Here is a 55,610-nt window from a genome sequence, read left to right as displayed (position 1 = left end):
GTGTCCCTCGGCAAGAGTGGCGAGCGCATTCGTCTGCCGGACTATACGTTTGTCATCTGCTTCTTTCCGCATTTAGTCGCGGGGCCGCTGGTTCGTCATCGGGACATGCTTCGGCAACTTGGGCGGCCGAGTACCTTTGCCCTGCGTGCTTCGAATCTTTTCGCCGGAATCAGTCTTTTCATCATTGGCTTGGCGAAGAAGGTGCTTATTGCCGATCCGCTGGGGCTTTACTCCACGGTGCTGTTCCGCGCATCCGATGCGGGCCAGTCCCTGGACCTGCTGTCGGCATGGATCGCGGCAGTTGCCGGTTTCCTCAACTTCTATTTCGACTTCTCAGGTTATTCGGACATGGCCTGTGGCCTGGCACTCGTCGTGGGTATCCGATTGCCGCTCAATTTCTACTCGCCTTTCAAGTCGGTCAGCATGGATGAGTTCTGGAATCGCTGGAACATCACCGTCACCCAATTCATCCGCGAGCATGTGTTTCGGCCTCTTGCCGGCCGACGATTGGTCATCAGGCGACACCTTGCGGCCTTGCCGATCACCATGATTCTGGCTGGTATGTGGCACGGGGCAAGTTTGACGTTCCTGGCCTGGGGGGCGCTGCATGGCGTCATTGTCACGGCACAGCATGCGCGCCGACTGGTCTGGCGCAAACGCGCGACGCGTAACCTGGGCCGTGCACGTCAATGTCTGGGGTGGGCTCAGACTCAGCTCCTGCTGATCGTCCTGGGCTGCTTTTTCATGTCGCACAATCTGGGGGGAGCCTGGCGCATGCTGGAGGGTATGGCGGGCGCTAGCGAAGCGGCTGCGCTTCCCATGTTGCCGTCGTTGCTGCCCGCGCCGATGACGCTGGCGGTTGGCATGCTGGCCGGGATGTGGGGCGGTGAGTGGGTGACTGCCTGGATTGGTACCGTCGAGGCGCTGCTTTTCATCGCATTGGCCTGGGGTATCAGCGCCTGCGCGCCGAACTCCATCCAGCTTCTGGGGCGCTACCGCCCGGTCCAGGATTCCACCAACCTGCTGCATGCGGGCTTGATACCCAGGCTGCCGGGTGTCCAGTGGTTTGGCCGTCAGGTCGTAGTACCAGGGCCATTCTGGACGCTTGCCCTGGGAGCTGTCTTTGCGCTGTGCCTGTTGCGAATCCTGTCCAACGCAGCCTCGCCATTCAACTACTACAACTACTGACGGGTAAATCGCAGGCATTAAAAAAGCCGGCTTGTGGCCGGCTTTCAGGGGGTGGTCCAACCTTACTTCTGGTAGGGCAGACCGCCTTGATTCTGTGGCGATGCAGTGAGCTGCTCGCGGGGCGCAGATGGTAACAAAGTCGGGACGAAAAGCCTAATCGCGGTCACAAAAAAGCCCCGCCGGGGCGGGGCTTCTTCACGGCGGGGGTTACCCCGCAACCATCACTTGGCCTGGAAGGCGGCGACGGCCTTGGTGATGTAGTCGTGAGCCTGGGCGGCGTCGCCCCAGCCTTCGACCTTCACCCACTTGCCCTTCTCGAGATCCTTGTAGTTCTCGAAGAAGTGCTTGATCTGCTCCAGCAGCAGGGCCGGCAGGTCGGTGTATTCCTTCACGTCCTTGTAGAGGACGGTCAGCTTGTCGTGCGGCACCGCGATCAGCTTGGCGTCGCCGCCGGCTTCGTCGCTCATGTTCAGCACGCCAACCGGACGGGCGCGGATCACCGAGCCCGGAGCGACCGGGTACGGGGTCACGACCAGCACGTCCAGGGGGTCACCGTCGTCGGCCAGGGTGTTCGGGATGAAGCCGTAGTTGGCCGGGTAGAACATCGGGGTGGCCATGAAACGGTCGACGAACAGGCAGTCGGTGTCCTTGTCGATTTCGTACTTGATCGGCGCGTGGTTGGCCGGGATCTCGATGGCGACGTAAATGTCGTTCGGCAGGTCTTTGCCAGCCGGGATGCTGCTGTAGCTCATGGACGACTCCAGATAGTGGTCGGGCCGAAAAAGTGCGGCGGATTATAGGCAGATTGCCGTGTCCAAGCCACAGACATCGCCTAGTGCGCCTGAGTTTCCTGATATTCGGGGTGCTCGGCTTGCAGGCGGTGCAGGCGCGAGAGCGGATCTTGCCGGTAGAACAGCGAAAGCTGCTCATAGACTTTGGGATAGGCCGCCTGAAGGAGGTCCGGAGCAGTAAAGAAGTACTCGCTGGTGACGGCGAAGAACTCGGCAGGATTCTCGGCCGCGTATGGGTCGATAGCGGTGTGCGCCTGCGGGTCGCGGTCGAGCTGGCGGTTCATGTCGTCGTAGGCGGCCTGCATGGCCGCGGCCCAGTCGGCGACGCGCATGTCGCGGTGCAGTGGCGGCAGGCCGTTGGCGTCGCCGTTGAGCATGTCGAGCTTGTGTGCCAGCTCGTGGATCACCAGGTTGTAGGCGTCCCAGCCGCCACCGCTTTCCACGCCCGGCCAGGCGAGGATCACCGGACCCTGCAGCGAGGTTTCGCCAGCGCGCTCGTCGTCGAATTCGTGCATGACGCCGGCGGGGTCGCGGTGCTTCTGTGGGCTGACGAAGTCGTCGGGATACACCACCAGCTCATGGAAACCGCCGTACCAGTTGAGGTCCGGCAGGTGCAGCAGCGGTAGCTCGGCCTGGGTGGCCAGCAGCAGGCGGCGGTAGTCATCCAGTTCGATGCCGGGCAGCGGTGAGAGGCGCTTGTCGCGCAGGAACAGCCGCGCCCGCTCGCCGAGCCGGCGCAGTTCCTCTTCGCTCAGGCCGTCGAGGATCGGCAGGTGCCGGCGCACCTGCGTCCACAGCTCTGTGTCGAGCGGATAGCGGGCGAGGAAGCGCCGGCGGCGCCAGGCGCTGAGGGACCACATGGTGGATCAGTGCTCGCCGGGCTGGGCCTTGGCCGCGGGGCGCAGTTTGTGGCGGATGAAGCCGATCAGCATGGGCACCAGCGAGAAGGCAATGATGGCGACGATCATCACCGAGAGGTTCTGCTTGATGAAGGGCACGTTGCCGAAGAAGAAGCCCAGGGTCACCAGGCCGCCAACCCAGGCGATGCTGCCGGCCACGCTGAAGAACAGGAAGCGTGCGTAGGGCATGTAGGCCATGCCGGCGACGAAGGGCGCGAAGGTACGCACGATGGGCAGGAAGCGCGCCAGGGTCACGGTCTTGCCGCCATGGCGTTCGTAGAAGGCGTGGGTCTGGTCGAGGTAATCGCGGCGGAAGACCTTCGAGTTCGGATTGCTGAACAGGCGCTTGCCCAGGGTCCGGCCGATCACGTAGTTGGTGCTGTCGCCGCTGATGGCGGCAATCAGCAGCAGGCCACCGAGCATCCACGGGTCCATGCCGCCGGTGGCGCAGATGGCGCCGGCGATGAAGAGCAGGGAGTCGCCCGGCAGGAAGGGGGTCACCACCAGGCCGGTTTCGCAGAAGATCACCAGGAAGAGGATGGCGTAGATCCAGGTGCCGTAGTTGGCCACCGCCAGCGACAGGTAAGTGTCGAGGTGGAGAATCAGGTCGATCGGGTTGAATTCCATGAGAAGCCTGTCTGACAACAAGGAGAACGGCCGGGCCGTCCATTATAAGGCGCGGTCGGGCTGCCGGGGGCACGCTCCGTCGAATCCTGCGACGAAGGTCTGCGGGAGGATATTACAGCTTCTGCGTGAAAATCCTGTCGCTGTTGGCGCGGCAACGCCTTGTGACAAATGCTGGAGCGCCGCGCAATGGCTGCTCAGAGCAGGCTGGCCTGCCAGCTCAGCAGGTCCGGCGTGGTCCTGGGCGACAGGGCCGCACCGTGCTCGGCGCCGGCCTTCGGCAGTTGCTCGGCCAGTGGGTGGGCGGCGACTTCGCGGGTGTTCATGGCCGTTTCCAGGCGTGCCTCGGCGATCAACTGCTGCAGGCGGCCACTGCGGCGCAGGGTGCGCAGGCCACGGTCGAGGCTGGCGGCCAGGGCTTCGCCTTCGGCGCGCTTCTTCGGCACCAGCACGTAGAGCGGCTTGACCTCCAGCGGCGGGTCGACGAACTCCAGTTGTTCGCGCAGCGCCGGGGCGTTCTGGCTGAGCAACTGGTAGCCGGTGTAGCGGTCGACCACGGCCAGGTCGATGCGCCCGCGCAGGAGTTTTTCCAGGTTCTGCCAGTCGCTGCTGACCACGTCCTTGTTGAGGAAGTCGGCGGCGTCGAAGCCCACCTGGTTGACGTAGCCGCGCACCACGCCGATGCGGTAGGGACGAAGGCTGTCGAGGTCGCGGGGGTTGATCGGCAGGGCACGGTCGCGGCGACGGAAGAAGCCGAGCTGGGAGTCCAGCAGCGGCATCGAGGTGTAGAAGTCCTGGCTGCGGTCCGGCGACAGGTAGGCCGGCATCAGCGCGTCGAAGCGGCCTTCGCGGGTTTCGTTGAGCGCCCGTTGCCAGGGCAGGAAGACCAGCTCGGCCTTGTCGCCATTGAGCGCCAGGGCTTCGTTGAGGATACGGCTGGCCAGGCCATTGCCCGGCAGGTCGCTGCCGACGTAGGGCGCCCACTCCAGGGTGGCGACGCGCAGGGTCTGGGCCTGGGCCGTGGCGCCCAGGAGCGTGAGGCAGAGGCAGGCGGTGCGCAGAACGTGCAGGGAAATACGCATGGGATCCCTTCATGCGGAGGCCGCGGAAATTCCGATACTGGCACTCTAATGCTCCGGGCCCGCTGATGCCAGCGGGCCGGTCCCGGCCTCAGTTCAGGTCGTCGCTGATCGGCAGGATGTAGTTCTTGAACTCGCTGTCCTCGCGGAAGCCGATGGACTCGTAGACCTTCTGCGCCACTTCGTTGTTGACGCTGGTGGATACGCGCATGCGCACCGCCTGGGTCTCGCGGGCCATCTGCCGGGCGGTCTGCAGCAGGTGGTCGGCGACCAGTTGGCGGCGGGCATCTTCGGCGACGTAGATGTCGTTGAGAATCCACACGCGCTTGAGCGACAGCGAGGAATAGCTGGGATAGAGCTGGCAGAAGCCCAGCAGCTTGCTGTCGTCGTCATCCGGCAGGGCCAGGTAGATCACCGATTCCTTGCGGCGCAGGCGCTTCTCGAGGAATTTCCGCGAGGACTCGGGGTAGGGCAGCATGCCGTAGAACTCGCGGTATCTGACGAACAACGGAGCGAGCAGATCGAGGTGGTCGAGCGTGGCTTGCACGATGCGCATAAGCGGGCCTCGGCGGGAGGTGGGTGGGCTGGTATGGCAATGCAGGGGCTATGCCAGCGAATAGCCATTGGTCCGATGCTGCACCAGAATTTGTGGAAAGCGCAATCCAAGCGAGCGTTTGATCAGCGCCAGCAGCTATCCACGCTGCCGGCACTGGTGCCGCGCTGGCCCTGGTGGTCGAGAGTGAAGTCGCCGCACTCGCTGTCGCTCTGCTGAGCGCCATGGCGCACGGCGCTCAAGCGGTAGCTGCGGGTGTTGCCGTCCACGTACTCGATCGCCAGTTGGTAGAGCTGGCGCGTGGAGTAGCGCTTGCCGTCGCTGGCGAGTGGGTAGGTGAAGGCCAGTTTCGCGGGCGTGTCGGTGTATTTGCTGTACTGCGCCAGGTAGCGCTCCTGTTGCGCGGCGGCATCGCGCAGGAGTGTCTGGGCTTCGCTGCGGTTGGCGCGCAGGACGTACTGCCGGTAGGTGGGGATGGCGATGCCGGCCAACAGGGCGAGGATGCAGAGCACCACCATCATCTCGATCAGGGTGAAGCCGCTGGGCCGGCTTGAACTTGAAAGCGCTACGCGCCGTGTCTGCCGGGGGTTCATGGATAACTCGTGGGCAGGTTGAAGTTCATGATCCGCCAGTTGAAGCGTCCCTGGTTCTGCGGGTCGAACAACTGCACGGGGATGCGGTTGCCCGCGGGGGTATAGAGGTTGTCGCCGATGCGCGTCACCGGCCCGTCGATCTGGATGCCGCTGGCGGTTTCGCTGTAGGTGCCATCGCCCGCCAGGTCGAACACGTTGAAGTTCAGGGCGCCGCCGGTCTTCGGATCGACCGCCAGGAGCCAGTAGGTGATGCCCGCACTGCAGGGATCGGCGTTGGGTTGGCTGACAGTGACGAAGAGCACGTCGCCGAGCATGAACGGTTGGTCGAGAATCATCTCGCTGTCCGCCAGATCGAAATACCAGCCGCGGATACCGACGCCGCGCTTGCCGCTGCTGTCCCAGGCGACGCGCTCGCTGCTCAGTTGACGGACTCGGGTGCTACCGCCGCTGTGGTTGACGGTTTCCTCGCTCAGGGTCTGGCGTTGCAGGTCGGCCAGCTTGCTCAGCACTGCCGGGCTGCCGGCGCCGTCGACATGGGCGAGGTAATCGGTCTGGTCCCAGAAGCCATACAGCGACTGCCGGTTGGCGGAGCCTTCCTTGTCGCTGCCTTCGAAGTACTTGCCGGTGCCGGCGATCACCAGTTGCCCGCCGCGAGGGTGCTGGGTGACTTCGGCGAGAGCACTCAGCGGCTGGCTGCGCGAGGCCGGTATGCTGCTCAGCAGACCGGACCCGGTGTCCAGAGCGGATTGTCGATAGAGCTGTCCCTGCAGGCTGCCGTAGTAGCGCTGTGCGAGTTCGCCGGGGCTGGATGCGAGGGTCCAGGCGACCGTGCCGCCCAACTCGCCGTCACCGGCGGCTGATTGGCTGGCGGTGGTGATCCGGCCGTCCTCCAGGCGAATCGACAGGGAGTAGCCTTTGGCGGTCCCGTAGCCGTTGCCCGTCAGCACGTAGGGAACGCCACCGGAGAAGGTGATGACCGGGCGATCGAGCAGGTAGCCGAACTCGACTTCCTTGCCGTCGTGGCTGTTCACCTTGGTGGCGTGCTCCCAGAGCAGCTTGGGAGCGTCCGCGTCGGTGATGTCGAGGGCGAACAGGCCGCGCCCGCCGCGCCCGGGGGCCAGCACCAGGACGGTGCGCCACTGCCCGTCGAAGTAGACGTCGCGGGTGACGGCGCTGCCGTCGACGTAGAAGCGGTGCAGGCTGTTGGTGTTTTCCTCCTCGGAGCGGGCCGCGTAGTCGGGGGAGGACAGGTAGTTGAGCTTGTCGAACACCGCCGCGGGAATGAACGCCCACTGTTCCCCGCCGGTTTCATCGAAGGCGTGCAGCATGCCGTCGTTGGCGCCGACGTAGAGACGCTTCTTGCGGGACGCCTGTTCCTTGCGGAAGGCCTCGTAACCAGTGGCGCCAGCGGCCTTCTCCAGGTAGTAGGTGACGGCGCTCGGAGGACCGACGACGACTGGTGAGGAGTAGATGATGTCGCCCAGCAGGTGATTGCGTGCGCGGAAGATCGAACCTTCGGCGCTGCGATCCCCGCGCAGCCAGGCCACCCGTTGCTGTCCCAGCTGATCGTCGCGGTGGGTGCCCGGGGCGGCGTCGAGAAGGGCCTGCTGGGAGGCGTCGAGGTTGTCCCAGGTGAACGCCTGCAGCTTGCCTTGGACATTGTCTGGCGCGGTGTTGGCGTAGATCTTCCGGCTACCGGGTGAGCGCTGGTTCAGCAGGTTGCGGAACGACAGGGCCGTGTTCGCCTGGGCGTTGCCGCTGGCATCCAGGCGGTATTGCAGGATGTCCCCGCTCCAGTCGGTGGACTGGTAGCTGGCGCGGTACAGGAAGGTGTCGGTGTTCAGCGACGTGGAGCTGGCACCCGCCGCCGCGACCGCCAGCTGGCCGCTGGAGATGCTGCTGACGATGGCCTGGAACGCCTGCACCAGTTCGTTGGTGGAGTCGGCGCTGAAAAACTCTCCGCGCGAGTTCAGCGCCCCATGCCAGAGCGCCGCCACCTTGCCCTCGTTGGCGGTCACCGTCATGCCGTCCAGGCTGGTGCTGCCGCTGGGGTTGGGCCAGCTCTTGCGGCCGTCGAGCAATTGCGCGTAGGAGCCCGAGTAGGTGTCGCCGTCCCATTGCAGGTACTTCAACGTGGGGCCCAGGCCGAGCCCCACGGTATAGGTGGTGACGTGCTGCCAGGTGGCGGGGTCGTTCTTCGGATTCCAGTAGTCGTTACCCTCGCGGTAGCGCGGCGGGACCTTGTTATCCAGGTCGGTGCGCGCATCGGTGGCCCAGCCGATGAAGATGTTGTCGGCCAGCGTATTGGACCACTTGTCGTAGTAGGGCGCCTGGGCGGCGAAGGATTTGCCGTCCGGCAGCGTGCGAGTGGTGCCGTCGGCGTTGCTGCCACCGGAGCCATCACCGAAGCCGTCGGTCATCAGCAGGTGATAGGTGGGACGGCAGGCGTATTCGGTCTTGACGTCGCGCGTGCTGCCCGGCGCACGGGCATAGGGGTTGTAGGCGGTGGTGTTGCCCAGGTAGCTGTTGACCCGGTTCTGCGCGGTGCCCAGCGGCGTGCCGCCACTGGCGGCCAGGCGGCTGGTGAAGTTGAAGAAGTCCGCCTTGTGCTGGTTGGCGAAGGCGGCCAGCGTCTGGTTGCCGCAGGCCGTGGAGCTCTGGTTGAAGTTGGTGCTGTAGCAGCTGTTCAGGGCTTGCCAGGTGACACGGATGTGATCGGGCAGGTCGAACAGTGCCAGGTTGGCGGCAGTGCGCGTGGCGAGCTGACGGGTGCGGTAGAAGGAAAACCAGTTGGCGTAGTTCTGCTTTTCCTCTGCCGTGGTGACCCAGCGCGGCGCGAAGCAGCTCTTGGTGCAAGCGTTGGCGTTGCTGTACGAGGAGTCGGCGGCGCAGTTCTGTACCGCGCTGAGCGTGCTGGTGGCGGTGTTGCGGGCATGCGGACAGGCAGCGTCGAACTGGTAGTAGTGGGCGTACTGCTTGTAGCTGTCGGTGGTGTTGACCGTCTGGATCGAGTTCTGCCCGTAACCGTTGCCGGTGTACTTGTTCAGGTCCAGCGTCCCGGTCTGGATGGTGAGGAAGCCGTCGTAGAACGCCTTGTCGAAGGACGTGGTGTAGCGCTCGCTGATCAGCCGGCCACCGCTGAAGGTGACCTTCCAGGGCGCTTCATAGGTGATCGCCGGGTTGTAGTACATCGGGTTGTACGACGAGGAGCGGTTGGCGATGGTGTAGGAGCTCATGCCGTCGGGCGTATAGGCGCTGGTCATGCTGCCGGAATCGTCGAGGGTGACGATCAGGTTGGGCGACACGCCTTCGACCAGGAACAGTGGCGCCTGACTGGGCGACGCGCTCCAGCCGGGGCCACTGGCAAGCACCAGGGCAACGCCGAGGACAGCCCCACGCCATGCCGGCCAGATGATCGAGTCAGCGTTGGACACGGGCGTACTCCTGAAGCCGGACCAGGGCCTGGTCGGTGATGCCGGTGGCGAGGGCGTTCATCTGCAGCAGCAACGTACCGTTGCCCGCCAGGCAATCGGCCAAGGCGCTGGAGGAGCGGCTCTCGCACTGTGCCGCGACATACCAGCGTGGCGCGCTGCTCAGCTCTGCCAGTTGATCGGGCGCTCCGAGGTTGTTGCCCTGGTAAGTGCGTGCCTGGGTGAGCAGCGCCGCGCTGTCGGAGTTGCCAGGCTCCAGCCAGAGCCGGTCGCAGAGCAGCACTTGCTGCTGATCCTGCTGGGTGCTGGCGCAGGTAGCGGTGTCGCCGACCGCCATCGACTGGCTGTAGCGCGTCCGGTCCAGCGCCTCGCTGATTGCTGAGCCGGCACCGCCCTGCGCTGCCTGGAAGTCCCGCGATTCGGCCAGGGTGTTGTCCAGCAGCATGCCACTGCGCAGGTTGCCCAGGGTGAGAATGCTCAACCCCAGCAGCAGTATCAGGGCGACCAGCAATATCTGACCGCGTTGTCGGTTCATGGCTGGTTCCTCAGGTAGAGCGTCTGCGCGAAGGCGCTGCACAGGCCGCGCGTGTCGGTGCTTTTGTTCGTGGCGGTGTTCAGTGGGTCCTGGTAGGTGCAGTTCTCCGGAAGCAAGGCACGGGTCGAGGTGAGCACCAGGCCGGCGCGAATCTGGTTGGTCGAGCCAACAGCGAACATCAGGTCATGGATGCCGCCCGCCAGGGCGATCTCGCCGGCAGACCGCGGGTTGTTGGTCTTGCACAGCAACTCACCGTTGGACAGCCGAAGATGGCTGACCAGCGTCTGTGGCGTGGCGCTGTCGTCATCGCCGTAGAGCGCGCCGCCGGTGCAGTCCTGGTGGATCTGCGCATCGTCGCGTTGAGCGCGCTGGTAGCGCAGGCAGATTCCCCGGCCCCCGGCGTCGAGGCTGGCGACCTGCCCGGCGTTGAACACGCAGCCTGTGGCCGTGTCGGTGAGGCTCGGGAAGGGGGCCTCGCGATCGATGACGAAGTCGTACTGCTGGTCGTCGTCAGCCGAGACGTGGCGCTCCCAGGCGCTGTAGCCGGCATGGCCGCTTTCACGCTGCAACAGACTGAGGATGAAGCGGGCGTTGGCCTGGTTCTGTTGCTGGGCATGGTTGAACGCGGCGTGGTCGCTGCCGGACAGGTAGACCTGCAGGACGCCCAGCAGGACCACGACACTCAGTGCGATGGCGACTATCAGTTCGATCAGGGACAGGCCCGACTCCCGGCGCAGGTTCATGGCTGGAAACTCAGGCGATAGCGCTCGATGCCGCCCTTGTCGCTGCCCGACAGGCAGGCAGCGTTGGCATCGTCGACGGTCGTCGGGCTGCCCGCCTGGCAGTTGCGGCTGTGCCAGGCCAACTGCACCAGCAGCAGCGGCTGGAGCGAGCCTGCAGCGCAGGTCCGACCGTCGCGGCTGGGGCAGATGAATGTTGAATCGCTCAGCAGGGTATCGTCGGTATTGAGCTTGAGCCGCACCTGCGCGGCCCAGCAGGCAAGTTCGCGCTGGGCCTTGTCGGCGCGTCCCAGCCCGCTGGTCGAGCAACTCTCGCCACTGCCCAGGCTGGGGAAGGTGCTGCCGGCGGCCACCAGGTAGGCGGAATCGGTCTTGAGCTTGCCTTTGCTGACCAGCGATTCGCGGTTGGCCTGGATGCTCCGGGCAAGGTCCGCGGCGAGCAGGATCGCATTCTGTCGCTGTTGGCTGTCATGGCTGTAGGCGATGCTGCGGCTCTGCAAGGCAAGCATGCCAAGCAGGGCGACGCTGGTGAGCATCACCGCGACCATGACCTCGATCAGATAGAACCCTTGTTCGTTCGCGCGCGCCAAGCCGGTCAGTCGCATGAGTTCGCCGCGCCGCTGCGTTGCAGGCAGATCTTGCTCACGTAGTTGCCCGCGGTGAGGATGAACACCCGGGGGAAGTCGCCTTCGCCCATGGCGATGCCATTGCCGTCGAACGCTACAGTGGCGGCCTTCTCCTGAGCGATGAGCAGTTTTCCCGAGTCGTCGAGCCGATTCCTGCGCAGTTCGATCTCCCGATGTCCGCTCAGCTCGCCGCCGCGTAACCGGGTGACCAGTAGTGGCGACGTCCAGTCACCCTCGGTTTGCGGCTTGACGTGTACCGGCTGGCGGCCGATCTGCGCCTGCGCGCGAGCGTACTGCAGCACCGCGAGCAATTGCTTGGCGGTGCTTTGTGCGCGGTTGCGGTTGGTCAACAGGTCGAAGGAGGGCACCGCGATACCCAGCAGGATTGCCAGAATCGCGATGGTGACCAGGGCCTCGATCAGGGTGAACCCGTGCTGGGTGCGCCTGACGGTGGCCGGCGTGATGAGCCGGAGAGTGTTCGCTGAATCCATCTGTTCGCCATCGATACGAAGCGCGGCGGATCGGCGCTTCCCTGCGTGCCCGAGGCACGGTGCGTGATGGCTTGGTTTTTATCGCGATGAACGGGAGGGGCGATTTAAGACAAATCTTAAAGACCACGCCCGAGTGCGCGGCATGTGGTCGCGCGAGCCTCGGAGCGTGTCGGGCGTACTCAGCCGCTGATGAGGAAGTTGCCGCGTGACGGCGTGTCTTCGCCTTCCAGAACCGGAACTTCCGCCTCGTCCTTCAGGTTCACCCCCGACAACTGCCGGCGGCACGCCTCGCGCATCAGGTAGAGCAGGCGGTGCGTGGCCAGGCCGTAGCTCAGGCCCTCCAGTCGGACGTTGGAGATGCAGTTGCGGTAGGCGTCGTTCAGGCCGACCTTCGGTGCCCAGGTGAAGTACAGGCCGAGGCTGTCCGGCGAGGACAGGCCAGGGCGCTCGCCAATCAGGATGACCACCATCTTCGCCCGCAGCAGCTCGGCGACTTCGTCGGCGACGGCGACGCGGCCCTGTTGCACCAGTGCGATCGGCGACAGGCTCCAGCCTTCGTTGCGCGCCTGTTCCTCCATGCGTTCGAGAAAAGGCAGGCTGTGGCGTTGCACGGCCAGCGAGGAAAGGCCGTCGGCGATCACCACGGCGAGGTCGTAGCCTTGCGGATGGCGGTCGGCGTAGCGGCGCAGGATCGCTACTGATTCCTCGTTCAGGCGGCGGCCGAGATCGGGGCGTTGCAGATAGGTGTCGCGGTCGGCGGCGGCGCTGTGCAGCAGCAGTGTCTCGCGGCCGCGTTCGGCCAGTTGCGCGGCGAGGCCATCGCGGTCGAACGGCAGGTGCACGGCGTCGCGCGCCTGGGCGTGGGCGAACTGGAAATCCAGCTGCGCCCGGGTCGGCAGGCTGGTGCCGGCGCGGCCCAGGGCGATGCGTGCGGAGGTCAGTCGGCGCAATTCCTGCCAGGGGTTGGGGGTGAAGCTATCGCTCATCGAAAACTCCTCTGGCGAATGGTCTTCATGACAGTTGCGCGAGCGCGTGGCGGAAGGCGCCGGGCAGCTGGCTGGCCATGTGCACGCGGCCGTCCTGCTGGCGGAGGATATCCATGCGCGCCAGCCATGCCTCGAATTCCGGTGCCGGTTTCAGGCCCAGTGTCTGGCGCGCGTAGAGCGCGTCGTGGAACGAGGTGGTCTGGTAATTGAGCATCACGTCGTCGGAACCGGGGATGCCCATGATGAAGTTGATGCCGGCCACGCCCAGCAGGGTCAGGAGCATGTCCATGTCGTCCTGGTCGGCCTCGGCGTGGTTGGTGTAGCAGATGTCGCAGCCCATGGGCACGCCGAGCAGCTTGGCGCAGAAGTGGTCTTCCAGGCCGGCGCGGATGATCTGCTTGCCGTTGTACAGGTACTCCGGGCCGATGAAGCCGACCACGGTGTTCACCAGGAACGGCTTGAAGTGCCGCGCCACCGCGTAGGCGCGGGTCTCGCAGGTCTGCTGGTCGACGCCGTGGTGGGCGTTGGCGGACAGCGCGCTGCCCTGGCCGGTCTCGAAGTACATGAGGTTGTCGCCCCGGGTGCCGCGCTTGAGCGACAGCCCGGCCTCGTAGCCTTCCTTGAGGATCGACAGGCTCACGCCGAAGCTGGCGTTGGCCGCTTCGGTGCCGGCGATGGACTGGAATACCAGGTCCAGCGGTGCGCCGCGGTTGATCGCCTCGATGGAGCTGGTGACGTGGGTGAGCACGCAGGACTGGGTGGGGATCTCATAGCGCTGGATGATCGCGTCGAGCATCTCCAGCAGCGTGCAGATCGATTGCAGGCTGTCGGTGGCCGGGTTGATGCCGAGCATGGCGTCGCCGTTGCCGTAGAGCAGGCCGTCGAGCACGCTGGCGGCGATGCCGGCCGGGTCGTCCGTGGGGTGGTTGGGTTGCAGCCGCGTGGACATGCGCCCGCGCAGGCCCATGGTGTTGCGGAAGCGGGTGACCACGCGGATCTTCTGCGCGACCAGCACCAGGTCCTGCACGCGCATGATTTTCGACACCGCCGCCGCCATTTCCGGCGTCAGCCCCGGCGCCAGGGCGCGCAGGCTGGTTTCGTCGGCGGCATCGCCGAGCAGCCAGTCGCGCAGGCCCCCCACCGTGAGGTGGCTGACCGGCGCAAAGGCCTGGCGGTCGTGGGTATCGATGATCAGCCGGGTGACCTCGTCGCTCTCGTAGGGGATCAGCGCTTCGTCGAGAAAGTGCTTGAGCGGGATGTCAGCCAGCGCCATCTGCGCGGCGACGCGCTCGGCGTCGCTGCCGGCGGCGACCCCGGCCAGGCGGTCGCCGGAACGCGCCGGGCTGGCCTTGGCCATCACCTCGCGCAGGCTGTCGAAGCGCCAGGTCTGGCCACCGACGCTGTGGACGAATCCGGACATGGCGCTTCTCCTCAACCCTGGCTGGCGAACGATGCGTCGGTGCCGCGATTGAGGCTGATGACGATGCTGCAGCAGGAGCAGCCGCCGATCATCAGCACCAGGAATACCGAGGCGATGACGCTGTTGAACCAGAGCATCGCGGCCAGGCAGACCAGCGCCAGCACCAGTGCAATGGCCGGCACCACCGGGTAGCCCGGCGCGCGGAAGCTGCGCTCCAGGTCCGGCTCGCTGCGGCGCAGCTTGAACAGGCTGAACATGCTCATGATGTACATGACGATGGCGCCGAACACGCTCATGGTGATCATCGCCGCAGTCAGGGTCATGCCCTGCAGGCTGATCAGGCTGTCGCTGAAGATCGCCGCGATGCCCACCGCGCCGCCGGCAAGAATCGCCCGGTGCGGGGTCTGGAAGCGCGACAGCTTGGCCAGGCTGCGCGGCAGGAAGCCGGCACGGGCGAGGGCGAAGAACTGCCGCGAGTAGCCGAGGATGATGCCGTGGAAGCTCGCCACCAGACCGAACAGGCCGATCCATACCAGCATGTGCATCCAGGTGGAGTTGTTGCCGACTACGGCCTTCATCGCCTGCGGCAGCGGGTCATTGATGTTCGACAGCGCGCGCCAGTCGCCCACGCCGCCGGCGAAGATCATCACGCCGATGGCCAGCGTCACCAGGGTCAGGATGCCGGCGATATAGGCACGCGGGATGGTGCGTTTCGGGTCCTTGGCCTCTTCGGCGGCCATGGCGGCGCCCTCGATGGCGAGGAAGAACCAGATGGCGAACGGGATGGCGGCGAAGATGCCGGCCATGGCCGGCGCGCCGAACACGTCCGAGCCGGCCCAGCCGTTGAGCACGAAATTGCTGAAGCTGAAGCCCGGTGCGACCACGCCCATGAACACCAGCAGCTCGGCTACCGCCAGCACGGTCACCACCAGTTCGAAGGTGGCGGCGATGCTGACGCCGAGGATGTTCAGGGTCATGAAGATCAAATAGGCACCGGTGGCCGCCCACTTCGGATCGAGGCCGGGGAACTGCACGTTGAGGTAGGCGCCGATGGCCATGGCGATGGCTGGCGGGGCGAAGACGAACTCGATCAGCGTGGCGATGCCTGCGACCATCCCGCCGGTCTTGCCGAAGGCCCGCAGGCTGTAGGCGAAGGGGCCGCCGGCATGAGGAATGGCGGTGGTCAGCTCGGTGTAGCTGAAGATGAAGCAGGTGTACATCACCGCGACGATCAGCGTGGTGACGAGGAAACCCAGGGTGCCGGCGGCGGCCCAGCCGTAGCTCCAGCCGAAGTACTCGCCGGAGATCACCAGGCCCACGGCGAGCCCCCAGAGGTGCAGGGTGCCAAGCGTTGGTTTGAGTTGTGATGCGCTCATTGTTGTTATTCCTCTCTCCGCAAGGGATAGGCCGCAGATGGCGGGTCGCAGGGGCGTGGACGGATACCTGAGACTCGATGGTAGTGGCGCGCTGCCGCGCAAGACTTGACCGCTGGAACCGGCTTTCGCCGCGCAGGGTCAACTGGCTGTTACCCATCGCCCCACACCGCGCCCGGCGCCCGATTGTGGTGCCGGATTTGCCCTGACTGCCCCCGCTGTGGCAGCTGCAGGCCAGGCGCGGCGCCGTATGCAGCTGAGCGCTAATGCATGGCGAGGCACGGGAATTGCTTTGTTTATTCGTTCCCTTGTTTCCGGGAGCCATGTGCCCTGCGTGTCTCAAAACAAGATCGGTAATCGACATGAGCCAGCCTCTGTTTTCCCCGTCCGGCCTGAGCCTGCCCCTGGCCAGCAACATCGGCGTGCTGTCCGCCGCCGCCAGCGGCCTGGGTCGCTTCATCGGCGACCAGGGTGGCGACATCGACCGCGTCTTCGGCCGCGCCGGCATCGACCCCGAACGCCTGCTGCATCCCACCCTGAGCCTGGCGCTGACCAACTACTGCCAGGTGCTTGAGGAGGCCGCGCGGCAGTCGGGTTGCGACAACTTCGGGCTGCGCTATGGCGAGCAGTTCCTGCCTCGTGAGCTGGGCCTGCTGGGCTATGTCGGGCTGTGCTCGGAGACGCTGGAAGACGCGCTGAAGAACTTCGCCGCCGCCTTTCCCTATCACCAGCACGACACGCTGATCCGCCTGGTGGATTGCGGTGAGTGCTATCGCTTCGACTACCAGGTGCGCCACGGCGCGATCCTCGACCGCCGGCAGGATGCCGAGCTGACCCTGGGCATGGCGCTGAACCTCATGCGCCACGCGCTCGGGTCCGAATGGGCGCCGCGTGCGGTGAGCTTCGAACACGCGCGGCCAGAGAGCTGGCAGGAACATGGCCGGGTGTTCGACGCGCCGGTGCTGTTCCAGCGCGGCTGCAACTCGATGCTGATTCCCAAGCGCGACCTCCATGGCCGGCAGATGCCCGAGCGTGACGCCAACCTGCTGTTCCTGGTGCAGGACGTGATCCGTCGCCTGGGCGAGCACGGCGGTGCGCCCAACCTGGTGGAGGACGCCGGCACGCAGATTCGCCTGGCGCTGGCGGATGGCGAGCCTTCGTTGGAGATCATCGCCGAGCAGCTGGAACTCACCACTGCCGGTTTGCAGCGGCGCTTGCGCGAAGCGGGGCTGAGTTTCAGCCAACTGGTGGAAAACACCCGCCGCGAACTGGCGCTGCATTATCTGCGTCAGCCGCAACGGCCAATTTCCGAGCTGGCGCCGTTGCTTGGCTACTCCGAGACCAGCGCCTTTTCCCGCGCCTTCCGCCGCTGGTTCGGCGTGAGCCCGCGGCAGTGGCGCAGCGACGCGCATTGAGCCGCTTTTTGTAGGAGCGAGGGGGGGCGCCTAGCTCTTGCTCGCGAACGGATTCCCCGGCGGTTTCTTTAGCTCGGCAGTTTCGCGAGCAAGCTCGCTCCTACAGGCTTCGCTTCGCGCTTGAACCTTGCGTAGGAGCGGACTTTGTCCGCGATCGATTTTCCCACCACGCGGAGCCGGCCGGTTGCACATCGCGGACGGAGTCCGCTCCTACGGAAAGACTCTTTTTCCGAGCATAAAAAAGCGCGGCCCGTGGGCCGCGCAAAGATCGATTCGGGGGAGACCGCCCGGCGCACCGGGCGGGGTCAATCAGCAGCGCGCGATCAGAAGAAGCCCAGCGGGTTGATGTCGTAGCTCACCAGCAGGTTCTTGGTCTGCTGGTAGTGGTCGAGCATCATCTTGTGGGTCTCGCGGCCCACGCCGGATTTCTTGTAGCCGCCGAAGGCGGCGTGCGCCGGGTACAGGTGGTAGCAGTTGGTCCACACGCGGCCGGCCTTGATGCCGCGACCCATGCGGTAGGCGCGGTTGATATCGCGGGTCCAGACGCCGGCGCCCAGGCCGTACTCGGTGTCGTTGGCGATCGCCAGTGCTTCGGCTTCGTCCTTGAAGGTGGTCACGCCCACCACCGGGCCGAAGATTTCTTCCTGGAATACGCGCATCTTGTTGCTGCCCTTGAGCAGCGTCGGCTGGATGTAATAGCCGGTGGAGAGGTTGCCATCGAGCTTCTCGACCGAGCCTCCAACCAGGATCTGAGCGCCTTCCTGCTGGGCGATGTCGAGGTAGGAGAGGATCTTCTCGTACTGTTGCTGCGAGGCCTGGGCGCCGACCATGGTGTCGGTGTCCAGCGGGTCGCCGCGCTTGATCGCCTTCACCTTCTTCATCACCACGTCCATGAACTGCGGATAGATGGACTCCTGCACCAGCGCGCGGGATGGGCAGGTGCACACCTCGCCCTGGTTGAAGAAGGCCAGCACCAGGCCTTCGGCGGCCTTCTCGATGAAGGTCGGCTCGGCCTGCATGATGTCTTCGAAGTAGATGTTCGGGCTCTTGCCGCCCAGTTCCACGGTGGACGGAATGATGTTCTCGGCGGCGCACTTGAGGATGTGCGAGCCCACCGGCGTGGAGCCGGTGAAGGCGATCTTGGCGATGCGCTTGCTGGTGGCCAGCGCTTCACCGGCTTCCTTGCCGAAGCCCTGGACGACGTTGAGCACGCCCTTGGGCAGCAGGTCGCCGATCAGCTCCATCAGCACGCAGATGCCCAGCGGGGTCTGCTCGGCCGGCTTGAGCACGATGCAGTTGCCGGCGGCCAGCGCCGGGGCGAGTTTCCACGCGGCCATCAGCAGCGGGAAGTTCCACGGGATGATCTGCCCGACCACGCCCAGCGGCTCGTGGATATGGTAGGCAACGGTGCTGTCGTTGATCTCGGCAGCAGACCCTTCCTGCGCGCGGATGCAGCCGGCGAAATAGCGGAAGTGGTCCGCAGCCAGCGGGATGTCGGCGTTGAGGGTTTCGCGCACCGGCTTGCCGTTGTCCCAGGTCTCGGTGACGGCCAGCAGTTCCAGGTTCTGTTCGATACGGTCGGCGATCTTCAGCAGCACCAGCGAGCGGTCCTGCACCGAGGTGCGGCCCCAGGCGTCGGCGGCGGCATGGGCGGCGTCCAGCGCCTTGTCGATGTCTTCGGCGGTGGAGCGGGGGAATTCGGCGATGGGCTGGCCATTCACCGGCGAGGTATTGGTGAAGTACTGACCCTTAACCGGCGGGACGAACTCGCCGCCGATGTAGTTGCCGTAGCGCGCCTTGAACGAAACGATGGCGCCTTCGCTACCGGGATGGGCATAACGCATGGTCGGATCTCCTGGGTCTTGTGCTTGTTGGGGAGGACGTTGAACAAGCGTAGAGCAAGGGCCGGGCCATGCCAGTGAAAGGCGCGCCGGGCATGGCCTGGGCGGGTCGCCGGGAATACCGCGGAAAGTCCGCTGTCACGCGACTGGAGCAGTGCCTGGTGACACTTTGTCCCGTATTCGTGACAGTCGTGACCTGACGGTCGGCCAGGCGTTGCATTGGGCTGGCGCGTGGGGGATGCTGTCCTGCGTTCCGACGAATTGTCTGACAGAAATTCGCTGGAACCCGGGGCTGCCTCCCCGTCCCCCAAGCGGAGAACAACAACAATGCGCGCCAACGATTTGAGCCGCCACGCCCGCCAGGTCATGACCGTGGCCGAGGGCAAGGCCCGCGCCGGAGCCCCCGGTGCGGACCCGTCGATCGCCCGCTCCTGGATGCGCTGCCTGGAGCAGTATCACCTCGACCCGGCGCAGCCCATGGCGCCGGCCGTGCTGGAACACGCGCGCATGCTCGAAGTGCGCGAGCGCCACCGCCAGGTGCTGGAGATCGCCAGCGGCGAGATGAACAGCCTGCACCAGCAGCTCTCAGGCGCCGGCCATGCGGTGCTGCTCACCGATTCCCGCGGGGTCATCCTCAACTGCGTCAGCGAAGCCGCCGAGCGCCGCACCTTCGAGCAGGCCGGGCTGTGGCTCGGCGCCGACTGGAGCGAGGCGCGCGAGGGCACCAACGGTATCGGCACCTGCCTGGTGGAACGTCAGGCGCTGACCATCCACCAGGACGAACATTTCCGCAGCCGCCACACCGGGCTGACCTGCTCGGCCAGCCCGGTGTTCGACCCGCAGGGCGAACTGCTGGCGGTGCTCGACGTTTCCTCCGCGCGCCGTGACGTGTCGCGGCAGAGCCAGTTCCACACCATGGCGCTGGTCAACCTGTCGGCCAAGGCCATCGAAAGCTGTTATTTCCTGCGGCATTTCGAGGACCAGTGGCTGCTGCGCTTCCACCTGCAACCCGACGGCCTCGGCCTGTTCAGCGAAGGCCTGCTGGCCTTCGGCGCTGACGGGCGCATCCGCGCGGCGAACCAGAGCGCGATCAACCTGCTCGGTAGCCGCCGCGACAGCCTGATCGGGCGCTCCCTGGAGCAATTCTTCGATTGCCGGCTGGACGACCTGTTCAGCCGCGCTGACCCGCAGCCCAATGCCAGCTGGCCGTTGCGCACCCACGCTGGCCGCACTCTCTATGCGCTGCTGCGCGGCCAGCGTCCCATCGCCGCCGCGCCGGTGCTGCCGCGTGCGCCGCTGGCGAAAGGGCTGTGCATCGACGATCCGCAACTGGCCCATGATTTCCGCCGGGCGCTGAAGGTCTACGCCCACGACGTGCCGCTGTTGCTGCAGGGCGAGACCGGCACCGGCAAGGAAGCTTTCGCCCGCGCCGTGCACCTGGGTGGCGAACGTGCCGGCAAGGCTTTCGTCGCGCTGAACTGCGCGGCGATCCCCGAGACCCTGATCGAGAGCGAGTTGTTCGGCTACCGCGGCGGCAGCTTCACCGGCGCGCGCAAGGAAGGTATGCGCGGCAAGTTGCAGCAGGCCGACGGCGGCACGCTGTTCCTCGACGAGATCGGCGACATGCCGCTGGCGTTGCAGACACGCCTGCTGCGCGTGCTGGAAGAGCGCCAGGTAGTGCCCATCGGCGGCGAGCCGCAGGACGTCGACATCCGCCTGATCAGCGCCAGCCACCGTGACCTGGAAGCGCTGGTGGCCGCTGGGCAGTTCCGTGAAGACCTGTATTACCGCCTCAATGGGCTGGTGGTCGGGCTGCCGCCGCTGCGTGAGCGCGAGGACCGTGGCGCGCTGCTCGAGCACCTGCTGGCCGAGGAGAGCAAGGGTCGCACCGTGCGCCTGGATGATGACGTGCGCCGGCACCTGCTGGATTTCCCCTGGCCGGGCAACGTGCGCCAACTGCGCAACGTGCTGCGCACGCTCTGCGCGTTGTGCGAGGGTGGACGCATCCAGATGGCCGACCTGCCGCCGGACCTGCGCCGGGTTTCGCCTCCTGCCGTTGTCGAGGTGGCGACAGTCGAGGAGGGCGGCGACACCCTTGGCGCCGCCGAGCGCGACGCGCTGCTGGCGGTGCTGGAAGCGCAGCGCTGGCACGTCAGCCGCGCCGCGCAGCAGCTGGGCATCAGCCGCAACACCCTGTACCGCAAGCTCAATCGCCATGGCCTGAACCGGAAAACTCTTTCGTAGGATGGCGTGGAGCGCAGCGATACCCATCAAGGCAGCGCGCCGAAACAGCATGGGTATCGCTGCGCTCCCCCCACCCTGCGGTCCTCGCCTGTGACGGCTTTCGCTGCGCACCGGGAACCGCCTCCCCACCTCGTCGTCTGATGCCCCGGCGGCGGGCCGCGCGGGGGCGCGCTGTGCTACTCTGCCGCCCATTCGAAGCGCCTGGAAAGGCTTGATTGCAGGAGTCTGCATGCATATCCACATCCTCGGCATCTGCGGCACCTTCATGGGCTCGCTGGCCGTCCTCGCCAAGGAGCTGGGCCACCGCGTGACCGGCTCCGATGCCAGCGTCTACCCGCCCATGAGCACCCAGCTTGAAGCCCAGGGCATCGAGCTGATGCAGGGCTACGATCCCGCCCACCTGGAGCCGGCACCGGACCTGGTGGTGATCGGCAACGCGCTGTCGCGCGGCAACCCGGCGGTGGAGTACGTGCTGAACAAGGGCCTGCCCTACGTGTCCGGCCCGCAGTGGCTGGCCGACCATGTGCTGCAGGGCCGCTGGGTGCTGGCGGCCGCCGGTACCCACGGCAAGACCACCACCAGCAGCATGCTGGCCTGGGTGCTGGAGCATGCCGGCATGAGCCCGGGCTTCCTGATCGGCGGTGTACCGCAGAACTTCGGTGTCTCCGCGCGCCTGGGCGGCACGCCGTTCTTCGTGGTCGAGGCCGACGAGTACGACAGCGCCTTCTTCGATAAGCGCTCGAAGTTCGTCCACTACCACCCGCGCACGGCGATCCTCAACAACCTGGAATTCGACCACGCGGACATCTTCCCCGACCTCGCTGCCATCGAGCGGCAGTTCCACCATCTGGTGCGGACCATTCCCGGTGAAGGCCTGGTGATCCATCCCACCGCCGAAACCGCGCTCAAGCGCGTGCTCGACATGGGCTGCTGGACCCCGGTGCAGACCACCGGCGAAGGCGGCCAGTGGCAGGCGCGCCTGCTCAGTGAAGACGGCTCGCGCTTCGACGTGCTGTTCGACGGCAAGCCCCAGGGCACCGTGGACTGGGAACTGACCGGCCAGCACAACGTCGCCAACGCCCTGGCCTGCCTCGCGGCGGCCCGCCATGTCGGCGTGGTGCCGGAGCTGGGCTGCGCCGCGCTGTCGACCTTCAAGAGCGTCAAGCGGCGGATGGAGAAGGTCGCGGAAGTCAAAGGCGTGACCATCTACGACGACTTCGCCCACCACCCGACCGCCATCGCCACCACCCTCGACGGCCTGCGCAAGCGCGTCGGCGACGCCAAGGTGATTGCCGTGGTCGAGCCGCGCTCCAACTCGATGAAGCTCGGCGCCCACCGTGACGGCCTGCCGGAATCCGTGGTGCAGGCCGACAACGTGTTCTGGTACGCCCCGCCGAACCTCGGCTGGGACCTGGCCGCCACCGTCGCCAGCTCCAGCGTGCCCACGCAAGTGTGCGATTCGCTGGAGGCCATCATCGACGGCGTCAAGGCCATCGCCACGCCGGGCACCCAGGTGGTGGTCATGAGCAACGGCGGATTCGGCGGCCTGCACGGCAAGCTGGCCAAGGCGCTGGAGGGCTGAGCATGGCGGGAGCCGAACGCGTCACCCTGGCCATGACCGGCGCCTCTGGCGCGCAGTACGGCCTGCGTCTGCTCGACTGCCTGGTGCAGGAAGACCGCGAGGTGCATTTCCTCATCTCCAAGGCCGCGCAGCTGGTGGTGGCCACCGAGACCGACGTGACCCTGCCGAGCAAGCCGCAGGCGATGCAGGCTTTCCTCAGCGAATACACCGGCGCTGCCCCCGGGCAGATCCGTGTCTACGGCAAGGAAGACTGGATGGCCCCGGTGGCGTCCGGCTCCGGCGCGCCGAGTGCGATGGTGGTGGTGCCCTGCTCGACAGGAACGCTCTCGGCCATCGCCACCGGTGCCTGCAACAACCTGATCGAGCGCGCCGCCGATGTGGCACTGAAGGAGCGCCGCCAGCTGATCCTGGTGCCGCGCGAGGCGCCGTTCTCCAGTATCCACCTGGAGAACATGCTCAAGCTGTCCAATATGGGGGCGGTGATCCTGCCGGCTGCTCCGGGCTTCTATCACCAGCCGCAGACGGTGGACGACCTGATCGACTTCGTCGTGGCGCGCATCCTCAACCAACTGGGCATTCCCCAGGACATGCTGCCGCGCTGGGGCGAACACCATCTTGTCAGTGACGAATAAGCTCCTCGCCGCCCTGCTTCTGATGCAATTGGGCGGTTGTGCCACCGTGAATACCCTCAATGACAGCCGCCCTGGCGATCCGCTGATCTACGCCGGCACCCGGCTGGACTGGTACTCGCTGAATGGCGGCTGCTGCCCGAAGGATCATTTCGGCACTGACGCGCCGGCCTATCCCGGCCTCGACCTGCCCGGCAGTGCGTTGCTCGATACGTTGCTACTGCCGCTGTCGATCGCCGCGGAACTGGGCATCGGCCTGCAGGTGTGGGGCGGGAACTGAGTCCGTTCAGGTAGGGGCGAGGAGTGGCGGATAACCTGCTCCAGGTTATCCGTCCGACAGAGCAGGCTGCCCTGATGAGCGTTCAGAGTGAGACCTCGTAGGATGGGTGGAGCGGAGCGATACCCATGCGGTCATCAGTGTGATTGATGGGTATCGCTCCGCTCCACGCCATCCTACAAAAGCGTTGTACGCCCTGCGGTTGTGGGGTTACTTGCCCAGTTTGCGCAACTCGTCCGATTCGACGACGCGGGTACCCTTGCCGGTTTCCAGCGCCAGGCGCCAGAGCGCGCGGGCCAGGGCGATGGCTTCGATGCCGTGCAGCTTGCCCGGCAGGATGCGCGAGAAGGGCGCGGCGAGCAGCTCGGCGAGGCGGACTTCGTCGCGCTGACCGAGCAGCAGCGACGGCCGCGCAATGGTCAACTGCTGCCAGCCTTGCTGGCGCAGGGCATCCTCCAGCTCGCCCTTGACCCGGCTGTAGAAGATCGACGACTTGCTGTCCGCACCCAGCGCGCTGACCACTATGTAGTGTCGTGCGCCGAGGGCCAGACCGCGCTCGCCGAGGGCCAGCGGCAGGTCGAAGTCAACGCTGCGGAAGGCTTCCTCGGAACCGGCTTCCTTGAGCGTGGTGCCCAGGCAGCAGAACACCGTGTCCACCGGCTGGAGCAGGTGCGGGATGAGCTCGGCCAGTGGGCCGATGGGGTTTTCCAGGCGTGGGTGCTCCGCCAGCTTCCTTCGGGCCGGAGCGATGACGCGCTTGACCGTGGGCTCGTTGAGCATGCGGTCGAGCAGATGTTCACCAGTCAGGCCGGTGGCGCCAGCTAGCAGGATATTCGTCGGTTTCGAGTACATCTGTGTTTCCCCTCTGACACACATTCCAGCTTAGTTGCCGCCTGGGCGTTTTTCCTGCGCACCGCCATTGCCGAGTGCCAGCGCTGCGTGTGAATGCTGCGCGCGCAGGGCCTGCCAGCGAGTAATGACCGCGTCCGGCGCCCAGAGTTGCGGCTCCGATGCTTCGAACTCTTCCTCCTTCTCGCGCTTGGCCACGGTCGCGCTGGCCAGCGTGAAGGCCTGCCTGAGGTCGTCGGTCTGCTGGAGCGCCTTGGCGAACAGCGCATCGCCGAAGTAGGTGAAATCGGCTTCCTCGGAGCAGCCGAAAGACACCCGGTCGCTGCGCGCGGCGGTCATGATCAGGGTCTTGTCGTCCTTGAGCACGGGGATGAAGCCGCCGCTGTAGCAGGCGGAGATGACCAGCACCTTGTAGCGGTCCTTCAGCGGGGCAAGCAGGCTGGCCAGTTCGCTGGCCGGCAGGTCATCGAGCTTGAGCCCCGGCATGTCCAGCACCAGCTGGTGGTCATGGGAGCCATGGCTGGTCAGGTAGATGAACACCAGGTCTTCCGGGCCGCTGCGTTCGGCGATGGTGCGCAGGGTGCGGGCGAGGGTTTCGCGGGTGGCCATGGGGCGGTCGGCGAGGTGATCGCGGTGGTTCACCAGGCGCACCACGCCGCGGGCGCCGAAGCGCTCGCCGAGCAGGTCGGCGACGTAGTCGGCCTCGCGCAGGAACACGCTCTGCTTGCCGTCGCCCCCCAGGCTGACGCCGTAGAGTTCGATTGCCGGGGTGGACTGCGGGATAGCGGCCAGCGCCTTCTCCAGCATTGCGCCCTGCTCCAGCAGACCTACCTCCAGCGGGTTGGGCAGCAGCTTGCCGGCGGCGTCCTGGCGCAACTGGCCGTCGCGCCAGATGCCTTTCTGCAGGCTGCCATCACGGCGGGTGAGGGTGCCTTCCCCCGAGTATTCGCCACGGGCGAAGCCGCCCTGGTAGGTCTGGCCGTCGGGCTGGGTCAGCGTGCCCCTGCCGTGGAAGCGCCAGGCGCGGAATTCGCCCTTGTAGCGGCTGCCGTCGACGCCGCTGAATTCGCCCGGTCCGCTCAGTGCGCCTTCCTTGAAACGACCGAACCAGACATCGCCGTTGGCGTTCTGGAAGCGCCCGGTGCCGTCGAACTGGTCGTTGCGGAATTCGCCGCTGTAGTAGTCGCCGGCGTCGTCGCGGAAGGTGCCCTTGCCCTCCAGCACGCCGTTCTTGAACTGGCCGCCGTACTGGTTGCCGAGGCTGTCCTGGCGGGCGCCTTCGCCATTGGCCACGCCCCTGGCAAAGTAGCCCTGGTGACGAGTACCGTCGGCCTGTTCGAGACTGCCCAGACCTTCGTAGACGCCTTTGCGGAAGCCGCCGCTGTAGGTGGTGCCGCCTTGGGTAAGGCGCCCCTCGCCATTGAATTCACCGTGTTTGAACTGGCCCTCGTAGACGCTGCCGTCAACGTATTGCAGGCGGCCGCGCCCGTCGAAGTTGCCGTCGCGGAATTCGCCTTCATAGACCGTGCCGGTGCTGTCGACCCACTTGCCCTGGCCGCTTTGCAACCCCTTGTCGAAGCCGCCCTCGTACCAGGCGCCATTGCTGTAATCGAGCCGCCCCGGGCCCTGCAATTGACCGTTGACCAGCTCCCCGCGGTAGCGCGCGCCGTCGGGCAGGCGGGCGTCCGGTGGCGTCAGCGGTTCGCCCTCGCCGCAGGCGGCAAGCAGCAGGACGAGGCTCAAGGGCAGGAGTTGGCGTGGCATGGGGACTCTCGAATCGACGGTGGGGCGCCGATTGAGTGTGACGGAAAAAAGCCCGCGATCGCGGGCTTTTTTCTCAGACCTGCATGGCACGTCGATGGCGAGGTATCAGACGAAGCACAGGCTCAGCGATTCGGCGATGTAGGCAGGCTTGGGCAGGCCTTCGATCTCCAGGGTGCAGCGCGCCTTGATCAGCCACTGGCCGGGGTTCTTCTCGGTGATGTCGGTAATGGTCACCTGCAGGCGCACGCGCGAATCCACCGGTACCGGCTGGATGAAGCGCACGCTGTCCAGGCCGTAGTTGACCACCATCTTGGGGTTCTCCGGCAGGACCAGCAGGCCTTCGCAGAGTTTCGGGATCAGCGACAGCGACAGGAAGCCGTGGGCGATGGTGCCGCCGAAGGGCGTCTTCTTCGCCTTCTCCGGGTCGACGTGGATGAACTGGTGGTCCTCGGTGCACTCGGCGAACTGGTTGATGCGCTGTTGATCGACGGTGATCCACTGCGAATGGCCCAGGTCCTTGCCGATGTAGTCCTTCAGTGCGCTTACGGGTACGAATGCCATGTTTCCTCCGGGGATATCGTTGTTCTTCTAGTGCGGCCTGCGTAAGAGTCCGACAACAGATCAGCATGGGGTCCGCGGCCGGTCAAGCCGCAGCGGCATTCATGCTTTGGGCGAATGCCGCGCCATAGCGGGCGCCGGGCGGGCATAATGGCGTCTCCTTGCGCTGGAGATGTTCCCTGATGTTGCTACGCGGCCTGACCTGGCTGGTGCTGTTCCAACTGCTCGGCACGGGCCTGAATGCTCTCATCCTGCACATGATTCCCGGCCCCATCATTGGGCTGGTGCTGCTGTTCGCCTTCCTGGTCTGGAACGGCGAGGTGAGCAAGCCGGTGAACGAGGCCGCCGCCTCGCTGCTGCGCTACCTGCCGCTGTTGCTGGTGCCGGCGGCGGTGGGCGTGATGGCCTACGCGAAGCAGATCGCCGCGGACTTCTGGGCCATCGCCGGGGCCCTGGCGCTGTCGCTGCTGGTGTCCTTCGTGTTCGCCGGCTGGCTGATGCAGAAGCTCATCGACCGCCAGCGCAAGCAGAAGGAGAACGCCTGATGTTCGACTGGCAAGGCGCGCTGAACGCCGTCATTCATCATCCGCTGTTCTGCGTCAGCGTCACCCTGGGCGCTTATCAGTTGGCGCTGGCCGCCTACGAGCGCACGCGCTGGGTATTCCTGCAGCCGGTGCTGGTGTCGATGCTGATCGTCATCGCGGTGCTGCTGGCCTGCGGCATCGACTACAGCGAGTACAGCAACAGCGCCAAGGTGCTGACCATCCTTCTCGGCCCCGCGACCGTCGCCCTCGCGGTGCCGCTGTTCCTCAACCTCAAGCGCATCCGCCAGCTGTTCTGGCCGACGCTGATCACCCTGCTGGTCGGCGGCCTGTTCGCCACCGCGCTGGGCATCGGCCTGGGCTGGCTGTTCGGCGTCGACCACGAACTGCTGATGAGCCTGGCGCCCAAGTCGGTGACCTCGCCCATCGCCATGCTGGTGGCCAGCCAGATTGGCGGCGTGGCGGCGCTGGCGGCGGTGTTCGTGCTGATCACCGGGGTGCTCGGCGCCATCCTCGGTCCGGAATTGCTGCGCCGCGTCGGTGTCCATCACCCGGCCGCGCAGGGCATGGCGCTGGGCATGACCGCCCATGCCGTGGGCACCTCCCGCGCCTTGCAGGAGGGCGAGGAGTGCGGCGCCTTCGCTGCCCTGGCGATGAGCCTGATGGGCGTGGCCACCGCTGTGCTGCTACCGTTGGCGGTAGCGCTGATCGCCTGAGAGCCTGTTGACGATCTGCTGCGCGTCGGCCGTAGGGCGTTGGCAAACGCCCTCAGATGCTCATTTACAGCAGTAAACTCCGCTCTTCAGGCGCTTGCCGCCTACTACGGCTCTAGCTCGCACGATCGTAAACAGGCTCTGATCGAAAATGGGAGTATCCATGAGTTTTCCGCTCTTCCCCCTCAATACCGTGCTGTTCCCCGGCTGCCGCCTCGACCTGCAGATCTTCGAGGCGCGCTACCTGGACATGATCGGCCGCTGCATGAAGCAGAACGGCGGGTTCGGTGTGGTGGCCATCGTCGAGGGTGAGGAAGTCGGCGACGCGCCGGAGCGCTATAGCCTGGTGGGCTGCGAAGCTCACATCAAGGACTGGAAGCAGCAGTCCAACGGCCTGCTGGGCATCCGTGTCGAAGGCGGACGGCGCTTCCGCGTGCTCTCGGCGAACGTGCAGCCAGACCAGTTGACGGTGGCTGAAGTGGAATGGCTGGACGAGCAACCCGACCAGCCGCTGACCAAGGAGCACGATGACCTCGCCGCGCTGCTCGAAGCGCTGTCCATGCACCCGATGGTTTCCGCCCTGGAGATGGGCGGCGAGGTGAATGGCCAGCAGGCCCTGGCCTGCCAGCTCGCCTATCTGCTGCCCTTCGAACGTGACCAGAAGCAGGTATTGCTGGAGATGGACGATCCCACCGTGCGCCTGGCGCGCATTCAGGTGTTGCTGGAGCAGCTGCAGGGCGATTTCGTCGCCTGAGATTGGGGCGGCAGGCTACAGGCTACAGGCAAGAGCTTTGCCTGCCGCCTGAAGCCTACCGCTTGAAGCCGCCTTTAGAACGAATCGCCCGGTACCCGTACCCAGCCTTCCATGAGGATGCGCGAGCTGCGGCTCATAATGGCCTTGGTCACGCTCCACTCGCCGTTCACCTGCTTCGCCTCGGCGCCCACACGCAGGGTGCCGGAGGGGTGGCCGAAGCGCACGGCGCTGCGTTCGCCACCGCCGGCGGCGAGGTTCACCAGGGTGCCGGGAATGGCGGCGGCGGTGCCGATGGCCACGGCCGCGGTGCCCATCATGGCGTGGTGCAGCTTGCCCATGGACAGCGCGCGCACCAGCAGGTCGATGTCGCCGGCCTGCACTTGCTTGCCGCTGGAGGTGACGTAGTCCTTCGCTGGCGCAACGAAGGCGATCTTCGGCGTGTGCTGGCGGGTCGCGGCTTCTTCCGGGGTCTTGATCAGGCCCATGCGCAGGGCGCCGGCGATGCGGAATTGCTCGAAGCGCGCCAGTTGTTCGGGGTCGCCATTGATCGCTTCGCGCAGTTCGGCGCCGGTGTAGCCGATGTCCTGGGCGTTGACGAAAATGGTCGGGATGCCGGCGGTGATCATGGTCGCCTTGAAGGTGCCGATGCCGGGGACTTCCAGGTCGTCCACCAGGTTGCCGGTGGGGAACATCGAGCCGCCTTCCTCGCCATCGTCGGACGGATCGAGGAATTCCAGCACGATCTCGGCGGCCGGGAAGGTTACGCCGTCCAGCTCGAAGTCGCCGGTTTCCTGGACCTGGCCGTTGCTGATCGGCACGTGGGCGATGATGGTCTTCTGGATGTTCGCCTGCCAGATGCGCACCACGCAGGTGCCGTTGTCCGGGATGCGCGACGGATCGACCAGGCCGGCGTGGATGGCGAAGGAGCCGGCAGCGGTGGAGAGGTTGCCGCAGTTGCCGCTCCAGTCGACGAAGGCCTTGTCGATGGAAATCTGCCCGTAGAGGTAGTCGACGTCGTGATCCGGCTGGGTGCTTTTCGACAGGATCACGCACTTGCTGGTGCTGGAGGTCGCGCCGCCCATGCCGTCGATGTGCGCGCTGTACGGATCGGGGCTGCCGATCACGCGCATGAACAGCTTGTCGCGGGCTGCGCCAGGCACCTGGCAGCGCTCGGGCAAATCCTGCAGGCGGAAGAACACGCCCTTGCTGGTGCCGCCACGGATGTAGGTGGCGGGGATCTTCACTTGGGGTACGTGGGGCATGGGATTCGATCCTGAGTGCTTGTTGTAGGAACGAGGGGGGCGCCTAGCCCTTGCTCGCGAACGGCCTCACTGCGGACTTTGGTTCGCGAGCAAGCTCGCTCCTACAGAAGTTGTGCCGGCCCGCGAGCGGGCCGGCGGTTACATCACGCTACCGCGCCTTCCAGGAAGTCCTTGGCGAAGCGTTGCAGCACGCCACCGGCCTTGTACACCTTCACTTCGGCGGCGGTGTCGAGGCGGCAGGTGACCGGGACTTCGACGACTTCGCCGTTGCGGCGGTTGACCACCAGGGTCAGGTCGCAGCGCGGCGAGACTTCGCCTTTGATGTCGTAGGTCTCGGTGCCGTCCAGGCCCAGGGTCAGGCGCGTGGTGCCCGGCTTGAACTCCACCGGCAGCACGCCCATGCCCACCAGGTTGGTGCGGTGGATGCGCTCGAAGCCTTCGGCGACGATCACTTCCACACCGGCCAGGCGAACGCCCTTGGCTGCCCAGTCGCGGGACGAGCCCTGGCCGTAGTCGGCGCCGGCGACGATGATCAGGTTCTGCTTGCGGTTCATGTAGGTTTCGATGGCTTCCCACATGCGCATCACCTTGCCCTCCGGTTCCACGCGGGCCAGCGAGCCTTTCTTCACTTCACCGTTGACCACGGCCATTTCGTTGACCAGCTGCGGGTTGGCGAAAGTGGCGCGCTGGGCGGTCAGATGGTCGCCGCGGTGGGTGGCGTAGGAGTTGAAGTCCTCCTCCGGCAGGCCCATTTTCGCCAGGTACTCGCCGGCGGCCGAGTCCGCCAGGATGGCGTTGGACGGCGACAGGTGATCGGTGGTGATGTTGTCCGGCAGGATCGCCAGCGGCAGCATGCCCTTGAGCGTGCGCTCGCCCGCCAGCGCGCCTTCCCAGTACGGCGGGCGGCGGATGTAGGTGGACATCGGGCGCCAGTCGTACAGCGGGCTTTCGGCCTCCTGCACGCTGCCCAGGTCGAACATCGGGATGTAGACCTGCTTGAACTGCTCGGGCTTGACGCTGGAGGCGACGATGGCGTCGATCTCTTCGTCGGACGGCCAGAGGTCCTTCAGGGTGACGGGGTTGCCTTGACTGTCGGTGCCCAGCGGGTCCTGCTCGATATCGAAGCGCACGGTACCGGCGATGGCGTAGGCGACCACCAGCGGCGGCGAGGCGAGGAAGGCCTGCTTGGCGTAGGGGTGGATACGCCCGTCGAAGTTGCGGTTGCCCGAGAGCACGGCGGTGGCGTACAGGTCGCGGTTGATGATCTCTTTCTGGATCGCCGGGTCCAGCGCGCCGGACATGCCGTTACAGGTGGTGCAGGCATAGGCGACGATACCGAAGCCGAGCTTCTCCAGCTCCGGCAGCAGGCCGGCTTCTTCCAGGTACAGCTTGGCGACTTTCGACCCGGGAGCGAACGAGGTCTTCACCCACGGCTTGCGGATCATGCCCAGCGCGTTGGCCTTCTTCGCCACCAGGCCGGCGGCGATGACGTTGCGCGGGTTGGAGGTGTTGGTGCAGCTGGTGATGGCGGCGATGATCACGGCGCCATCGGGCATCAGGCCTTCGGCTTCCTCGACCCGGCCGGACTCCAGCTTGGCTTCGTCGGCGATGCCGCGCTCGGCCAGTGCCGAGGTCGGCAGGCGGCGGTGCGGGTTGGACGGGCCGGCCATGTTGCGCACTACGCTGCCCAGGTCGAATTCGAGCACGCGCTCGTACTCGGCGGTTTCCAGGGCGGCGCTCCACAGGCCGAGGGTCTTCGCGTAGTTCTCCACCAGCTCCACCTGCTCGGGCTCGCGGCCGGTGAGCTTGAGGTAGTCGATGGTCTGGCCGTCGATGTAGAACATCGAGGCGGTGGCGCCGTATTCCGGGCACATGTTGGAGATGGTCGCGCGGTCGCCGATGGACAGGCTGTCCGCACCCTCGCCGAAGAACTCGACGTAGGCGCCGACCACGCGCTCCTTGCGCAGGAACTCGGTGATCGCCAGGACGATGTCAGTGGCGGTGATGCCCGGCTGGCGCTTGCCGGTCAGCTTCACGCCGACGATGTCGGGCAGGCGCATCATCGACGGGTGGCCGAGCATCACGGTCTCGGCTTCGAGGCCGCCGACGCCGATGGCGATCACGCCCAGGGCGTCCACGTGGGGGGTGTGCGAGTCGGTGCCGACGCAGGTGTCGGGGAACGCGATGCCGCCGCGCGCCTGGATCACCGGGCTCATTTTCTCCAGGTTGATCTGGTGCATGATGCCGTTGCCGGCCGGGATCACGTCGACGTTCTTGAACGCGGTCTTGGTCCAGTCGATGAAGTGGAAGCGATCCTCGTTGCGGCGATCCTCGATGGCGCGGTTCTTCTCGAACGCGTCGGGGTCGAAGCCGGCGGCTTCCACAGCCAGCGAGTGGTCGACGATCAGTTGGGTCGGCACCACCGGGTTGACCTTGGACGGGTCGCCGCCTTTCTCGGCGATGGCGTCACGCAGGCCGGCGAGGTCGACCAGCGCGGTCTGGCCGAGGATGTCGTGGCAGACCACGCGCGCCGGGTACCAGGGGAAGTCGAGGTCGCGCTTGCGGTAGACCAGCTGCTCCAGCGAGGCGGTGAGGTCCGCCGGCTCGCAGCGGCGCACCAGCTGTTCGGCCAGCACGCGGGAGGTGTAGGGGAGCTTGTCCCAGGCGCCGGCCTGGATCGCCTCGACCGCCTCGCGGGCGTCGAAGTAATCCAGCGCGGTGCCGGGCAGGCGCTTGCGGAATTGGCTGTTCACGGAAGTAGTCATGTTGTTATCCAGGAAGGCTATTTGCGGTCCTTGAGCGGCACGAACTTCAGGTCTTCAGGGCCTGTGTAGTTGGCGCTCGGGCGGATGATCTTGCCGTCGATGCGTTGCTCGATGACGTGGGCGGACCAGCCGGCGGTGCGGGCGATGACGAACAGCGGGGTGAACATCGCGGTGGGCACGCCCATCATGTGGTAGCTCACGGCGCTGAACCAATCGAGGTTGGGGAACATCTTCTTGATGTCCCACATGATGGTCTCCAGGCGCTCGGCGATGTCGTACATCTTGGTGTTCGACTGCTCGTTCGACAGCTGCTGGGCGACTTCCTTGATCACCTTGTTGCGCGGGTCGGACACGGTGTAGACCGGGTGACCGAAGCCGATCACCACTTCCTTGCGCTCGACGCGGGCACGGATGTCGGCCTCGGCTTCATCCGGGTTGTCGTAGCGCTTCTGGATCTCGAAGGCCACCTCGTTGGCGCCGCCGTGTTTCGGGCCGCGCAGCGCGCCGATGGCGCCGGCGATGCAGGAGTAGATGTCCGAACCGGTGCCGGCGATCACCCGGGAGGTGAAGGTCGAAGCGTTGAATTCGTGCTCGGCGTACAGGTTCAGCGAGGTGTGCATGGCGCGCACCCAGGACTCGCGCGGCTTCTGCCCGTGCAGCAGGTGCAGGAAGTGACCGCCGATGGAGTCGTCGTCGGTCTCGACGTCGATGCGCTTGCCGTTGTGGCTGAAGTGGTACCAGTAGAGCAGCGCCGAGCCCAGCGAAGCCATCAGCTTGTCGGCGATGTCACGGGCGCCCGGATGGTTGTGGTCGTCCTTCTCCGGCGACAGGCAGCCGAGCACGGACACGGCGGTGCGCATCACGTCCATCGGGTGCGCCGACGGCGGCAGGGTCTCCAGGGCGGCCTTGACGCCGGCCGGCAGGCCGCGCAGGGCTTTCAGCTTGGCCTTGTAGCCAGCCAGTTCGGCGACGTTGGGCAGCTTGCCGTGGACCAGCAGGTGGGCGATTTCCTCGAAGTCGCAGCGGTTGGCGAAATCCAGGACGTCATAGCCACGGTAGTGCAGGTCGTTGCCGGTGCGGCCGACGGTGCACAGGGCGGTGTTGCCAGCGGCGGTGCCACTCAGGGCCACGGACTTCTTGGGTTTGAAGGCGGTGGTGGTTTCTGCGGTAGCGCTCATCGCGTGTCTCCTCATCAAATCCGGTTGCTTGTTCTTGTTCCGCCGACATTGGCCGTGCGGTCGGTTCGAATCTGGTGTGGCGGATAACGCCTGTGGCGTTATGCGCCCTACGGTGGTTCAGGTTCTGGCGTAGGGCGAATAACGCAAAGCGTTATCCGCCGCCGTTGCCAAAGGTGGATAACGCCGATGGCGCTATGCACCCTACGGTTTGTACAGGCTCGCTTACTTCTTGCCGGCGGCGAACAGCGCGTCGAGCTTCTGCTCGAAGGCGTGGTAGCCGATGCGGTCGTACAGCTCGGCGCGGGTCTGCATCAGCTCGATCACGTTCTGCTGATGGCCTTCCTCGCGGATCGCGGTGTACACGGCTTCGGCGGCCTTGTTGGCGGCGCGGAAGGCCGACAGCGGGTAGAGCTGGATGGCCACGCCGACCGAGGCCAGCTCGTCGCGGGTGAACAGCGGGGTGGCGCCGAATTCGGTGATGTTGGCCAGGATCGGCACGTTCAGCGCGTCGACGAAGCGCTTGTAGGTCGGCAGGTCGTAGGCGGCTTCGGCGAAGATCGCATCGGCGCCGGCCTCGACGTAGCGCTGGCAGCGCTCTATGGCGGCGTCCACGCCTTCGGCCTGGATGGCGTCGGTGCGGGCGATCAGGAAGAAGTTCGGGTCGGTCTTGGCGTTGGCGGCGGACTTCACGCGGTCGACCATCTCCTGGGTGGAGACGATTTCCTTGCCCGGACGGTGGCCGCAACGCTTGGCGCCGACCTGGTCCTCGATGTGCGCGGCAGCAGCGCCGGCCTTGATCAGGGCCTTCACCGTGCGCTCGATGTTGAAGGCGCTGGGGCCGAAGCCGGTGTCGATGTCCACCAGCAGCGGCAGGTCGCAGACGTCGGTGATGCGACGTACGTCGGTGAGCACGTCATCCAGGGTGTTGATGCCCAGGTCCGGCAGGCCGAGGGAACCCGCTGCCACGCCGCCACCGGAGAGGTAGATGGCCTTGAAGCCGGCGCGCTTGGCCAGCAGCGCGTGGTTGGCGTTGATCGCGCCGATCACCTGCAGCGGCTTTTCTTCGGCAAGGGCGTCGCGGAAACGTTGGCCGGCGGTCTTGTAGCTCATTGTTCACCTCGTTCGTTGGCTGTCTTGGCTTGGGCGTCCAGGTAATGGCGCTCCATATTGCGTTTCGAGGCGCCGATGTGACGGCGCATCAGCAACTCGGCCAGTTCGCCGTCACGATCGGCGATGGCATCGAGAATCCGGTGGTGTTCGGCGAAGGCCTGGCGCGGCCGGTTGGGCGTCGCCGAGAACTGCAGGCGATACATGCGTACCAACTGGTACAGCTCGCCGCAGAGCATGCGGGTGAGGGTGCGGTTGCCGCTGCCCTGGATGATCCGGTAGTGGAAGTCGTAGTCGCCTTCCTGCTGGTAATAGCCACGGCCGGCCTGGAAGGCTTCGTCGCGCTCGTGGGTGTCGAGCACCCGGCGCAGCTCATCGATCTCGGCCGGCGTCATGCGCTCGGCCGCCAGGCGGCAGGCCATGCCTTCGAGGGACTCGCGGATCTCGTAGAGCTCCAGCAGCTCCTCATGGCTGAGCGAGACGACCCGTGCACCGACGTGCGGTACGCGCACCAGCAGCTTCTGGCCTTCCAGGCGGTGGATCGCCTCGCGCAGCGGGCCGCGGCTGATGCCATAGGTGCGCGCCAGCTCCGGCTCGGAAATCTTGCTGCCGGGGGCGATGTCACCCTTGACGATGGCCGACTGGATCTTGCGGAACACGTGTTCCGAGAGGGTCTCGCCGTCGTCGCTGGCGGGGGTGGGCAGAATCAGGCTATCGCTCATGGTGTCGACAATCTTCTTGGTGTGCGGCGAAAGCTACCCCTGGAAAAGCCTTCGGTCAATGAAGATCTGATGAATTGTCGACAATCGTCTAATGAGCTACCCGGCTTATGCGTGCGGGTTCATCGCCGCAAGACGCAGCGCCCGGGTTCTGCGAGTATGCGTTTGCGCTGGCTGGCTCAGGGAAGGCAATTCAGGTGAAGGAACGCGTTGGACGAGTCGCTGCCAGCACCCTCGGGTTTCTGGCGCTGGGATGGCTGCAGGGCTTCTGGGCATTGCGTGCCTATGGGGAAAACCTGCCTGCCGACATGGCTGACCGAAGCATTTCCGCTGAAATGATGCCGTTGCTGCTGTTCTGGGCGGTGTTCATCGGGCTGCTGGCGTGGCCGATGAGCTGGCGCCGCGGCTGGCGCGTCGGCCTGTCGTCCGGTTTTGCCCTGGTCGGTTGGTTCTGGGTCGATCTTTGTGTGTATGACAGCCGCGTGGCGAGCTGGAGTACTTACACGCTTGCCGAGCTGGCACTGGAAGTGGCCGAGCTGTGTCATCGACCGTTGCTGCTCGCGGCTGCTTTCTATCTGGGGGGATGGGGCCTGCTGGCCTGGAGGAAGACGCGTGATCAGAAGCTGGTATGACCGCCACGCATTGCCGCGCTTGATCGACTTCGCCTGCGGCATGGGCGATGTGATGAAGCAGCGTTCGCTGTTGGTGCCCCGTGCGCACGGGCGGGTGTTGGAGATCGGCATGGGCACCGGGCTGAACCTGTCGTTCTACGATCCGGCGAAAGTGTCGACAATCGTCGGCGTCGACCCGGCGGCACAGATGCAGAAGCTCGCCCGCCATCGCGCCGAGGCGATCGCCATTCCCGTGGAGATGGTGGCACTGGAGCTGGGGCAGATCCGCGCCGACGCCGGCAGCTTCGACAGCATCGTCTGTACTTTCACCCTCTGCAGCATTCCCGACGCGGAGGCAGCACTGAAGGAAATGCGCCGGGTGCTCAAGCCCGGCGGCGAATTCCTCTTCTGCGAGCACGGCCTGGCGCCGGATGCCGGTGTGCGCGCCTGGCAGCAGCGGCTGACGCCGGTATGGAAGCCGCTGGCGGGCGGCTGTCACCTGGACCGCGACATGCCGGCGCTGATCGAGTCCGGCGGTTTCAACCTGCGCGAACTGATCCAGGACTACCTGCCGGGGCCGCGCCCGATGACCTACGTCTATCGCGGCATGGCCGACTGAGACGGCGGCAGGCGGTCGAGGACCTCGATGCTGAGGATATAGGCGCTGCGCAGGAACAGATCTTCCGGCCGCTGGACGAAGCCCGAGTCCGACTGGCAGTCGTTCAGGCGCACGACGCCGGGAGCGTGGCCGCTACACAACGCGCGGTAGTCGCCCTGGCTGATCCAGCCCTGAAGCACAGAGGACTCGCGGTTATGCGCGCGAACCACGACTTCGACCTTGAGATGCTCGTTCATTGCCACGTCGCTCCACCGAAAGTGAGAAGAGGTGGCAGACCTTAACGTCGGTCCTGTACGGCCTCTGTCAGGTTCCTCTGAATGGCCTGTGGGACTATCCCCGGTACTTCAGGCCACCCGCTCGGCTGGGGTGACATTGAGGATGTGCGTGCCGCTGAGGAACAGGTCCTGCACCGGGCCGGTGGGGCAGTGGCGGCTCTGGCAGTCGCCCAGGCGCACCTCGAAGGGCGCGCGGCCATCGCGCAGGGCGAGGTAGTCCTCGCGGCTGATGCGGCCGTGGAGGATGCGTTGCGGACGATAGGGAGACCAGGTCTCCACATCGACCCAGAGACTGTCGGAAGCGTGGTTCATGGCGGTGGTCCGGCCGTTTGCAAATGGGCGAGTACTCTAGACAGCGGACCAACGCCAAATTCATCGGAGCCTTCCGAGATATTTGTAGGAAATTATGTTGCCAGACTGGCGGCGCTGTCTTACGGCAAGGCTCGATAGGCCTCGGCCCAGGCGAGGGCGAAGTCCTCGAAGCGCGTCGCCGTGGTATTGGCCGGCGTGCGCGCCTCCTGCGCCCGAACCCGCCCGCTGCTGATTGCCTCGGCCAGTTCGGCGTAGCAGGCGGCGACGCTGGCAGAGCAACCCGCCTCCTGCAGCGCCACGGCCAACTCCTGCGACGACACCGGCACGTAAGGCAGGTCCGGCCGGCCGATGGCCGTGCCCAGCAGCCGGGTCGCCTCGGCGTAGCTGATATCACGCTGGCCGAGCACTTCACGGGTCACGCGGCCCTGCCAGTCACGGTCGAGCAGGGCGCGGCTGGCGGCATCGGCGACATCCTGCGTGGCGACCATCGGCACCGCTACATCTGGCGCCACGGCGTCGCTGTAGCAGGCGTAGGCACGGACGATCTCCAGTGCGCCATACAGGTTCTCGAACAGCGCGCCGGAGCGCAGCATCAGCACGCTCACCGCCGGCGGCAACTGCAGCAGACGCTGTTCCTGGTCGTGCATGCTGATGATCGGCCCCGTGCCGGAGGGCACCTCGGCGCCCACGCTGCTCAGGAACACCACCCGGCGCACGCCGCTGCTGCGGATGGCGGCGAGGATCGCCTCGCCCTGGGCCGCCTGCTGATGGAGGTAGTCCTCAGTGTCCGGGCCGTAGGCGAGCAGGGTGTAGACCGCCTCGGCACCACGGAAGGCCTGGCCGAGGAAGGCGGCATCATGCGGTTCGCCCACGGCGATCTGCGCGCCGGCAGCCGCCAGCGGCGCCAGGCGCTCGGCGTTGCGGCCGAGCGCGCGGACGGGCACGCCGGCCTCCAGCAGGGTCTGGCAGATTCTCGAACCGGTGCGCCCGGTGGCTCCCATTACGCTGATCATGATGCTGTCCTCGTTGCTGGCCGCCCCGCGGCGCCCGCCGCAGGTTCGTTGGCCTGGGCTCAGTTTCCTGCTGAACGACTGGACGGTTAATGCCTGAAAGTCGGTCCTTCATGCTCATTCGTCCAGGAATGCTGGACGCCGCCCAATTGCCGGGCCAGTCTCCAGGCCATGAACGCACTCGACGCCATTGCCGACCTGAGCGACGCCTGGGTTTCCACCGATCCCCTGGGCGAGGCCCTGCATTTCCTGCGCATGAGCGGCACCTTCTACTGCCGCTCGGAGTTCAGCGCGCCCTGGGGGCTCGACCTGCCGGCCATGCCGCAGTGCCTGATGTTCCATGTGCTGACAGTGGGCGAATGCTGGCTGGAAGCCGAAGGTGATGAGCCGCGCCGGTTGGCGCCGGGCGATCTGGTGCTGGTGCCCCACGGTGAGGGCCACCGCTTGGTGAGTGCGCCGGGTGAGCCTGCGACGGGGTTGTTCGACCTGCCACGCGCCTACGCCAGTGACCGCTACGAAGTGCTGCGCCAGGGCGGCGCTGGCGAGCCGACGGCGATGCTCTGTGGCGCGGTGCGCTTCGACCATCCCGCCGCGCTGCAACTGGTGCGCCTGCTGCCACGGGTGCTGCAAGCCCAGGTGCGCGACCCCGCGCAGCACGACTGGCTGATGAGTACCCTGCAACTGATGGAGAGCGAGGCGCGGGCCATGCGCCCCGGCGGCGAAACGGTGATCACCCGGCTGGCCGACATCCTGGTGATCCAGGCCATTCGCGCCTGGATCGCGCAGGACCCGGCGGCGCAGACCGGCTGGCTCGGCGCCCTGCAGGACCGGCAGTTGGGCCGTGCGCTGAGCCTTATCCATCGCGAGCCTGAGCGGGATTGGAGCCTCGCAGCCCTGGCCGGCGCGGCGGCCATGTCGCGCTCGGCCTTCGCCGCGCGCTTCGCCGAGAAGGTCGGCATGCCGGCGATGCACTACGTGACCCGCTGGCGCATGCACGTGGCGCTGAGCTGGCTGCAGGAGCAGGAGATCACGGTGGCAGAGCTGGCCGAGCGGCTTGGCTATCAGTCGGAAGCGGCGTTCAGTCGAGCGTTCAAACGCTGTATCGGCGTTTCACCGGGAAGCGTGCGGCGCTCTGCGTAGAGCTTGGTATATCGGCAGGGCGAATGACCTGCGGCAGGTTATCCGCCGTTGGTTTCACGGCGGATAACGCTGGCGCGTCATGCGCCCCAGGTGACGTTTTCAGCGGATCAGAGCTGGATATCGTCGCGGATCAGCACGCAGGTACAGCCGTGCTCGTCTTCGCGCCAGTCGTGGAGGAAGTACATCTGGATCTTGCCGGCGTCCATCACTGCCAGGTAGTCGCCCACTTCCGGGACGAAGAAGCCCGAGGTGCCCGGCTCGGCTTCGCATTCGATGCGTACGCTGAAGAACAGCGCCGGGTCGGCGTCGTCGAAGAAATCCTCGCGCTCGGCGGCATCCCACTCGGTGGGCGCTTCGAAGGGGCCGAGGAAGAGGACCTTGGCGTCGCCCATGTCCAGTTCTTCGGCGTCCGGGTCGTTGTCGTCCGGGCGGTAGACGGTGGCGTCCAGCGCCTTGGTGTCGGCGAGAATGGCGCGGCGCGCGGCCATGCGCTGCTGCGGGTCGACGCCGGCGTCGGCGCAGAGCTGGTTCCAGAGGATTTCGGCTTGGGTGGACATGAGGGCTCCCGCTCGTGCGGCCGGTTCAAAGGTGGGTAGTGTCCGGGACCGGACAGCGCAGATCAATGGGAGCGGCTCTTGCAGCTGATGCCGGCCCCAACGGGCATGTAGGAGCGGACTCCGTCCGCGATTGGTCCAAGGCCGCTCAGCGGGCGGAAAATCATCGCGGACAGAGCCCGCTCCTACGAGATACCTCTGCGCTTGGGCCATCCCTCACCCTGGCCCTCTCCCAAGGGGAGAGGGGACCGTTCGGTGCAGGATGGAACCTCAGTGTCAGCCGGCTCGGGCTGCCCCCTCTCCCTGAGGAGCGGGGCGCGCAGCCAGGGTTGGGGGGAGGGGGAAGACGCAGCGACGGACTATCCAGAGAAGACAGCTGCTCCTGCATGACGCGGCATCACTGGGCTAGCCTGCAGCTTCGCGGGCGTGGGTCATTCGCCCTTGAGGCCGTACTTCTTCACCTTGTCGAACAGCGTGGTCTTGGCCATGCCCAGCGCGTGGGCGGCCTGGCTGAGGTTGCCGGCGTGGCGTTCCAGGGCGGTGGACAGCAGGCTCTTCTCGAAGGCCTCCACGGCTTCGGCGAAGCGCGGCTCGCCGGCGTCCGGGCCGAGGTTGCCGCCGGCCAGCACCGGCAGGCCGAGGGCGAAGCGTTCGGCAACGTTGCGCAGCTCGCGCACGTTACCCGGCCAGTCGTGGGCCATCAGGGTGGCCGCGGTGGCATTGTCGATGTCCGGCGCCGGGCGGTCGAAGCGCAGCGAGGATTGCTGCAGGAAGTGCTCGAAGAGCATCAGGATGTCTTCGCGGCGCTCGCGCAGCGGCGGCAGGTTCAGGGTGATGACGTTGAGGCGGTAGTAGAGGTCGCTGCGGAAGCTGCCGTCGCGGCCCATGGCGGCGAGGTCGGACTTGGTTGCGGCGATTACCCGGCAATCCACGCGGATCAGCTCGTTGGAACCCAGGCGCTCCAACTGCTGTTCCTGCAGCACGCGCAGCAGCTTGATCTGCAGGTTCAGCGGCATGCTCTCGATCTCGTCGAGGAACAGACTGCCGCCATCGGCGTGCTCGATCTTGCCGATCCGCCGCTTGCCGGCGCCGGTGAAGGCGTGGGCCTCGTGACCGAAGATTTCGCTGTCGATCAGGCTTTCCGGCAGGCCGCCGCAGTTGAGTGCGACGAAGGGCTTGGCCTGGCGCCGGCTGTAGTCGTGCAGGCAGCGCGCGACCAGTTCCTTGCCGGTGCCGGTCTCGCCCTCGATGAGCACGTTGGCGGAAGTGTCGGCGACGTTGGCGATCAGCTCGCGCAGCGCCTGCATGGCCGGCGAGCGGCCGATCAGCCGGCTGTCCAGGGCCTGCTTGCCGGCGAGCTGACGGCGCAGCTGGCTGACTTCGCGGGTCAGTGCGCGCTGGGCGAGGGCGCGGCGCGCGGTGTCCACCAGCTTTTCCGGGGAGAAGGGTTTCTCCATGAAGTCGTAGGCGCCGTCGCGCATGGCCTTGACCGCCATGGCGATATCGCCGTGGCCGGTGATCAGCACCACCGGCAGGCTGGGGTCGCGTTCCTTGAGCTTTTCCAGCAATTGCAGGCCGTCCATGCCGGGCATGCGGATGTCGCTGACGACGATGCCGGGGAAGTCGGCACCGACTTTCTTCAGCGCTTCCTCGGCGCTGCCCACGCTGTCGGTCTCGATGTCTTCCAGGGCCAGCGCCTGCTGGCAGCCGAGCCGTACGTGCGGGTCGTCCTCGACGATCAGGACGCGCAGGGATGGATCGCTCATGCGGGTGTCTCCAGGGCGGGCAGCAGCGGCAGGTGCAGCTCGAACGCGGTGCCGCCGGTTTCCGGGTAGGCCACGCCCAGGGAACCGCCGGCGGCGGTGGCGAGGCTGGCGGAAAGGGTCAGGCCCAGGCCCAGGCCGAGTTCGCCGGGCTTGGTGGTGAAGAACGGCTCGAACAGGTGCACGCGGGCGTCCGGCGGGATACCGGGGCCGTTGTCGCGCACCACGAGGCGATAGTGGTCGCCACCTTCGCTGCGTCCCTCCAGCCAGAGCTGGCGGTCGCTCTGGTTGCTCATGGCGTCCAGGGCGTTGGCGATCAGGTTGACCAGTATCTGTTCCAGACGCGTCTGGTCGATGGCCAGTCGTGCATCGGGGTAGTCGCGATGCAGCGTCACCGGCACTTGTGAAAGGCGCACCTGCAGCACCATCACGGCGGCATCCACTGCCTTGCTCAGCGTGGCCTGGCCGTGGTCGTCGGCGCGTCGGGCGAAGGCGCGCAGGCTGGCGGTGATGCGGCCCATGCGGTCGACCATCTCGGCGATGGCCTCGAGGTTGCTGCTGGCAACGTCGAGCTTGCCGCGTTCGAGGAAGCGCACGCTGTTGCTCGACAGGGTGCGAAGCGCCGCCAGCGGCTGGTTGAGTTCGTGGGCGATGCTGGTGGACATCTGCCCGATCACCGCCAGCTTGCCGGCCTGCACCAGGCGGTCCTGGGCCTTGCGCAGGGTGTCTTCGGCCTGGCGGCGCTCGCGGATCTGCTCGCGCAGGTGCTGGTTGCTGGCGCGCAGGTCGGCGGTGCGCTCGGCGATGCGCCGCTCCAGGGCGTTATTGGCCTGCTCCAGCGCCTCGCGGGCGGCAAGGCGGGTGGCGATGACCTTGCGCCGCTCGTTCCAGGCGATCAGCAGGAAGGCGAACAGGGCGAAGCCGGCGGCGGCGAGCATGCCGTGGATCAGCGCTTCACGGCGCAGGTCGGCCAGCGGCGTGAGCAGCGTGAAGTTCCACTGCGTATCGCTCAACTGGCGCGTCTGCATCAGGTAGCTGAGTGGCTTGCGGCTGTCGGCGTGTTCGCCCGGCGGGAAACTGATTTCCTCGACGCCGGCGCCGAGCGGGTGGCGCGCCAGTGGCTGCCATTCGTTCAGCGCCCACCAGTAGTACTGCAGGCTGCGGGCCAGGCGCTCCTTGTCCGTATCGCTGAGCGGGCGCACGGCCTTCAGGCGCAGGGTCGGGTCGCTGGAGAGGATGATGATGCCGTTCTCGTCGCTGACGAAGGCTTGCAGGCGGGCCTTTTCCCAGCGCTCTTCAAGGGACTCCATGCGCACTTTCACCACGGCCACGCCGACGATCCTGCCGCCGTGGACCAGGCCGTGGGCGAGGTAGTAGCCGGGTTCGCCGGTAGTGCTGCCGATGCCGTAGAAGCGGCCGGGGCGGCCTTGCACGGCTTCCTGGAAATAGGCGCGGAAGGACAGGTCTTCGCCCAGGTAGCTGTCGGCGTCCTGCCAGTTGCTGGTGGCCAGTACGCGGCCGGAGGTGTCCAGCAGGTACACCGCGCGGCTGCCGGCGCGGCGGTTGAGGCCTTCGAGGTAATGGTTGACACGATCGCGGTGCAACGGCGTCGGATCCACCAGCAGGCGGCTGACGCTGCCTTCGAGTTCGAGCAGGCTGGGCAGGTAGGTGTAGCGGCTGATCTCGCTTTCCACACCGCGGGCGTGCAGTTCCAGCTGGCGTTCGCCGGATTCGATCAGGCTGCGGGTGCCGGCGCCTTCGCTGATCAGGTAGCCGCCGTAGCCGAAGCCCAGGGTGAGCAGGAGCAGCAGGAAGGGCAGCAGGTAGTTGCGCACGAGGCGTGGCTTCACGGTGAGCGGCGGCGGCAATGGGCTGGAAGCGCATTGCAGCACAGTCGTCGGGGCCGAGCCAGCCCAACGCCGGGGGGCGGCGATGGACTGGCTCGGGTACCACACGGTGCGCGCTCGCGCGGATTACGGAGTAACCACCAGACCGACGCCGCGGCCGCGCGGATCGGAGGCGGTTTCCAGGGCCTTGCCGTTCACACGGATGGCCTGGATGTCACCCATGTTCCAGCCCTGGTCTTCCAGGGTGTAGCCCATGGCCTTGAGCTCGTCGGCGACCTTGCCGGTGAGCGGTGCGTACGCGTCGTAATAGATGGTGTCTTTCGGCAGCAGTTGGTGATGCACACGCTGCGCGGCCACGGCCTTCTCCAGCGGCAGGTGGAAGTCGTAGACGTTGTTCAGCACCTGGAAGATCGAGGTGAAGATCCGCGAGCCACCCGGGGTGCCGAGCACCAGGCTGACGTGACCGTCGCGGGTGACGATGCTCGGGCTCATCGAGGAGAGCATGCGCTTGCCCGGCTCGATGGCGTTGGCATCGCTGCCCACGACGCCGAAGGCATTGGCCACGCCCGGCTTGGAGCTGAAGTCATCCATCTCGTCGTTGAGCAGGAAGCCGGCGCCCTTGACCACCACGCCGCTGCCGAAGTCCCAGTTGAGGGTGTAGGTGTTGCTGACGGCATTGCCGTCCTTGTCGACGATGGAGAAGTGCGTGGTCTGGTGCGGCTCGAGGCCCGGGCGGACTTTTTCGGTGGCCGAGATGGCGTCCGGGTTCACTTCCGTGGCGCGCTTGGCGATGTATTTCGGGTCGGTCAGCTGGGCCACCGGCACCTTGGAGAACTGCGGGTCGCCCAGGTAGTCGGCACGGTCGGCGAACACGCGCTTCTCGATCTCCGAGAGCAGGTGGATGTACTTCGCGGAGTTCAGCTCCACGCCTTTGAAGTCGGCGGCGCGCTGTTCCTTGATGCCGATCAGCTGGGCCAGGGCGATACCGCCGGAGCTGGGCAGCGGCGCGGTGTAGAGGGTGTTGCCCTGCCAGTCGATGCGCATCGGCTCGCGCCACTTGGCCTTGTAGTCGACCAGGTCGTCGGCAGTGATCAGGCCGCCATCCTGCTTCATCTGTGCGATGAGCAGCTTGGCGGTCTCGCCCTTGTAGAAGTCATCTGGGCCGTTGCCTGCGATGCGCTCCAGGGTCTTGGCCAGTTCCGGCTGCTTGAACACTTCACCCGGCTTCATGGTGCCGAAGTAGTCGCCGAAGTTGGTCTTGCCGTTGAACAGCGCGATGGCGTCCTGGCGGTACTGGTACTGCTGGTCGGCAACCTTGAAGCCGCTCTGCGCGTAGCCGATGGCCGGGGTCAGCAGCTCGCTCCACTTCAGCTTGCCGAAGCGCTGGTGCGCTTCCCACAGGCCCATCACGGTACCCGGCACGCCGGCGGCCTTGGCGCCGACCAGGCTGAGGTTCTCGATCACCTCGCCCTTCTCGTTCAGGTACATGGTCTTGGTCGCGGCCTTGGGCGCGATCTCGCGGTAGTCGAGGAAATACGGCTTGCCGTCGACGTACAGGGTCATGAAACCGCCGCCGCCGATGTTGCCGGCCTCGGGGTAGGTGACCGCGAGGGTGAAGGCGGTGGCGACCGCGGCGTCGACGGCGTTACCGCCTTTCTTGAGGACCTCGGCGGCGACTTTCGCGCCGTACTGGTCCGGTGCGGCAACCGCACCTCCGTCGAGGGTGACGGCGAATACCGACGAACTCGCCGCGAGGATCGCGACGCCCAGGGGCAGTTTGCTGAAATGGAACACGCGCATGGGACTTCCTTATTTATTCTTGTGCTTGCGGTGAGGTTGAGTGCCCCGGCGAGCCGGGGCACTCAGGTAGAACAACAGCGGGATCAGTGCGGCAGGATCTTGGCGAGGAACTGCTGGGTGCGCTCGGCGCGGTTCTGCAGGTCACCGAAGAATTCCTCCTTCGGGCAGTCCTCGACGATCTGCCCGCGGTCCATGAAGATCACCCGGTCGGCGACCTTGCGGGCGAAGCCCATCTCGTGGGTCACGCACATCATGGTCATGCCTTCCTGGGCGAGCTGGACCATCACGTCGAGCACCTCGTTGACCATCTCCGGGTCGAGTGCCGAGGTCGGTTCGTCGAACAGCATGACGATCGGGTCCATGGCCAGTGCGCGGGCAATCGCCACGCGCTGCTGCTGGCCGCCGGAAAGCTGGCCGGGGTGCTTGTGGGCGTGAGCCTGCAGACCGACGCGGTCGAGCAGCTTCATGCCCTTTTCCATCGCCTCTTCCTTGCTCCGCCCCAGCACCTTGCGCTGGGCGATGGTGAGGTTTTCGGTGATGGTCAGGTGCGGGAACAGTTCGAAGTGCTGGAACACCATGCCGACCCGCGAACGCAGCTTGGGCAGGTCGGTCTTGGGGTTGGCGATGGAGGTGCCGTCGACGGTGATATCGCCCTTCTGGAAGGGCTCCAGCGCATTGACGCACTTGATCAGGGTCGACTTGCCCGAACCGGACGGCCCGCAGACCACCACCACTTCACCCTTGGCGACCTTGGTGTTGCAGTCGGTGAGAACCTGGAAGTCGCCGTACCACTTGCTGACGTTATCGATGGAGATCATACGGTTAACCTTTTCTGCAGGCGCTTCACGCCGAGTGACGCGGCGAAGCTGATGACGAAGTAGACGAGACCGGCGAAGATCAGGAATTCATGGGGCTGGCCGATGATGTCGCCACGCGAGCGGGCGGCATTGAGGAAGTCCATCAGGCCGACCGAGTACACCAGCGAGGTGTCCTGGAACAGGATGATGCTCTGCTGCAGCAGCAGCGGGGTCATCTTGCGGAACGCCTGGGGCAGGATGATCAGGCGCATGGACTGGCCGTAGGTCATGCCCAGCGCGTAGGACGCGCCGATCTGGCCCTTCGGGATGGCCTGGATGCCGGCGCGGACGATCTCGCAGTAGTACGCCGCCTCGAACATCATGAAGGCCACCAGGCACGAGGTGAACGCGCCCACGGGAGTGTCCTGGCCGGTGATCCAGCGCAGGATGAACGGCACCGCGAAGTAGAACCAGGTGATCACCAGCAGCAGCGGGATCGAGCGGAAGTAGTTCACGTAGAAGCCGGCGATGTTCGACAGCAGCTTGCTGTTGGACAGGCGCATCAGCGCGAGGATGGTGCCCAGCACCACGCCGCCGAGCACGCCGAGGATCATCAGCTGCAGGGTGGTGAGCATACCTTCCCAGAGGCCGGGGAGGGCGGGGACGATCTGGCTGAAGTCCATCATTTACCTCCCACGGAGATCAGGCCCGGCACGGCGACTTTCTTCTCGACCATGCGCATGATCAGCATCAGGCTCATGTTCAGGGTGAAGTAGATCGCGGTGGCGAGGGTGAAGGCCTCGAACAGGTTGGCGCTGAATTCGGCGGTCTGCTTGGTCTGCGCCAGCAGCTCCATCAGGCCGATCAGCGAGGCCACCGAGGAGTTCTTGAAGACGTTGAGGAACTCCGAGGTCAGCGGCGGAATGATGATCCGGAAGGCCTGCGGCAGCAGCACGTGGCGGTAGATCGAGGGCAGGCGGAAGCCCACGGCGCTGGCGGCGGCGAGCTGGCCCTTGGGCAGCGCCTGGATGCCGGTGCGCACCTGCTCGCAGACCCGCGCGGCGGTGAACAGGCCCAGGCACACGACGACGCTGATGAAGGCCGAGGTTTCCGGGGCGATGCCCAGTTTGAACCAGTCCTGGATCGGCTGTGGCAGGTAGTCCGGCACGAAGAAGTACCAGAGGAACAGCTGCACCAGCAGCGGCACGTTGCGGAACAGCTCCACGTAGGCCGTGGCGATGCCCGACAGCCAGCGGTTGGGCAGGGTGCGCATCACGCCTAGCAGCGAGCCGAGCGCCAGGGCGATGACCCAGGCCGCGAGCGAGACGGCGATGGTCCAGCCCAGGCCGGTGATGTACCAGTCCAGGTAGCGTTCGTCGCCGATCCCGGTGGACTTGAAGAACACGCCCCAGTCCCAGTTGTAATCCATGACGGGTTTCCCCTCGATTGCGTTGCACGGTGGCTTTGTTCGGTACGGGGCCGGATGCGGGCACAAGGTCGCCCGCCACCCGCGGGTAGCGGGTGTTCCGGCATCGTCATCAGGAGTAGCGGGCCGGGAGCGCATGGCGTGCGCTCCCGATCCCCCGCGTGGCTACGCCTTGTGGGCGCAGCTACGCGCGACCGTTACATCTGCTCGGCAGACTTGTCGGTCGGATTGGCGATCAGCTTCTTGAGCTCATCACTCATCGGGAAGTTGAGGTTCAGGTTCTTCGGCGGGATGGGCTGCATGAACCACTTGTCGTAGATCTTGTTCACCTCGCCCGAGGCGAAGGTGTCGGAGATGGCCTTGTCGACCACCTTCTTGAACGGCGCGTCGCCCTTGCGCACCATGCACGCGTAGATCTCGTAGGACTGCGGCTTGCCGACCACGTGCCAGTCGTCCGGCTTCTTGGCCTTGGCCATTTCGCCGTAGAGCAGCGCGTCATCCATCATGAAGGCCACGGCACGGCCGGACTCGAGCATCAGGAAGGACTCGCCATGGTCCTTGGCCGAGATGATGTTCATGCCCATCTTCTGGTCGGCGTTCATCTGCTTGAGCAGGCGCTCGGAGGTGGTGCCGGCGGTGGTCACCACGTTCTTGCCCTTGAGGTCCGGGAAGTCGTTGATGCCCGAGCTGGTCTTGGTCAGCAGGCGGGTACCGACCTCGAAGATGCCGACGGAGAAGTCGACCTGCTTCTGGCGCTCGAGGTTGTTGGTGGTGGAGCCGCACTCGATGTCCACGGTGCCGTTCTGCACCAGTGGGATACGGGTCTGCGAGGTCACCAGGTTGTAGCGGACCTTCAGGTCGGGAGCGTTCAGCTCTTTCTTCAGGGCTTCGACGACCTTGATCTGCAGGTCGTGGGAATAACCTTCCGGCTGGCGCGGATCGCTGCCGAGGTAGGAGAAGGGGATGGAGGCGTCACGGTGGCCGAGGACGATGGTGCCGGAGTCCTTGATCTTCTTCAGGGTACCGGTCAGTTCTTCGGCGACGACGGGAGTGGCGAGCAGGGCCGCGACAATGGCGACACCCAACGCACGGGGTGCGAAACGCATGGAGACTACCTCGACTGGTTGTGTTTGTTATTCAGTCCTGCGCCGACGAGGCTCACTCCAGGCCGGTCGCATGTTCGAGGTAGAGCACAGCAGGCTCCGTGCCAAAGCTCGTTTATTTATTTAACTTGTTGAATTTAAACGACTAATTAATTCTTGTCGGGGTTGGCTGGTGCGCGCGGTGTTCGGCCAGCCGGATATTTGCGCAATTGTCGTTCGGAAATCCGAACGTGGCGCCGGCTCAAACGTCCGGCTGGGCGGCCCACTGGCCACGCTGATAGGGCTGGTCGCGACCGGCCAGGTGCGCGGCGATGCGTTCCAGTAGCTGGTGCGTCGGGGCCCGTACGCCAGTGACCGTCTGCCCGAGAGCGAGCACGACGACCAGCATCAGGGCGGCAGGATGGAAACCCGGCAGATGCGCGCGACTGGCGGCGAGGAAGGCTGCGCTGGTGCCCAGGCCCAGCGCCAGTCCGGCGTAGACCTCGGCGGGCGAGTGCACGTTGATCGCCAGTCGCGACAGACCGACCAGCACGGCGATCATCGCTGCCAGCGCGGCAGCGGCCAGGCCGCTGCGCCGACTGGCGAAGAGCTGCGCGGCCAGTGTCGGCAGCACGGCGCCAGCCAGCATGCTGTGGCCGGAGATGCCGGTGAAGTTGAGGTTCGGAATACCGACTCCCCAGCCCATGAACGCCAACTTCGAACCCACCACCAGCACGGTCGAGAATCCGAACAGCAGCAGCCACAGCCCGGCCTTCGCGGTCTCGCGGCGATACAGCAGCCAGCAGAAGACCAGCACGGCGGCTGGCGCCAGCAGGGAGCTGTCGCCGAGGCGGGTGATCAGGGGCCAGAAATCCATGCGGTTCCGAGGAGGGGCGGGGAGAGGCCGGAACCTTAGCACGACGCTCCCGCGCCCCGTGCGTGACCGAGGTCAATCCGCCTCGGCGGCCTGACCAGCGGCATGCTCCTCGCGCCGCAGCAATTCACGCTTGCGCGGCAGGCCCCAGCGATAGCCGCCTTCGCCGCCGGCGCCGACCACGCGGTGGCAGGGCACCAGCAGACCGACAGTGTTGCTGGCGCAGGCGCGTGCGATGGCGCGCGGATGGCTGCCCAGTTGCTCGGCCAACTCGCCGTAGCGCAGTGTCGCGCCGCTGGGAATGCGCGTGAGGGCGCGCCAGACGCGTAGCTGGAAGGCGCTGCCGTGCAGGTCCAGCGGCAGGTGTGCCGCTTGCTCGGGTTCTTCCAGCTGGGTGATCACGGCACGCAGCCAGTCGCCCAGCCCGGCGTCGTCGCGGGTGCGCTCGGCGGCGGCGAAGCGTTCGGCCAACTGGCGTTCCAGCTCGCTGGCGTCGTCGGCGAAGAGCAGGGCGCAGACGCCCTTGTCGGTGGCGGCCAGCAACACCAGTCCGAGCGGGCAGGGCGCGATGGCATAGCGCAGGCGCTCGCCGGCGCCTTTCTGCCGTCGCTGCGCGGGGCTCAGCGAGGTACTGCCTTCATACAGGGCGCGGGTTCCGGAGTAGCCGGCTTCCAGTGCGGCATCGAGCACCGAGCGCGCTTGCGGCAAGACGGCGGCCAGTCGCTGTTCGCGGCGGGATTCCGCCCAGGCGCGCGGCGTGAGGCCGGTGCGCGCCTTGAAGGCGCGGGCCAGGTGCGAGGCGGACAAGCCGATGCGCCCGGCGAGCTCATCCAGGGTCAGCGGCTTCTCGGCCTGGTCGAGCAGCTCGCAGGCCGCGGCAACCAGCGCATCCAGCTGTTCACGAGGGCTCGGACCGCGCGGCGAGCAGCGTTTGCACGGGCGGAAGCCGGCCGCTTCGGCCGCTTCGGGGGCGGCGTGGAAGGCCACGTTTTCCCGCGACGGCCGGCGCGCCGGGCAGTTCGGCCGGCAATAGACACCGGTGGAGCGCACGCTGAAGACGAAACGCCCCTCGTAGCGCGCATCGCGCTCACAGACCGCCTGCCAGCAGCGCTCGGGGTCAAGTTGGGTGGTCGTCATGGCAGCTCTCCGGGGTAATGGCTGTTGGGCAGATTCTCCGTCCCGACACGGCGTGCAGCAATCCGCATCGCGTTTTCAAACTCGAAGCGTGGCGGCAGGGACTACGCTTGCTGGGTATTCCCTGAAGAAGACTCCATGCCCTTGCGCCGATTCTGCCTGTGCTGCCTTCTGCTGCTGCTCGCGCTGAGCGCCCAGGCCCGTGCCGCGAGCCTGGAGCTGAGCGAGCAGGAGCGAGCCTTCATCTCGGCCCATGAGCCGATTCGGGTCGGGCTGTTCCGCGCCGGCTGGCCGCCGTTCGAGGTGATCGACGAGTTCGACCAGTTCCACGGCATCAGCGCCGACTACCTGCAATTGCTCTCCGAACGCCTGGGCATGAAGGTCCAGCCGGTGCTCTACAACACCTGGGAGGAGGTGCTGGCGGCGGTCAAGGCCGGCGAGGTGGACCTGGTGCCGTCCATGGCCGCCACCGAGGAACGCCAGCGTTTCCTGAGTTTCACCCAGCCCTACGTGACCACCAGCAGCCTGATCTTCGCCCGGCGCGACAGCACCATCCGCACGCTGGACGATTTGTCCGGCCGCCGCGTCGCGGTGGAGCAGGACTATGCCGTCCATGAACTGCTCAACAAGGCGGTGCCGGGCATCGACTTCGTGCTGGTGGAGGATTCTCCCAGCGCGCTCAAGGCGGTCTCCACCGGGCGCGCCGATGCCTACGTGGGCAACCTCATCAGCACCACCTTCCTGATCGAGCAGCTCGGCCTTTCCAATATGGAAGTGCGGGGCGACAGCGGTCTGGGCAACAGCCAGGTGCGTTTCGCCACGCGCAAGGCGCTGGAACCGCTGGTGCCGCTGCTGGACCGCGCGCTGGGCAACATCACCCGGCATGAGCAGGAGGCGATCCAGGCGCGCTGGCTGCCGTCGCTGGATGTGTTCGACTGGATGCATCTGCTGCAGATCGCCTGGCCCTGGGTAGTGGGCGTGCTCGCCCTGCTGACCTTCGTGCTGGTGTGGAACCGCCGGTTGTCGATCCAGGTGGCCGAGCGCGCCCGCGCCGAGGCGGAGGAGCGGCGCCAGCGCAGTACGCTGCTGGCGCTGATCAACTCGATCCCCGACCCGATCTGGTTCAAGGACACCCAGGGCCGCTACCTGGGGGTCAACCAGGCTTTCGCCGACTGCCTGGGGCGGCCGCCTGAGGACATCGTCGGGCGCAGCGACCAGCAGATGTTCAGCCGCGCCGCCGGTGCCGGCCGGCAGGAACGCGACCGCCAGGCGCTCAACGAGAGCGAGCCCTATGCCAGCGAGGGCTGGGTGGTCTATCCCGATGGCCGGCGGGTGCTCTTCGATACCCTGCGCAGTGCCTTCCACGATGACCACGGCCGGCTGCTCGGGCTGGTCGGCGTCAGTCGCGACGTCACTGCGCGCAAATCCACCGAGCTGGCGCTGGCCCAGGCTCGCGACCTGGCGGAGGAGGCGGCGCAACTCAAGAGCGACTTCCTGGCCAACATGAGCCATGAGATCCGCACGCCGCTGAACATCATCATCGGCCTGGCACACCTGCTCCAGGAGACCACCCTGGACCCGCAACAGGTGGACTACCTGGGCAAGATCCAGGGCTCGGGCCAGTACCTGCTGGAGCTGATCAGCGACATTCTCGACCTGTCCCGTGTCGAGGCCGGCAAGCTGGAGTTCGAGCATATCGGCTTCGATCTGGAGCGCCTGCTCGGCGAGCTGTTCGACCTGTTCAACATCCGCGCGGCGAGCAAGGGCCTGGCGGTGCGCTGCGAGATCGACCCGCGAGTGCCCGCCCAGGTGGTAGGGGACTCGCTGCGCCTGCGGCAGATTCTGATGAACTACGGCAACAACGCGCTGAAGTTCACCGAACAGGGCGAGGTGGTGCTGGTCGTTCGCCTCGAGGACGAGGACGAAGACAGCCTGCAGCTCTACTTCGCCTTCCGCGACACCGGTATCGGTATCTCCGAGCCGCAACAGGAGCGCCTGTTCGAGTCCTTCCAGCAGGCGGACAGCTCCATCACGCGCCGCTACGGCGGCTCGGGCCTGGGGCTGGCGATCTGCAAGAAGCTGGCGGAGGCGATGGGCGGCAGCGTCGGCGTGGAGAGCGAGCCCAACCGCGGCAGCCTGTTCTGGTGCCGGCTGCCACTGGGGCGAGTGGACGACTCGGTCAGCCTGAGCCTGCAGAACATCAGCCACGAACCGCTGCCGGTGCCCATGCTGCCGGCCGCCGCGGCCGCACCAGCGATGCTGGAGAGCGGCAACGTTGCCGAGGTCGAACAGGTCTGCCGACGACTGGCGCACCTGCTGGCGGCAGACGATCCGCGCGCCGGACGGTTGCTTGGCGAGCGTGCAAGCCTGCTGCGCAGCGTCTTCAATGAGGGCTACGAAGGTATCGCTACCAGCGTGCGACGCTTCGAGTTCGAACGGGCCCTGGAAAGTCTGGTGAACCTCGCGAGGGAGCGCGACATCCGCATATAGAGAGGCGGGCTATGAACACGCGGACAGGGCCGTGGTCCGATCACCCATGGCATGTCACGAATCTGACCGATGCGAGGAGTTGCGATGGACAGCATGCTGGACCGGCCGGAACAGGAAATGATCCTGGTGGTGGACGATCAGCCCGATAACCTGATGCTCATGAGCGAGCTGCTCATGGACCGTTACCAGGTGCGTGTCGCCTCCAGCGGGCCGAAGGCGCTGCGCCTGATGCAGAGCGACCCGCGCCCGGACCTGGTGCTGCTCGACATCATGATGCCGGAGATGGACGGCTACGAGGTCTGCCGCCAGCTCAAGGCCGATCCGCTGACCCGCGACATCCCGGTGATCTTCCTCACCGGCATGGTCAGTTCCGCCGACGAGCAGAAGGGCCTGGACCTGGGCGCGGTGGACTACCTGACCAAGCCGATCAGCCCGCCGGTGACCCTGGCGCGCATCCGTGCTCACCTCAATCTCAAGGCCAACGCCGACTTCCTGCGCGACAAGAGCGAGTACCTGGAACTCGAGGTGCGCCGCCGCGCCCGCGAGTTGCAGGCCATCCAGGACGCCACCCTGGAAGCCATGGCGACGCTCTGCGACCTGCGCGACAACCCGCACAGCAACCACCTGGTGCGCATCGAACACTACATGCGCCTGCTGGGCAGTTCGCTGTCGCTGCACGACGAGTTCGCCGCCGAGCTGTCGGTAGAGAACATCGAGCTGCTGGTGCGCTCGGCGCAGTTGCACGACATCGGCAAGGTTGCCGTGCCTGACCGCATCCTGCACAGCCCCGGGCAGCTCGAGGAAGCCGATCGGCTGATCCTCGAAGGCCACACCACCGTGGGGCGTGACGCCCTGGCGGCGGCTGAGCGCAAATTGGGCTCGCCGGTGGATTTCCTGCGTTTCGCCAAGGAAATCGCCTACAGCCACCACGAGCACTGGGACGGCAACGGTTTCCCCGAGGGCCTGGCTGGCGAGCAGATTCCCCTGGGCGCGCGGATGCTCTCGCTGATTGACAGCTATGACGAACTCACTTGCCGCCACGCCTACCGCACCTCGCTGACCACCGATGAAGCCGCTGAACGCATCAAGGCCGCTGCTGGCAGCCAGTTCGACCCGCGGGTGGTGGAAGCCTTCGTCGAGGTCGCCGAAGGCTTCGCCAGCATTGCCCAGCGCTACGCCGACAGCGATGCGGCGCTGGGCCTGGAGCTGCAGCGGCTGGAAGATGCGGTGACCGAAAGCATCGAGCTGATGCCCCCGGAACCCTGATCGCGCTGGGCGGTTGTCGACGATTGCCGTATAAGGAGCGCAGCGCCCCAGAGAGGTACGCCAGGAAGCCCGATGAAGACCCCGAAACGCCTAGAGCCGTTGATCGAAGACGGCCTGATCGATGAAGTATTGCGGCCGCTGATGAGCGGCAAGGAAGCAGCGGTCTACGTGGTGCGCTGCGGCGAAGAGCTGCGCTGCGCCAAAGTCTACAAGGAAGCCAACAAACGCAGCTTCCGCCAGGCCGCCGAGTACCAGGAAGGCCGCAAGGTGCGCAACAGCCGCCAGGCCCGTGCCATGGCCAAGGGCACCAAGTATGGCCGCAAGGAGCAGGAAGAGGCCTGGCAGAACGCCGAGGTGGCCGCGCTGTTCCGCCTGGCCAGCGCCGGGGTGCGCGTGCCCAAGCCGTACGACTTCCTCGACGGTGTGCTGCTGATGGAGATGGTCGCCGACGAAGACGGCGACGCCGCACCGCGGCTGAATGACGTGGTGATGGAGCCGGAGCTGGCCCGTGACTTCCACGAATTCCTCATCCGCCAGATCGTCATGATGCTCTGCGCGGGCCTCGTGCACGGCGACCTGTCGGAGTTCAACGTGCTGGTCGGCCCGGATGGCCCGGTGATCATCGACCTGCCGCAGGCGGTGGACGCCGCCGGCAACAATCACGCCTTCCGTATGCTCGAGCGCGATGTGGGGAACATGGCCGCCTACTTCGGCCGCTTCGCCCCTGAGCTCAGGTACACGCATTACGCCAAGGAAATGTGGGCCCTCTACGAAGACGGCAAGCTGCTGCCGGATACGCCGCTGACCGGGCATTTCGATGATCCGGAAGACGAGGCTGACGTGGACTCCGTGCTGCGCGAAATCGCCGAGGCGATGCGCGAGCAGGAACGCCGTGAGGCCGGCCGCGCCGCCCAGGACGGCCCGCAGCAGCGCGACGAACCACCCCCCCCACCGTGGGAACAGGCCTGAGCCAGTTGCCTGGCGAGGCGGCGCTTCTCGCGCTGATCGCCGGGCAGCCTCAGCGCATGCACCTGCTGCGGGTCGTGCGCGATCACGGCCCGCAAGGTGCCTGGGTCGCCGCC

At 66.1% G+C, this 55,610-nt stretch carries 52 protein-coding genes (2 of these 52 only partly in view); 16 read left to right on the top strand and 36 right to left on the bottom strand.

The features are described 5' to 3' along the window. Positions 1-1,188, top strand: the 3' portion of a protein-coding gene (locus L6D89_RS16420) for an MBOAT family O-acyltransferase (RefSeq protein WP_236200508.1). 399 nt of this gene lie to the left of the window's left edge; only the last 1,188 of its 1,587 coding nucleotides appear in the window; its start codon lies beyond the left edge, outside the window; its stop codon occupies positions 1,186-1,188. 221 nt (positions 1,189-1,409) lie between these two features. On the opposite strand, the gene ppa is transcribed toward L6D89_RS16420, so the two are convergent. The 14 genes from ppa to eat all read right to left on the bottom strand — a co-directional run bounded on the left by ppa (position 1,410) and on the right by eat (position 15,332). Beyond that, entirely contained in the window at positions 1,410-1,940 is a 531-nt protein-coding gene (ppa, locus tag L6D89_RS16415) for an inorganic diphosphatase (RefSeq protein WP_017521720.1), read from the bottom strand. Between the two features lie 80 nt (positions 1,941-2,020). After that, positions 2,021-2,839, bottom strand: a complete 819-nt coding sequence (locus L6D89_RS16410; protein ID WP_236200507.1) for a M90 family metallopeptidase — start codon at positions 2,837-2,839, stop codon at positions 2,021-2,023. A gap of 6 nt (positions 2,840-2,845) precedes the next feature. Further along, entirely contained in the window at positions 2,846-3,505 is a 660-nt protein-coding gene (locus L6D89_RS16405; RefSeq protein WP_236200506.1) for a DedA family protein, read from the bottom strand. A gap of 194 nt (positions 3,506-3,699) precedes the next feature. Beyond that, positions 3,700-4,584: a substrate-binding periplasmic protein gene (locus tag L6D89_RS16400; protein ID WP_236200505.1), complete on the bottom strand. Its 885-nt coding sequence runs from the start codon at positions 4,582-4,584 to the stop codon at positions 3,700-3,702. A gap of 88 nt (positions 4,585-4,672) precedes the next feature. Beyond that, positions 4,673-5,137, bottom strand: coding sequence for a GNAT family N-acetyltransferase (locus L6D89_RS16395; protein WP_236200504.1), 465 nt, complete (start codon positions 5,135-5,137; stop codon positions 4,673-4,675). 122 nt (positions 5,138-5,259) lie between these two features. Then, on the bottom strand, positions 5,260-5,727 hold the full coding sequence (locus L6D89_RS16390) for a type IV pilin protein (RefSeq protein WP_236200503.1): 468 nt from the start codon (positions 5,725-5,727) through the stop codon (positions 5,260-5,262). Further along, positions 5,724-9,161 (bottom strand): pilus assembly protein, encoded by a 3,438-nt coding sequence (locus L6D89_RS16385; protein ID WP_236200502.1) that lies wholly within the window; start codon positions 9,159-9,161, stop codon positions 5,724-5,726. Before L6D89_RS16385 ends, L6D89_RS16390 begins: the two co-directional genes overlap by 4 nt. Continuing rightward, complete coding sequence (locus tag L6D89_RS16380; RefSeq protein WP_236200501.1) at positions 9,148-9,693, bottom strand: hypothetical protein; 546 nt, start codon at positions 9,691-9,693, stop codon at positions 9,148-9,150. Before L6D89_RS16380 ends, L6D89_RS16385 begins: the two co-directional genes overlap by 14 nt. Then, positions 9,690-10,436, bottom strand: a complete 747-nt coding sequence (locus L6D89_RS16375; RefSeq protein ID WP_236200500.1) for a prepilin-type N-terminal cleavage/methylation domain-containing protein — start codon at positions 10,434-10,436, stop codon at positions 9,690-9,692. Before L6D89_RS16375 ends, L6D89_RS16380 begins: the two co-directional genes overlap by 4 nt. Further along, entirely contained in the window at positions 10,433-11,038 is a 606-nt protein-coding gene (pilV, locus tag L6D89_RS16370; protein ID WP_236200499.1) for a type IV pilus modification protein PilV, read from the bottom strand. The genes L6D89_RS16375 and pilV overlap by 4 nt, the downstream gene beginning before the upstream one ends. Beyond that, positions 11,029-11,550, bottom strand: a complete 522-nt coding sequence (locus L6D89_RS16365; protein ID WP_236200498.1) for a GspH/FimT family pseudopilin — start codon at positions 11,548-11,550, stop codon at positions 11,029-11,031. The genes pilV and L6D89_RS16365 overlap by 10 nt, the downstream gene beginning before the upstream one ends. A gap of 179 nt (positions 11,551-11,729) precedes the next feature. Beyond that, entirely contained in the window at positions 11,730-12,536 is an 807-nt protein-coding gene (eutC, locus tag L6D89_RS16360) for an ethanolamine ammonia-lyase subunit EutC (protein WP_236200497.1), read from the bottom strand. 25 nt (positions 12,537-12,561) lie between these two features. Beyond that, entirely contained in the window at positions 12,562-13,956 is a 1,395-nt protein-coding gene (locus L6D89_RS16355; protein WP_236200496.1) for an ethanolamine ammonia-lyase subunit EutB, read from the bottom strand. Positions 13,957-13,967: 11 nt separating this feature from the next. Next, on the bottom strand, positions 13,968-15,332 hold the full coding sequence (eat, locus tag L6D89_RS16350) for an ethanolamine permease (RefSeq protein WP_236200495.1): 1,365 nt from the start codon (positions 15,330-15,332) through the stop codon (positions 13,968-13,970). Between the two features lie 359 nt (positions 15,333-15,691). Here eat and qhpR point away from each other — a divergent pair, with 359 nt between their 5' ends. Next, on the top strand, positions 15,692-16,744 hold the full coding sequence (gene qhpR, locus L6D89_RS16345) for an AraC-like transcriptional regulator QhpR (RefSeq protein ID WP_236200494.1): 1,053 nt from the start codon (positions 15,692-15,694) through the stop codon (positions 16,742-16,744). 323 nt (positions 16,745-17,067) lie between these two features. Here qhpR and exaC read toward each other — a convergent pair whose 3' ends face one another. Further along, on the bottom strand, positions 17,068-18,588 hold the full coding sequence (exaC, locus tag L6D89_RS16340; RefSeq protein WP_045217053.1) for an acetaldehyde dehydrogenase ExaC: 1,521 nt from the start codon (positions 18,586-18,588) through the stop codon (positions 17,068-17,070). A gap of 324 nt (positions 18,589-18,912) precedes the next feature. Here exaC and L6D89_RS16335 point away from each other — a divergent pair, with 324 nt between their 5' ends. The 4 genes from L6D89_RS16335 to L6D89_RS16320 all read left to right on the top strand — a co-directional run bounded on the left by L6D89_RS16335 (position 18,913) and on the right by L6D89_RS16320 (position 23,320). Then, positions 18,913-20,829, top strand: coding sequence for a sigma-54-dependent Fis family transcriptional regulator (locus L6D89_RS16335; RefSeq protein ID WP_236200493.1), 1,917 nt, complete (start codon positions 18,913-18,915; stop codon positions 20,827-20,829). A 229-nt stretch (positions 20,830-21,058) separates the two neighbouring features. Further along, positions 21,059-22,411: a UDP-N-acetylmuramate:L-alanyl-gamma-D-glutamyl-meso-diaminopimelate ligase gene (gene mpl / locus L6D89_RS16330; RefSeq protein ID WP_236200492.1), complete on the top strand. Its 1,353-nt coding sequence runs from the start codon at positions 21,059-21,061 to the stop codon at positions 22,409-22,411. A 2-nt stretch (positions 22,412-22,413) separates the two neighbouring features. Beyond that, a complete protein-coding gene (gene ubiX, locus L6D89_RS16325) occupies positions 22,414-23,043 on the top strand; it encodes a flavin prenyltransferase UbiX (RefSeq protein ID WP_017521701.1) in 630 nt (209 codons plus the stop codon). Between the two features lie 22 nt (positions 23,044-23,065). Then, positions 23,066-23,320 (top strand): YceK/YidQ family lipoprotein, encoded by a 255-nt coding sequence (locus tag L6D89_RS16320; RefSeq protein WP_373874965.1) that lies wholly within the window; start codon positions 23,066-23,068, stop codon positions 23,318-23,320. A gap of 207 nt (positions 23,321-23,527) precedes the next feature. On the opposite strand, the gene L6D89_RS16315 is transcribed toward L6D89_RS16320, so the two are convergent. From L6D89_RS16315 to L6D89_RS16305, 3 genes are all read right to left on the bottom strand, one after another. Then, complete coding sequence (locus L6D89_RS16315; protein WP_236200490.1) at positions 23,528-24,169, bottom strand: oxidoreductase; 642 nt, start codon at positions 24,167-24,169, stop codon at positions 23,528-23,530. A 30-nt stretch (positions 24,170-24,199) separates the two neighbouring features. Then, a complete protein-coding gene (locus tag L6D89_RS16310) occupies positions 24,200-25,930 on the bottom strand; it encodes a C13 family peptidase (RefSeq protein ID WP_236200489.1) in 1,731 nt (576 codons plus the stop codon). Positions 25,931-26,035: 105 nt separating this feature from the next. Then, positions 26,036-26,491: a MaoC family dehydratase gene (locus tag L6D89_RS16305; RefSeq protein ID WP_045217066.1), complete on the bottom strand. Its 456-nt coding sequence runs from the start codon at positions 26,489-26,491 to the stop codon at positions 26,036-26,038. Positions 26,492-26,670: 179 nt separating this feature from the next. Here L6D89_RS16305 and L6D89_RS16300 point away from each other — a divergent pair, with 179 nt between their 5' ends. The 3 genes from L6D89_RS16300 to L6D89_RS16290 all read left to right on the top strand — a co-directional run bounded on the left by L6D89_RS16300 (position 26,671) and on the right by L6D89_RS16290 (position 28,497). Further along, positions 26,671-27,033 (top strand): CidA/LrgA family protein, encoded by a 363-nt coding sequence (locus L6D89_RS16300; RefSeq protein ID WP_024764691.1) that lies wholly within the window; start codon positions 26,671-26,673, stop codon positions 27,031-27,033. Beyond that, on the top strand, positions 27,033-27,746 hold the full coding sequence (locus L6D89_RS16295) for an LrgB family protein (RefSeq protein ID WP_236200488.1): 714 nt from the start codon (positions 27,033-27,035) through the stop codon (positions 27,744-27,746). The genes L6D89_RS16300 and L6D89_RS16295 overlap by 1 nt, the downstream gene beginning before the upstream one ends. Before the next feature lie 160 nt (positions 27,747-27,906). After that, positions 27,907-28,497: an LON peptidase substrate-binding domain-containing protein gene (locus L6D89_RS16290; protein ID WP_236200487.1), complete on the top strand. Its 591-nt coding sequence runs from the start codon at positions 27,907-27,909 to the stop codon at positions 28,495-28,497. 74 nt (positions 28,498-28,571) lie between these two features. Here the strand turns inward: L6D89_RS16290 and prpF are convergent, their stop codons facing one another. The 5 genes from prpF to L6D89_RS16265 form a co-directional block, all read right to left on the bottom strand. Next, positions 28,572-29,759: a 2-methylaconitate cis-trans isomerase PrpF gene (gene prpF / locus L6D89_RS16285; protein WP_236200486.1), complete on the bottom strand. Its 1,188-nt coding sequence runs from the start codon at positions 29,757-29,759 to the stop codon at positions 28,572-28,574. 143 nt (positions 29,760-29,902) lie between these two features. After that, the gene (gene acnD, locus L6D89_RS16280; protein ID WP_236200635.1) at positions 29,903-32,512 is read right to left on the bottom strand and encodes a Fe/S-dependent 2-methylisocitrate dehydratase AcnD; all 2,610 of its coding nucleotides are present in this window, start codon (positions 32,510-32,512) and stop codon (positions 29,903-29,905) included. A 29-nt stretch (positions 32,513-32,541) separates the two neighbouring features. Then, positions 32,542-33,702, bottom strand: coding sequence for a bifunctional 2-methylcitrate synthase/citrate synthase (prpC, locus tag L6D89_RS16275; protein WP_236200485.1), 1,161 nt, complete (start codon positions 33,700-33,702; stop codon positions 32,542-32,544). A gap of 222 nt (positions 33,703-33,924) precedes the next feature. Next, positions 33,925-34,812, bottom strand: a complete 888-nt coding sequence (gene prpB / locus L6D89_RS16270; protein ID WP_236200484.1) for a methylisocitrate lyase — start codon at positions 34,810-34,812, stop codon at positions 33,925-33,927. Next, entirely contained in the window at positions 34,809-35,531 is a 723-nt protein-coding gene (locus tag L6D89_RS16265) for a GntR family transcriptional regulator (protein ID WP_054908359.1), read from the bottom strand. The genes prpB and L6D89_RS16265 overlap by 4 nt, the downstream gene beginning before the upstream one ends. 194 nt (positions 35,532-35,725) lie before the next feature. Here L6D89_RS16265 and L6D89_RS16260 point away from each other — a divergent pair, with 194 nt between their 5' ends. Together L6D89_RS16260 and L6D89_RS16255 are read left to right on the top strand one after the other, a co-directional pair. Beyond that, on the top strand, positions 35,726-36,160 hold the full coding sequence (locus tag L6D89_RS16260; RefSeq protein ID WP_236200483.1) for a hypothetical protein: 435 nt from the start codon (positions 35,726-35,728) through the stop codon (positions 36,158-36,160). Further along, the gene (locus tag L6D89_RS16255; RefSeq protein WP_276574806.1) at positions 36,141-36,758 is read left to right on the top strand and encodes a class I SAM-dependent methyltransferase; all 618 of its coding nucleotides are present in this window, start codon (positions 36,141-36,143) and stop codon (positions 36,756-36,758) included. The genes L6D89_RS16260 and L6D89_RS16255 overlap by 20 nt, the downstream gene beginning before the upstream one ends. Here L6D89_RS16255 and L6D89_RS16250 read toward each other — a convergent pair. The 3 genes from L6D89_RS16250 to L6D89_RS16240 all read right to left on the bottom strand — a co-directional run bounded on the left by L6D89_RS16250 (position 36,737) and on the right by L6D89_RS16240 (position 38,358). Beyond that, positions 36,737-36,994: a hypothetical protein gene (locus L6D89_RS16250; protein WP_236200482.1), complete on the bottom strand. Its 258-nt coding sequence runs from the start codon at positions 36,992-36,994 to the stop codon at positions 36,737-36,739. The two genes, L6D89_RS16255 and L6D89_RS16250, sit on opposite strands and share 22 nt — an antisense overlap. 108 nt (positions 36,995-37,102) lie before the next feature. Beyond that, complete coding sequence (locus L6D89_RS16245) at positions 37,103-37,345, bottom strand: hypothetical protein (protein ID WP_236200481.1); 243 nt, start codon at positions 37,343-37,345, stop codon at positions 37,103-37,105. A 119-nt stretch (positions 37,346-37,464) separates the two neighbouring features. Continuing rightward, complete coding sequence (locus L6D89_RS16240) at positions 37,465-38,358, bottom strand: NmrA family NAD(P)-binding protein (protein ID WP_236200480.1); 894 nt, start codon at positions 38,356-38,358, stop codon at positions 37,465-37,467. Between the two features lie 168 nt (positions 38,359-38,526). Here L6D89_RS16240 and L6D89_RS16235 point away from each other — a divergent pair, with 168 nt between their 5' ends. Then, on the top strand, positions 38,527-39,495 hold the full coding sequence (locus L6D89_RS16235) for an AraC family transcriptional regulator (RefSeq protein WP_236200479.1): 969 nt from the start codon (positions 38,527-38,529) through the stop codon (positions 39,493-39,495). Between the two features lie 107 nt (positions 39,496-39,602). Here L6D89_RS16235 and L6D89_RS16230 read toward each other — a convergent pair whose 3' ends face one another. The 10 genes from L6D89_RS16230 to ada form a co-directional block, all read right to left on the bottom strand. Further along, positions 39,603-40,052: a hypothetical protein gene (locus tag L6D89_RS16230; RefSeq protein WP_236200478.1), complete on the bottom strand. Its 450-nt coding sequence runs from the start codon at positions 40,050-40,052 to the stop codon at positions 39,603-39,605. Positions 40,053-40,480: 428 nt separating this feature from the next. Beyond that, entirely contained in the window at positions 40,481-41,815 is a 1,335-nt protein-coding gene (aauR, locus tag L6D89_RS16225) for a two-component response regulator AauR (protein WP_236200477.1), read from the bottom strand. Further along, the gene (locus L6D89_RS16220; protein ID WP_236200633.1) at positions 41,812-43,704 is read right to left on the bottom strand and encodes a sensor histidine kinase; all 1,893 of its coding nucleotides are present in this window, start codon (positions 43,702-43,704) and stop codon (positions 41,812-41,814) included. Before L6D89_RS16220 ends, aauR begins: the two co-directional genes overlap by 4 nt. An 81-nt stretch (positions 43,705-43,785) precedes the next feature. Beyond that, positions 43,786-45,459 carry a gamma-glutamyltransferase gene (gene ggt, locus L6D89_RS16215; protein WP_236200476.1) on the bottom strand — a complete coding sequence of 558 codons (1,674 nt, stop codon included), beginning with the start codon at positions 45,457-45,459 and terminating at the stop codon, positions 43,786-43,788. Between the two features lie 83 nt (positions 45,460-45,542). Beyond that, positions 45,543-46,277 (bottom strand): amino acid ABC transporter ATP-binding protein, encoded by a 735-nt coding sequence (locus L6D89_RS16210; RefSeq protein WP_236200475.1) that lies wholly within the window; start codon positions 46,275-46,277, stop codon positions 45,543-45,545. Further along, positions 46,274-46,942 carry an amino acid ABC transporter permease gene (locus L6D89_RS16205; protein WP_236200474.1) on the bottom strand — a complete coding sequence of 223 codons (669 nt, stop codon included), beginning with the start codon at positions 46,940-46,942 and terminating at the stop codon, positions 46,274-46,276. The genes L6D89_RS16210 and L6D89_RS16205 overlap by 4 nt, the downstream gene beginning before the upstream one ends. Continuing rightward, the gene (locus L6D89_RS16200) at positions 46,939-47,685 is read right to left on the bottom strand and encodes an amino acid ABC transporter permease (protein WP_138520249.1); all 747 of its coding nucleotides are present in this window, start codon (positions 47,683-47,685) and stop codon (positions 46,939-46,941) included. The genes L6D89_RS16205 and L6D89_RS16200 overlap by 4 nt, the downstream gene beginning before the upstream one ends. A 194-nt stretch (positions 47,686-47,879) precedes the next feature. Continuing rightward, positions 47,880-48,788, bottom strand: coding sequence for a glutamate/aspartate ABC transporter substrate-binding protein (locus L6D89_RS16195; protein ID WP_065084484.1), 909 nt, complete (start codon positions 48,786-48,788; stop codon positions 47,880-47,882). Positions 48,789-49,026: 238 nt separating this feature from the next. After that, on the bottom strand, positions 49,027-49,641 hold the full coding sequence (locus L6D89_RS16190; protein ID WP_236200473.1) for a phosphatase PAP2 family protein: 615 nt from the start codon (positions 49,639-49,641) through the stop codon (positions 49,027-49,029). 72 nt (positions 49,642-49,713) lie between these two features. Then, positions 49,714-50,775: a bifunctional DNA-binding transcriptional regulator/O6-methylguanine-DNA methyltransferase Ada gene (gene ada, locus L6D89_RS16185; protein WP_236200472.1), complete on the bottom strand. Its 1,062-nt coding sequence runs from the start codon at positions 50,773-50,775 to the stop codon at positions 49,714-49,716. 135 nt (positions 50,776-50,910) lie between these two features. On the opposite strand from ada, the gene L6D89_RS16180 reads away from it, so the two are divergent. From L6D89_RS16180 to L6D89_RS16165, 4 genes are all read left to right on the top strand, one after another. Further along, positions 50,911-53,262: an ATP-binding protein gene (locus tag L6D89_RS16180; protein ID WP_236200471.1), complete on the top strand. Its 2,352-nt coding sequence runs from the start codon at positions 50,911-50,913 to the stop codon at positions 53,260-53,262. A gap of 84 nt (positions 53,263-53,346) precedes the next feature. Then, complete coding sequence (locus L6D89_RS16175) at positions 53,347-54,528, top strand: two-component system response regulator (RefSeq protein ID WP_236200470.1); 1,182 nt, start codon at positions 53,347-53,349, stop codon at positions 54,526-54,528. Between the two features lie 72 nt (positions 54,529-54,600). Next, positions 54,601-55,497 (top strand): PA4780 family RIO1-like protein kinase, encoded by an 897-nt coding sequence (locus tag L6D89_RS16170; protein ID WP_236200469.1) that lies wholly within the window; start codon positions 54,601-54,603, stop codon positions 55,495-55,497. A gap of 56 nt (positions 55,498-55,553) precedes the next feature. Continuing rightward, positions 55,554-55,610, top strand: partial view of a nucleotidyltransferase family protein gene (locus L6D89_RS16165; protein WP_236200632.1) — the 5' end (the start) only. 444 nt of this gene lie beyond the right edge of the window; 57 of the gene's 501 nt are visible here — the first part of the coding sequence; the start codon lies at positions 55,554-55,556; its stop codon lies beyond the right edge, outside the window.

Origin of the sequence: Pseudomonas pseudonitroreducens (assembly GCF_021603645.1) — a bacterium.
GTDB classification, from domain to species: Bacteria; Pseudomonadota; Gammaproteobacteria; order Pseudomonadales; family Pseudomonadaceae; genus Pseudomonas; species Pseudomonas pseudonitroreducens.
Note: the sequence above shows the minus strand (reverse complement) of the source record. Positions and strands in the feature narration are given on the sequence as shown.

What these genes read in the sequence shown, in the direction of transcription:
- ppa (WP_017521720.1), bottom strand. Translation starts at nt 1,940, where the DNA reads ATGAGCTACAGCAGCATCCCGGCTGGCAAAGACCTGCCGAACGACATT.
- L6D89_RS16410 (WP_236200507.1), bottom strand. Translation starts at nt 2,839, where the DNA reads ATGTGGTCCCTCAGCGCCTGGCGCCGCCGGCGCTTCCTCGCCCGCTAT.
- L6D89_RS16405 (WP_236200506.1), bottom strand. Translation starts at nt 3,505, where the DNA reads ATGGAATTCAACCCGATCGACCTGATTCTCCACCTCGACACTTACCTG.
- L6D89_RS16400 (WP_236200505.1), bottom strand. Translation starts at nt 4,584, where the DNA reads ATGCGTATTTCCCTGCACGTTCTGCGCACCGCCTGCCTCTGCCTCACG.
- L6D89_RS16395 (WP_236200504.1), bottom strand. Translation starts at nt 5,137, where the DNA reads ATGCGCATCGTGCAAGCCACGCTCGACCACCTCGATCTGCTCGCTCCG.
- L6D89_RS16390 (WP_236200503.1), bottom strand. Translation starts at nt 5,727, where the DNA reads ATGAACCCCCGGCAGACACGGCGCGTAGCGCTTTCAAGTTCAAGCCGG.
- L6D89_RS16380 (WP_236200501.1), bottom strand. Translation starts at nt 9,693, where the DNA reads ATGAACCGACAACGCGGTCAGATATTGCTGGTCGCCCTGATACTGCTG.
- L6D89_RS16375 (WP_236200500.1), bottom strand. Translation starts at nt 10,436, where the DNA reads ATGAACCTGCGCCGGGAGTCGGGCCTGTCCCTGATCGAACTGATAGTC.
- pilV (WP_236200499.1), bottom strand. Translation starts at nt 11,038, where the DNA reads ATGCGACTGACCGGCTTGGCGCGCGCGAACGAACAAGGGTTCTATCTG.
- L6D89_RS16365 (WP_236200498.1), bottom strand. Translation starts at nt 11,550, where the DNA reads ATGGATTCAGCGAACACTCTCCGGCTCATCACGCCGGCCACCGTCAGG.
- eutC (WP_236200497.1), bottom strand. Translation starts at nt 12,536, where the DNA reads ATGAGCGATAGCTTCACCCCCAACCCCTGGCAGGAATTGCGCCGACTG.
- L6D89_RS16355 (WP_236200496.1), bottom strand. Translation starts at nt 13,956, where the DNA reads ATGTCCGGATTCGTCCACAGCGTCGGTGGCCAGACCTGGCGCTTCGAC.
- eat (WP_236200495.1), bottom strand. Translation starts at nt 15,332, where the DNA reads ATGAGCGCATCACAACTCAAACCAACGCTTGGCACCCTGCACCTCTGG.
- qhpR (WP_236200494.1), top strand. Translation starts at nt 15,692, where the DNA reads ATGAGCCAGCCTCTGTTTTCCCCGTCCGGCCTGAGCCTGCCCCTGGCC.
- exaC (WP_045217053.1), bottom strand. Translation starts at nt 18,588, where the DNA reads ATGCGTTATGCCCATCCCGGTAGCGAAGGCGCCATCGTTTCGTTCAAG.
- L6D89_RS16335 (WP_236200493.1), top strand. Translation starts at nt 18,913, where the DNA reads ATGCGCGCCAACGATTTGAGCCGCCACGCCCGCCAGGTCATGACCGTG.
- mpl (WP_236200492.1), top strand. Translation starts at nt 21,059, where the DNA reads ATGCATATCCACATCCTCGGCATCTGCGGCACCTTCATGGGCTCGCTG.
- ubiX (WP_017521701.1), top strand. Translation starts at nt 22,414, where the DNA reads ATGGCGGGAGCCGAACGCGTCACCCTGGCCATGACCGGCGCCTCTGGC.
- L6D89_RS16320 (WP_373874965.1), top strand. Translation starts at nt 23,066, where the DNA reads ATGCAATTGGGCGGTTGTGCCACCGTGAATACCCTCAATGACAGCCGC.
- L6D89_RS16315 (WP_236200490.1), bottom strand. Translation starts at nt 24,169, where the DNA reads ATGTACTCGAAACCGACGAATATCCTGCTAGCTGGCGCCACCGGCCTG.
- L6D89_RS16310 (WP_236200489.1), bottom strand. Translation starts at nt 25,930, where the DNA reads ATGCCACGCCAACTCCTGCCCTTGAGCCTCGTCCTGCTGCTTGCCGCC.
- L6D89_RS16305 (WP_045217066.1), bottom strand. Translation starts at nt 26,491, where the DNA reads ATGGCATTCGTACCCGTAAGCGCACTGAAGGACTACATCGGCAAGGAC.
- L6D89_RS16300 (WP_024764691.1), top strand. Translation starts at nt 26,671, where the DNA reads ATGTTGCTACGCGGCCTGACCTGGCTGGTGCTGTTCCAACTGCTCGGC.
- L6D89_RS16295 (WP_236200488.1), top strand. Translation starts at nt 27,033, where the DNA reads ATGTTCGACTGGCAAGGCGCGCTGAACGCCGTCATTCATCATCCGCTG.
- L6D89_RS16290 (WP_236200487.1), top strand. Translation starts at nt 27,907, where the DNA reads ATGAGTTTTCCGCTCTTCCCCCTCAATACCGTGCTGTTCCCCGGCTGC.
- prpF (WP_236200486.1), bottom strand. Translation starts at nt 29,759, where the DNA reads ATGCCCCACGTACCCCAAGTGAAGATCCCCGCCACCTACATCCGTGGC.
- prpC (WP_236200485.1), bottom strand. Translation starts at nt 33,702, where the DNA reads ATGAGCGCTACCGCAGAAACCACCACCGCCTTCAAACCCAAGAAGTCC.
- prpB (WP_236200484.1), bottom strand. Translation starts at nt 34,812, where the DNA reads ATGAGCTACAAGACCGCCGGCCAACGTTTCCGCGACGCCCTTGCCGAA.
- L6D89_RS16265 (WP_054908359.1), bottom strand. Translation starts at nt 35,531, where the DNA reads ATGAGCGATAGCCTGATTCTGCCCACCCCCGCCAGCGACGACGGCGAG.
- L6D89_RS16250 (WP_236200482.1), bottom strand. Translation starts at nt 36,994, where the DNA reads ATGAACGAGCATCTCAAGGTCGAAGTCGTGGTTCGCGCGCATAACCGC.
- L6D89_RS16245 (WP_236200481.1), bottom strand. Translation starts at nt 37,345, where the DNA reads ATGAACCACGCTTCCGACAGTCTCTGGGTCGATGTGGAGACCTGGTCT.
- L6D89_RS16240 (WP_236200480.1), bottom strand. Translation starts at nt 38,358, where the DNA reads ATGATCAGCGTAATGGGAGCCACCGGGCGCACCGGTTCGAGAATCTGC.
- L6D89_RS16235 (WP_236200479.1), top strand. Translation starts at nt 38,527, where the DNA reads ATGAACGCACTCGACGCCATTGCCGACCTGAGCGACGCCTGGGTTTCC.
- L6D89_RS16230 (WP_236200478.1), bottom strand. Translation starts at nt 40,052, where the DNA reads ATGTCCACCCAAGCCGAAATCCTCTGGAACCAGCTCTGCGCCGACGCC.
- aauR (WP_236200477.1), bottom strand. Translation starts at nt 41,815, where the DNA reads ATGAGCGATCCATCCCTGCGCGTCCTGATCGTCGAGGACGACCCGCAC.
- ggt (WP_236200476.1), bottom strand. Translation starts at nt 45,459, where the DNA reads ATGCGCGTGTTCCATTTCAGCAAACTGCCCCTGGGCGTCGCGATCCTC.
- L6D89_RS16210 (WP_236200475.1), bottom strand. Translation starts at nt 46,277, where the DNA reads ATGATCTCCATCGATAACGTCAGCAAGTGGTACGGCGACTTCCAGGTT.
- L6D89_RS16205 (WP_236200474.1), bottom strand. Translation starts at nt 46,942, where the DNA reads ATGATGGACTTCAGCCAGATCGTCCCCGCCCTCCCCGGCCTCTGGGAA.
- L6D89_RS16200 (WP_138520249.1), bottom strand. Translation starts at nt 47,685, where the DNA reads ATGGATTACAACTGGGACTGGGGCGTGTTCTTCAAGTCCACCGGGATC.
- L6D89_RS16195 (WP_065084484.1), bottom strand. Translation starts at nt 48,788, where the DNA reads ATGCGTTTCGCACCCCGTGCGTTGGGTGTCGCCATTGTCGCGGCCCTG.
- L6D89_RS16190 (WP_236200473.1), bottom strand. Translation starts at nt 49,641, where the DNA reads ATGGATTTCTGGCCCCTGATCACCCGCCTCGGCGACAGCTCCCTGCTG.
- ada (WP_236200472.1), bottom strand. Translation starts at nt 50,775, where the DNA reads ATGACGACCACCCAACTTGACCCCGAGCGCTGCTGGCAGGCGGTCTGT.
- L6D89_RS16180 (WP_236200471.1), top strand. Translation starts at nt 50,911, where the DNA reads ATGCCCTTGCGCCGATTCTGCCTGTGCTGCCTTCTGCTGCTGCTCGCG.
- L6D89_RS16175 (WP_236200470.1), top strand. Translation starts at nt 53,347, where the DNA reads ATGGACAGCATGCTGGACCGGCCGGAACAGGAAATGATCCTGGTGGTG.
- L6D89_RS16170 (WP_236200469.1), top strand. Translation starts at nt 54,601, where the DNA reads ATGAAGACCCCGAAACGCCTAGAGCCGTTGATCGAAGACGGCCTGATC.